Origin of the sequence: Maribacter sp. 4G9 (assembly GCF_002742265.1) — a bacterium.
Classification (GTDB): Bacteria; Bacteroidota; Bacteroidia; order Flavobacteriales; family Flavobacteriaceae; genus Maribacter.
Genome location: NZ_MDGL01000144.1, coordinates 1 through 57,671 on the forward strand (window position 1 = coordinate 1; position 57,671 = coordinate 57,671).

A 57,671-nucleotide genomic window follows, 5' to 3' on the forward strand; every position below is an offset into this window, starting at 1 on the left:
CCGCGTTTTTGGAGTGCCTTCAAAAAACCGTTGAGCTCGTCACCGGTCTTGAACTGTTTAAAAAAATTGTCGTCGAATAATTCCTCGTTCTTCATAATGGTGTGAAAATTTAAAGTTAAAAAAATAGCGGGGGCATGCCCCCGCTATTTTTTTATTTACACACTTTATGAGATAGTCCCTTTTTGGTTGCCGTTTTTCTTTTATTATAAATGTCTTTTGCATCATCCAGATTGGCCTTTTTCAATTCAGGAAAAACAAAATCGGTAGCGTGTTTTTTATCATCTCTGTAGAAATCTAAAATACTTAGAACCTTATCTGGAATTTTTAAGGACAGTAGTTTTGAGTTTTTATTCATTCTATAATGAAGCCTATTGTCGTATATGTCTGACCACTTTGTCCAGAGCACATCTGTAACCCGCATTCCTGCAAAATAGAAACTAAAAAGCCAAACATTCCTTGTATGGATTTCATTGGGGGTTAGATTATCTAAATCTTCAATAGCTCTTATCTCGATTATATTCAACCCTATTTTTGTAGTCTCTGGAAACTTGATTTTAATTTTGTCACCACCAAAAGGATACAATTCCCTACTAACTATTTTTAACTTTATAGCTCTGTTGAATAATAAGCGGATTAGGACAAGTATATTCATTATTGAAGTCTCAGCTAGGTTGTGCTTAACCTTGAGGTATATCATCAATTTTTTAAGAAATCGTTCATCAATTTCTTGAAATGAAAGCTGTTTAGATTTGTGAAATTTTACAATGTAACTAATCAATGCGCTGTCCGTAGATAGACGGTTTAACTTTTCTGCAACTTCCAGTTCGTCCAGATGTTCTTGTGCCAGTTCAAAGAAAGTTGAGGAATTCCCTGAGGCATAAATTTCTTTTTTAATCTGGTTTGCTGAAGCATCTTTATATTCGGACTGTAAATCAATAAGGGCCTTATTGGCATCGGAAAGTTGTTGTGATAATAACTTGTTTAGGCTATCGGCATTTGGATTTGATTTTTTTACTCGAAGATTTTTTTCGTCCCATTCCTCAATATCAATATAATGACCTACATATTGATAGGTGGAACGACGGTTTTTTGTAATTCGAATAGCCAACGGATATTGCCCCTTGGTGTTCGGTTTTTTACGAAGAACTATTTTTGCATTTGATGACATAATTGACCTGTTTTGAGTACGAAAGTCAAATCAGGTACAACATAGGTACAACATTGTGTTTTTTGCTCAATTTTTGTTGTACACTTTCTATAAAGATACGTCTTTATTAGAACTTTTGGGTACAACATAGGTACAACAAATGCTGAAATCAACTGATATTAAATGACTTTAAAGAAAATGAAAAAACGATTAACTCATTGAAAATGAGTGTTTTTGCACTTCTTTGGTGCAATATACGCTAGAATTAGGATCTAGTGCCGCAAGGTGTGAGAGTTCGAGTCTCTCCGCCTGTACTGATAAAAGCTTCTTGGAAACAAGGGGCTTTTTTATTGTACATTCTTTAATGAAGTCAGAAATAGAGGAGAGACGAGAAGTTCATGCTGAGCGAAGTTGACTTCCTCCCAAATCATGGTATGAATTGAAATTGGTAGCAATCGAAACCATAATAACAGCACTATCCGCATTTTTAACTTCAACGGAAGAATTGGTTTGAGTGGCTGTTCCGTTGCTAGTTTTTATTTTGGCCAGTGCATTGAATTCCACTTTACCTTCTACACCTTCATGGTCGCTTGTTTTGCCCCAAAGTGAAAGTGGGTCGTTACCCTGAGGCTCAATTTTTGGCTCCAGATGTGGCGAAGTGAAGTTTGCTTTAAATGAAACTTTACCCGGTTCATCGGCCGAAATTTTTATGACCAAAACACGGTCGGCCAAAGAAACAAAGGCTTCTCGGGTAAAGGTAACTCCATTTAATTGGTAGGTGGTTTTGCTAATGACCTTGCTGATATCCAATTCCCGATAATAAAAGTTGTATGTGTTGTGGTTTGGGAAGGATAGCTCCAGATTGCCCACGGGTTGGAACATTTGTCCATGTGATTTCTTGGTAATGATTTTCTCATTGGCCAGTTGTTCGGCGGCCTTATATTCACCCTTAAAAATCAACTCACGCACTTCGGGCAAAGCTTCTAATGCATCCGGATTATCGTTTCGGTTAGGGCTGCCACTCCAAACTGTATGCTCATTCAATTGAAAAATATCTTTATCTACGTTCCCATAGACCATGGCTCCTATACGTCCGTTTCCTATTGGTAAGGCATTTTCCCAAACCTCTCCTGATGGCTCGTCATACCATAATTTTAAATCGTTGGTATGCTGTGCGAAAAATAAAAGTGGGGCTAGGAGAATGGCCGTACATATTACTTTTTTTAGGGTTCCCATCTAACTTATAAAATGAACATTTAAATTTAAGTGTTCAATATACACATAAAGCCGATTTAAATTTTATTCTTAAAAAGTATTTTTTGAATAATTATGAAGGAATCTAAAAAAAACCAATAAATTGTTAGAATAACTTCCGTTATTTTGAGACTTATAACATTTGTGAACAGAATTATTAATTTTCTTGGTCCAAGATAAGTGACAAACCACGATGAAATATATCATTTGCCAGGAACCTGGCCATTTTGAATTGAAGGAAAAAGAGCGACCGGTTAGAAGAATCGGGGAGGTACTTGTCAAAATACATCGTGTAGGTATTTGTGGAACGGATTTGCATGCCTACGGTGGAAATCAAGCTTTTTTCAAATACCCACGAATACTGGGTCATGAACTCGCCGCGGAGATATTGGAAATTGCCCAAGATGAAGATGATTTCAGAATTGGCGATCATGTAATCGTCATGCCTTATGTAAGTTGTGGTACCTGTGTGGCCTGCAGAAATGGAAAAACAAATTGCTGCACCCAAATCAATGTTTTGGGCGTACATGTGGATGGAGGGATGCAAGAAATTTTAAGCCTGCCTAAAAATCTGCTCATTCCCGCTAATAATCTTTCCCTCGAGGAAATGGCCATTATAGAGCCTTTGGCAATTGGGGCTCATGCTCTAAGAAGGGCAGCTATTCATAAAGGTGAAACAATCGTTGTAATTGGTTGTGGACCCATTGGTAATGGCCTCATGAAGTTGGCCCAAATTAAGGGCGCCAAGGTTATCGCCTTGGATATGAATATAGATAGATTGAATTACGCTGCCAATCAAATAGGGGTGCCCCATGTATTGGACGTAAGGGAAAACCCCATTGAAAAGATAGCTGAAATTACCAATGGTGACTTGGCTACCGCTGTATTTGACGCTACCGGCAACAAACATGCTTTGGAAACAGGAGTTTCTTATATGTCGCACGGTGGTAGATTTGTTTTGGTAGGCCTATCCAAAGGAGAGCTTACCTATCTACACCCCCAGATACATGTAAAGGAAACAACCTTGATGTGCAGTAGAAACGCTACTTTGGAAGACTTTCAATTCGTAATTGATCATATCAAGGAATTTCCAACGGATTCGTTTATCACGCATAAGGTTCATCTTTCTGAAATGATTGAACAGTTCGACTCTTGGTTATTGCCAGAAACAAATGTGGTCAAGGCCATGGTTACTTTCGATTGGAAATGAAAAGTTCGTTTTTATGATTATTGACTCACATCAGCATTTCTGGATTTTTGAAAAGGAAAAACATGCCTGGATCGATGATGGAATGTTAGATATCCGAAGAGATTTTTTGCCATCGGATTTAAAACCGATATATGACGAACATAAGGTGGTAGGTTGCATTGCCGTTCAGGCGGACCAATCCTTAGAGGAAAACGATTTTCTTTTGAAACAGGCCGAAGCTTACAATTTTATAAAGGGTATCATTGGTTGGATTGATTTACGAAAACAAGATCTTTCTAGCGTCTTGGACCATTTTGGCCAATTTCCCATAATTAAGGGCTACAGGCACGTTGTTCAAGCCGAGACGGACCCACTTTTCTTGCTTCGAGAGAATTTCCTAAATGGTATTGGAGTATTGCAAAAGAGAGGCTTAATCTATGAGATTCTTGTTTTTCCCCACCAACTTCCCATGGTTTTGGAGTTTGTGAGGCTCTTCCCTAATATTACTTTTGTATTGGACCATATGGCAAAACCCTACATTAAGGACGGTTATTTGACATCTTGGGCAATGATGATGAGGGAACTTGGTAAAATTGAAAACGTACATTGCAAAATTTCCGGTGTTATAACCGAAGCGGATTACCACACGTGGGAAATGCAGCAAATATTGCCCTATCTAGAGGTAGTTTTAGAGGCTTTTGGGACAAAGCGAATCATGTATGGTTCTGATTGGCCCGTATGCCTGGTAGCCGGAAATTACGGCGAGGTTTTGACCCTGGCCCAGCGCTTTGCGGATCAGTTGTCACAAGAGGAACAAATGGATTTTTTCTATTATAATGCCCAGAGAATCTATAATCTAAAAAAATGAAATGGAGCTAAAACTTGAAAACAAGGTGGTGGTGGTTACCGGCTCCGCCGGAATCAAAGGTAGTATAGGTCATGCCATTGTCTTTGCATTGGCAAAGGAAGGTGCAATTCCTGTGCTTATAGATAGGAACCGCAGGGGATTTGATTATGAAAAGAAGTTGCTGGAAATGGGATTGGATGCTGCGTTTCTTCAAACGGACGTGACAGAGGTTGACCAGATAGAAAGTGCGATTCGAAAGATTTCGGAAAAGTACGGTCAAATTGATGCCGTTATTAATAATGTGGGGGTTAATGATGGTGCCTCACTGGACAGCTCCATGGACGATTTTGTCGCTTCCTTAAAACTCAACCTAATCAGTTACTTTGCCACCGTTAAATTCGCATTGCCCCATTTAAAGAAAAGTAAGGGCACTATATTGAATATTGGCTCCAAGGTTGCGCTTACGGGGCAAGGCGGAACATCTGGCTATGCAGCGGCTAAAGGCGGTGTTTTGGGACTTACTAGGGAATGGGCAGTGGACTTAATCGACTATGGAATACGTTCCAATGCCCTAATTATATCCGAAAGCTATACGCCAGCCTATGAAACTTGGATAAATACCTTTGAGCATGGAAACCAAAAATTGGAAGAAATAAAAAACAGGATTCCATTGGAGTCCAGAATGACATTACCAGCGGAAATAGCGGATACGGTACTTTTTTTAATTTCCGAAAGATCCTCCCATACCACGGGGCAATTTGTTTTCGTGGATGGAGGTTATGTACACTTGGACAGGGCACTATTGTCCAAAAAATAAACCACCAACCTCAAGAATTATGAACCAAAAGAATTCGACTCCATTAGTTAAGAAAACCGTTGTAATCCCCTTTATGCTCATTACATCGCTTTTTGCGCTGTGGGGTTTTGCCAATGATATCACCAACCCTATGGTTTCCGCCTTTAAAAAGGTATTGGAACTGGACAACTTTCAGGCCTCGCTCGTTCAATTGGCATTTTACGGGGGATATTTTACCATGGCGTTGCCCGCTGCCATTTTTGTGAACCGTTATTCCTATAAGAAAGGAATTTTGTTAGGTCTTGCCCTTTATGCTGTGGGAGCCCTTCTTTTCTATCCCGCTGCGGCTTACGAAGAGTTTGGTTATTTTTTGGCGGCCCTGTATATATTGACCTTCGGACTGGCCTTTTTGGAAACTACGGCCAATCCCTATATTCTATCCATGGGCTCAGAGGAAACGGCTACCAGACGCTTGAATTTGGCGCAGGCATTTAATCCAATCGGGGCATTGCTGGGTCTTTTGGTAGCGCAAAAATTCATTTTGGCTTCCCTACAGTCCGATGACCTTTTGCCAAATGGGAATCCTGTCTATGGAACGTTAACGGGGTCGGCAAAGGAATTGGTAAAGACATCGGACCTGGCCGTGATTCGTAATCCATATGTAATTCTGGGCTTGGTGGTCATCGCTTTTTTTGTGGTCATCGCACTTATTAAAATGCCTCGCAACGAAAGACAGGAAGGCAAAGTGGTCGTTTCGGAATCCATAAAAAGACTTTTTAAATCCAAAAAATTCGTGGGCGGGGTAGTGGCACAAGCGTTTTATGTAGGGGCCCAAATTATGTGTTGGACCTATCTTTATCAATATGCGGAATCTTTTGGTATAGACAATGAAAGGGCCGTTAATTATGGGATAGCGGCCTTGGTGATATTTTTAACGGGCAGATGGGTAGGAACAGCGCTGCTACGGGTAATAAATTCCGGAAAGTTGCTTTTTATGTTCGCCCTGGGAGCATCCATTTGTACATTGATTGCCATTTTCATTCCGGGAACGGTAGGCTTGATTGCCCTTGTTGCCATCTCATTTTTTATGTCGATCATGTTTCCAACAATTTATGGCATTGCGCTGGAAGGGCAGGGGGACGATTCCAAATTTGGAGCGGCCTTTTTGGTCATGGCCATTGTTGGTGGTGCATTGATGCCTACCTTACAAGGTTTGATATTGGATTTGGGTGGTGCGGGTTACACGGATATATTGATTTTGGGAGTGCCAGAAGTCAATTTTTCCTTTGTTCTGCCACTTTTGTGTTTTGTGATTGTTGCCTTCTATGGTCGAAGTGTATACACAAACGAGAATCTTACACCCTGAATTCTATGAAGCGGTTTTGTTTTGCATGCGATCTAAAAAACGATTTGGAACTTATTGAATCGTATAAGAACTATCATAAAAAGGAAAACACCTGGCCAGAAATTACCAAGAGCATCAAAGATGCCGGTGTTTTGGATATGGAAATATATTTAGTGGGGAATAGGTTGTTCTTGGTTATGGAAGTAGATGAGACCTTTTCTTTTGACCGTAAAAAACGAATGGATGCCGAAAACCCCAAAGTACAAGATTGGGAACAACTCATGTGGAAATTTCAACAGGCGCTTCCCAATACTCCAAGTGGTGAAAAATGGACACCTACAGAACTCATTTTTAAATTGGGTTGACACCTGTTTAAATGTGTTTCGTAAATAACCGATTTGTTTATGACGCCAGCTAATACTATACCGTAATGACTAGATGTCAAAAAGGACAATAACAGTGATTCAAAAGCCTACCTTTAAAGGTAGGCTTTCACATTTTTAAATGAGAAAAAAGATATTTAGTCCTTTGAAATTATCAATCTTCCTTCTTTGAATTCTCCCATTTTTCTACCATAGGCTTCAAAATATCATCTTCAACACCGTATACTTTACCCTCTTTTGCGAGTGGCATAAATTCGTCAATGTATTGTTGGCTAATCGCTTCAGAATCCCCGTATTGCCCGCGGAGCTCCTCCAGTTTTTGGTGCAGCTCCTTTTGGATGTCTTGATAGGCGGGGTCATCGTAATAGTTGTGCTGTTCCAAAGGGTCTTTATTTCGGTCTATCAATTCCCAATAATCCAGGTCAAAGTAGTAATGGATTAATTTATAATCTTTGGTAATGGCTGCATAATGCCTATTGACATTATGCTCGGAAGGATGTTCGTAATAGTGATAGTAAACGGCATCCCTGTTCCAATTTTCCATGTCGCCCGTTAGGACCGGAACAAGACTTTTACCTTGCATGTCATCTGGTTGAGGAGCTTCGGCAACATCAAGAAAGGTTTGGGCAAAATCCAGATTTTGGACAAGTTCATCGGATACGCTTCCCGATTTTACACGATTTGGCCAAGAAACCAAAAGCGGCGTTTTAAGACTTTCGTCATAGACGAATCTTTTGTCGAACCAACCATGTTCCCCAAGGTAAAAACCTTGGTCCGAAGTATACACAATAATCGTGTTGTCCATCATGTTATTGGCTTCTAAATAATCCAAAACCCGACCTACATTTTCGTCTACGGACTTGATGGTCCCCAAATAGTCCTGCATATATCTTTGATAGCGCCATTTGGCAATATCTTTTTCCGTCATGTTTGGATATTGTTCAATGAAATCTTCCGCAACTTTTTTATAGTATGTATCAAAATGTGCTTTTTGGGTTGAGTCCAGTCTTCCAACCGTCATTTCGTATCTGCGCTTGTCAAAACCTATTTGTTCTTCCAACCCTAATTGATCCATAACCTCAGGATAGAGCTTGCTGTCCGCTGCCCAACCCATGTCGCCGTCAATTTTCATTTCTGCCACCTTAGCCGCGAGCATTCCTTTATGGTCATCGAACAAGGTTTTAGGTTCTGGAAAAGTTTTATTCGTGTATTCCTCCATATGTCTTTCCGCCATCAACCAGGAACGGTGTGGGGCTTTATGCAGGTACATGAGCATAAAGGGTGCATCCTTTTTACGTTCGTTTTCCAGCCATTCTAGCGTCATGTCGGTAACAATATCCGTTACATACCCTTTCACTTGAATTTCCCCTTCATTTTTTGTGATAAAATCTGGATTGTAATAGGAACCCTGGCCCGGTAATATTTTAAATTGGTCAAAGCCTTTCGGGTTATTTCCAAAATGTAACTTACCAAACATGGCGGTTTGGTAGCCCGCCTTTTGTAATAGTTGTGGAAAAGTGACGTTGGTGGTATCGAAAGGGGAGACATTGTCAATCTTGCCATTTATGTGGGAGTGCTTTCCGGTAAGAATGGTAGCCCTAGATGGTGCACAAATAGAATTGGTGACACTGGCATTGGTAAATAACATGCCCATTTTGGCAATCCTATCAATGTTGGGTGTCTCGATCAAGCTATTGTCATAGGCGGAAATAGCTTGATAGGCATGGTCGTCCGACATGATAAACACAATATTAGGCCGCTCCGCTTTCTCTTCACATTCAGGTTTTGTTTCAGAATTACATCCAAGTAAGCAAATCGAAGAAAGTAAAAGGCTCGCAAACCTTATAAAAAATCTTTTAAGGAGTTTATATTGGTTGGGTTTAAAATTCATATCAAATAGTATATATTAAAGCCCTTTAAGTTACTGCATTTTCGAATTAATTATTTTAGTCTAAAAAATAGATTTTTCTTCATCTTCTTGGGCGTTTTTTTGCTAATAAAAAAAGAAGAACCTCTATAAGCCGTATTTTCATTTGATTGATTATCAAATATCATCTTGAAATCTGCGTTATTCCAGTACTATTAAATTAGAATCAAAGACTTTACAGTAATACAATTTGTTTATTTTGTATTTTTGAAGGGCAATGAAGGACATCTTCCAATAAATAGTATCTATTACCATGGCACTTTTAGTGCTGTTTACCACGACATCGTTCTCGGTAGACATGCATTATTGTGGAGACCATCTTATAGATTTTAGCCTTTCTGGAGACGTGGAACGTTGTATGATGCAACCACAGATTTCCCATGAAACGTCTAGTTGTCCTATGATGGAAATGAAAATGGATTGCTGTTCCGATGTGGAACTTGCTGTTACGGGTCATGACGACTTACAAATTTCCTTCTATCAATTGTCTTTTGATAAACAGTTGTTTATTACCTCCTTCGTATATACTTATTCCTGTTTATTTGAAAACAGGCATCAAGAAAAAGTACATTTTAAGGATTATTCCCCTCCTCCCTTGATCAGGGATGTCCAGGTTCTAGACCAGACCTTCCTAATTTGATTTTTAGGCATTTAATTTTTCCCTGTTAACTAATGGTTTCCAGGCATGTTTTGTTATAAACTATTTCAAGACTTGAAAATGTTTAACTGTCTAATTATCAAAGTATATGCTGAATAAAGGCATAAAATACCTTATAGAAAACAAACTGATTGCGGTTCTCATGCTCCTCCTATTTGTAGGATGGGGTATAGTAAACGCCCCGTTCAATTGGAATATTGGAATTTTACCAACCGATCCGGTTGCAGTTGATGCTATTCCGGATATTGGTGAAAATCAACAGATTGTTTTTACGAAATGGGAAGGTCGCTCTCCACAGGATATAGAGGATCAGATTACCTACCCTTTAACGAGTTCCTTGTTGGGTATTCCCGGAGTTAGAACTGTTCGCAGCTCTTCCATGTTTGGGTTTTCCAGTATCTATATCATTTTTGAGGAAGAGGTAGAGTTCTATTGGTCCCGCAGTAGAATTCTGGAAAAGCTCAATTCGCTGCCAAATGGATTGTTGCCGGAAGGGGTAACCCCTACATTAGGTCCGGATGCTACCGGATTGGGACAGATATTCTGGTATACCTTGGAAGGTAGGGACGAAGAAGGCAATGTCACCGGCGGATGGGATTTACAGGAACTACGAAGCATACAGGATTACTATGTAAAATATGGATTGTCGGCTGCTGGTGGGGTTTCAGAAGTGGCTTCCATTGGTGGGTATGTTCAGGAATATCAAGTGGATGTTGACCCGGAATTGATGCGACAGTATGGTATTGGACTTACAGATGTTGTGAAGGCCGTAAAGCAGAGCAATCAAGATTTAGGAGCCCAAACTTTGGAAATGAACCAGGTCGAATATCTAATTCGGGGACTGGGATATATAAAATCCCTAGCGGATATTGAAAATGCGGTAGTTGCATCTGAAGACTTTACATCCATTCGTATCAAGGATATTGCCAAGGTACATTTAGGACCCGCAAGCCGACGGGGCATATTGGACAAGGAGGGAGCAGAGGTCGTTGGCGGTGTTGTTGTAGCCAGATATGGTGCCAATCCTTTGGAAGTCATTACAAACGTGAAGGACAAGATTATGGAATTGAGTGGCGGACTGCCGTCTAAAGTTTTAGCTGACGGACGTACCTCGCAATTGACCATTGTGCCTTTCTATGACCGTACGGAACTGATTCAGGAAACCTTGGGTACTTTAAACGAAGCCCTGACCTTGGAGGTGCTCATTACCATTTTGGTAATCATCGTTATGGTTTTTAACCTAAGGGCATCGCTACTTATATCCGCACTGTTGCCCGTGGCCATTCTTATGGTTTTTATCACCATGAAATTATTTCACGTGGATGCCAATATCGTAGCCTTGTCCGGTATCGCCATTGCCATAGGGACCATGGTCGATGTTGGAGTCATATTGGCAGAAAATATGATACGGCATTTGGAGGATGAAAAGCTAAGAATTCGGGAAGATGGGAGTCACCTCACAACGAATGAAATCGTCTATAATGCGACTTCAGAAGTTTCGGGAGCTATCCTTACAGCGGTGTTGACGACCATTATAAGTTTTATCCCTGTTTTTACCATGATAGGTGCGGAAGGTAAATTGTTTCGACCCTTGGCCTTTACCAAAACCATGGCTTTGTCCGCCTCTCTGCTAATCGCCTTGTTTTTGATTCCTCCCTTTGCCGCATTCCTTTTTAAAAAATCTAAAAGACAATTGCCATTACGCAAAGTTTGGGACTATGCTCTTATAGTTTCTGGGGTTTTGGCCATCATTTTTGGTTTTTGGTTGGGTTTGGCCTTGGTCGCCTTCGGCTTCTTAGGATTGTGGTTTGGTTTTAAGGCTTTAGAGAATTTTAGGTTTGCCATAAATCAATATCAGGTATCGGTTTCTAAAAAATTAGCAAACATTGGCATTTCCGTTTTGGTTATTGTTATTCTCCTTGCGGAATATTGGAGGCCTTTGGGCTTTGATCGGGGATTGGTCATAAATTTCATTTTTGTTGCGATTATCTGCTTCGGTCTATTGGGAATTTTCTCTTTATTCAAAACATACTATTCCAAAATCTTAAAGTGGGGCTTGAAAATAAAGGACTTTTTATAATGATACCTTCCACGGTATTGGTCTTGGGAATATAGATCATGAGAAATACGGGCAAGGAATTTATGCCATCGCTTAACGAAGGTACATTCCTATTGATGCCTACTTCCCTACCGCACGCAGGTGTAGCCGAGAACAAACGTGTTTTGCAACAGTTGGATATGGCCGTGGCCAATATCCCCGAGGTGGAGACCGTGGTAGGAAAAGCAGGTAGAACCGAATCGGCTTTGGATCCCGCGCCACTCTCCATGTACGAAAACGTCATTCAATACAAGTCGGAGTTTATGCGAAATACCGAGGGTAAAAGGCAAAGGTATAAAGTAAACATGGACGGACTTTTCGTTTTGAAAAATGGAAAGCTTCATATTAACCCGAACAATCCTATCGACAATAACGGCATGTATGATGCTGACCAACTGGCTGAAACGGTATCCAGGGAGGATTTGATTGAAGCTAGCAATGGGGATTATTTTAGAAACTGGAGACCGGAAATTAATACTCCGGACGATATATGGAATACAATTGTCTCCGCAACTAGATTGCCCGGTGTAACCTCGGCACCTAAACTTCAGCCCATAGAAACTAGGTTGGTCATGCTACAGACCGGCATGCGTGCACCCATGGGTATTAAGGTCAAAGGACAGGATTTGCAACAAATTGAAAGTTTTGGTCTGCAGTTGGAAGATATCCTTAAGGAGGCCGAAGGGGTGAAGGAACAAGCGGTATTCGCGGACCGAATCATTGGTAAGCCCTATTTGCTTATCAATATTAAAAGGGAACAATTGGCACGCTATGGTATTTCAATAATGGATGTTCAGAATATCCTGGAAGTCGCAGTTGGCGGGATGCCCTTGACACAAACGGTAGAGGGTAGAGAAAGATATGCAGTTAGGGTCAGGTATCCTCGAGAGCTTAGGGATAATCCGACCGACCTAAAAAATATTTATGTTCCCGTAGAAAATGGAAGTCCGGTACCCCTTGGTGAATTGGTGGACATTCGATATGAAAAAGGACCTCAGGTCATTAAAAGTGAAGATACTTTTTTGGTAGGTTATGTACTGTTCGATAAGCTGGACGGGTTTGCTGAAGTGGATGTCGTTGAAAATGCCCAGGCTTTAATACAGGAAAAAATAGATAATGGAGAACTAACAGTGCCTAACGGTATAAGCTATAGGTTTACGGGTACTTACGAAAACCAATTAAGGGCGGAAAAGACCTTGTCCTTTGTAGTTCCCTTGGCCTTGTTGGTTATATTTCTAATACTGTACTTTCAATTTAGGTCGGTCACCACATCTTTAATGGTGTATACCGGTATTGTCGTAGCTTTTGCCGGTGGATTTATCATGATTTGGCTTTACGGACAGGATTGGTTCTTGAATTTTAGCCTGTTTGGTGAAAACCTTCGGGATTTATTTAATATGAAGACCATCAATTTGAGCGTTGCCGTTTGGGTCGGTTTCATTGCCCTATTCGGAATTGCCACGGATGATGGGGTGGTAATGGCTACCTACTTGACTCAGACTTTTGATAGGGAAAATCCCGGCAATGTAAAGGAGATTCGCTCGGCAGCTTTGGAGGCGGCCAACAAACGAATCAGACCTTGTTTAATGACCACGGTCACCACTATTTTGGCTTTGTTGCCCGTCATGACCTCTACTGGCAAGGGAAGCGATATTATGATTCCCATGGCTATACCCATTTTTGGGGGAATGGTAATAGATATAACCTCCTATTTTCTGGTACCTGTCCTATTTGCATGGAGAGCGGAGATTAAGTTGAAAGCGAAAAGCTTAAAGTGAAAAGTGAAAAGTGAAAATATGATAATTATACAATTATTGATACAGTATGGGTAAGAGTATACTAAGGGATAAAAGCTATGGGTTTGCGATTTTAATCGTTCGTTTGTACCAATATCTCCAATACGAAAAAAAGGAATATAGTTTGGGTAAACAACTGCTCAGAAGTGGTACCGCTATAGGAGCCCTCATTAGGGAGGCAGAATTCGCGCAAAGCAGGAAAGATTTTATAAATAAAATGAGTATCGCGCTTAAAGAAGCCAATGAAACTCTTTATTGGCTGGATTTGTTAAAAGATACTGATTATATAGACAAGAAAATATTTGATGAGTATTCTAAAACAAACAAGGAATTGGTTGCAATGTTGGTAAGTACAATTAAAACTTCTAAAGGAAATTGACATGAGACTATCAAATACCATAAGAGTTGTAATTGCATTTCACTTTTCACTTTTCGTTTTTAACTATTTAGGTGCGCAAAGTCTGGAATCCTATTTGGAAGAGGCAGAAGCGAATAATCCAGAAATACAGGCTTACGAGCTACAATATAACATTTCCAAGGAAAAGGTGGGGGAAGCTAGGAGCTTGCCCAACACATCTATTAGCGCCGGTTATTTCGTAAGTGAGCCGGAAACCCGTACCGGGGCACAGCGTACCCGTCTTTCCGTGGCGCAGATGTTGCCTTGGTTTGGAACGATTACGGCTAGGGAAAGCTATGCAAACTCCCTTGCAGAAGCGGATTATTTGGATTTGGCCATAGTTAAAAGAAAGTTGGCATTATCGGTAGCTCAATCCTATTATGAACTCTATGTTTTAAATGCGAAACAAACAGTTTTGAAAGAAAACATGCAATTGTTGGACACTTATGAACAATTGGCCTTGACATCCGTTGAGGTAGGGAGGGCTTCGGCCGTAGATGTGCTGCGTTTGCAAATTCGCCAGAATGAATTACAGCAACAAATTGAGGTTTTGGAGCAAAAGGCCTTGGCGGAAAGGGCTAACTTCAATGGACTAAGAAACCAGGAACAAAGTCTATCGGTATATGTAGTATCGCAACTCGATATACCCTTGGAAGACGCTATGTATGAGAGTCAAAACTTGGAATTGAATCCTGAACTTTTGCGGTACGACAGATTGTATGAGTCGGTCACACAATCGGAACTATTAAATCAGAAACAAAGTGCCCCGAGTTTTGGGGTTGGCGTGGATTATGTCGCCGTTTCCGAAAGGCCAAACATGGATTTCAGCGACAATGGAAAGGATATTGTCATGCCAATGGTTTCCCTGTCCATTCCATTGTTCAATACATCCTTTAAATCGGTATCCAAACAAAATGAACTTCGCCAAAAAGAACTTCAATCTCAAAAACAGCAACGGTTAAACGTGTTGGAAACTACTTTGGCAAAGGCTATTTCCCAAAGAAATCAAGCAAGGATTGCATACAATACCTCGAGTAAGAACTTGGAACAGGCAAAGGACGCAGAGGAAATACTTACGAAAAATTACGAAACAGGAACCATTGATTTTAATGATGTGCTGGATATTCAGGAATTACAGCTCAAGTTTCAGGTAAATCAATTGGAAGCTATAAAATCGTATTACGAACAAAGTGTAATAATTAACTATTTAATTCAATAACAACAACTATGAAAAAAGTAACAATTGCCCTAATGACAATGATTTTAATGTTATCACTTGCCTGCAAGGAAGAAAAGAAAGTTGCTGAACCTTCAAATCAAGAACCCGCTATAGAAAAACAATCAAAGGATATGGCAGCGGCATCTTTCGATGATGAAAGTACCTATGCATTATTTAAAGAGTATCAAAAATTGAGGGTAGCTTTGGTAGAAACTGCTCCGGATAAGGCCAAAGTGGCCGCTGAAGAAATGAAAGCAGCTGTAGGTGAGAGTTTTACTGAAATAAGCACTTTGGCGGATGAAATTTCCAAAGCAGGAGATGTTGAAAAACAACGTGAACAATTTTCCCAGCTTACGGAAAAGGTAGAGCCTATTTTTAAAGGTTCCATTGAAGGCGGCGAAATCTATAAGCAATTTTGTCCTATGGCCTTTGAAGGCAAGGGAGGATATTGGATTTCAGATGCATCGGAAATAAGAAACCCATATTATGGGGATAAGATGCTTACCTGTGGAAAGGTGACCGAAACCATACAGTAACGAAATATTATGAGCAACTTTTTTAAACAGTGGGGTGAAGCGGCTTATACGACTACCGGATTTTTCTGGATGGCACTTTGGGCTTTCATTTTGGGTTATGTCATAAGTAGTATGATACAGATTTTCGTAACCGAAAAGCGTATGCAGAAAACCATGGGGAAAGATGAGTCCAATAGTGTGCTGTTGGGTACATTCTTTGGCTTTATTAGTAGTTCCTGTAGTTTCGCGGCTTTGGCAAGTGCAAAATCACTATTTAAAAAAGGAGCAAGTTTTGTGTCCTCAATTGCTTTTTTATTAGCTTCTACAAACTTGGTCATTGAACTAGGAATTATCATTTCCATTTTCTTGGGATGGCAGTTTGTGGTTGGTGAATATATTGGAGGGTTATTATTGATAGGTATTTGCTGGATTCTTATTAGGATAATCAACCCTAAAAAACTTATCGATGCCGCACGTAAAAATCTGGAGAGTAAGGATGATGGCGGTTCATTGGACGATTCAAAGGATTGGAAAAAACAGATTAGAAAGGAAGATAGTTGGGCGAGGGTCGGTAAAAAATATAAAATGGAATGGCAGATGGTCTGGAAAGATGTTACAGTCGGTTTTACCATAGCTGGCATTGTGGCCGCATTTGTTCCCGATGCTTTTTTTCAAACCTTGTTCATTAAAAGTGGACAAGGCAGTACCGATTTCTCATTTTTTGAAATTTTGGAACATATAATTGTGGGACCGGTCGCGGCATTTCTAACGTTTATCGGTTCTATGGGAAATATACCATTGGCTGCCTTACTTTTTGGAAAGGGGGTTAGTTTTGCCGGGGTAATGGCCTTTATTTTCAGTGACTTGGTAGTCTTTCCCGTACTTCGAATAAATGCAAAGTATTACGGTTGGAAAATGTCCTTTTTCATCCTTTTTTTACTGTTTACGGCATTGATAGGTGCTTCGTTGGCACTGCATTACAGTTTTGACTTTTTGAATGTTTTACCGGACCCTTCCCAGGTTAAGATTCAGGATAGTGCTTATTTTAAGATGGACTACACATTCTTTTTGAACAGTATTTTCCTTACTGTTTCAGGGTACTTAATTTATTTGGGATTTTTCAAGAAAAAAGACGTGGAGCATTCCATGAGCGAAATGGCCCCTAAAAGTAAAAATTTGGAATTTGTTTTGAAATATGCGGCTTATGTCTGCTATGTATGGTTAATAGGAGGACTTATGGTTAAATTTTTTGCAACATGAATATGAAGCACAGGTATAAAATAACGGGAATGAGTTGCAATGGCTGCAAAAACCATGTAGAAAAGACACTATCCTATGTTGAGGGTGTGACCAATGTATCCGTTGATTTGGAGAATGGTGAGGCAACCATTGATATGGAATCCCATATCCCCATTGACCAGTTTATGGAAGCCCTTGTAAAGGACGGGGGGGGCTATCAAATTCACGAGTTTGGTGAGAATCCTATGCCATCCAAAAAGCAGAAACCAAATGAAAAAGGTACGGGAACTTTTTATTGTCCCATGCATTGTGAAGGAAATAAAACGTATGATAAACCTGGCGATTGCCCGGTATGTGGCATGGACTTAGTAGAAGAACAACGTACCGCTTCCCAAAATGGAGAATGGACTTGTCCTATGCATCCAGATGTAATCGAGGATGCACCGGGCTCATGTCCTATTTGTGGAATGGATTTAGTGCCCAAAGAACCTGACCTTTCTGCTGAGGAGAATAACTATAAAAAGTTGCTAAAGAAATTTTGGTTGGCTTTAGGATTCACATTGCCCATTTTCCTGATCGCCATGAGCGATATGATACCTGGTAAGCCCTTATATGGTATCATGGAGCAAAAATGGTGGAACTGGGTTCAGCTGGCCCTTTCCATACCCGTCGTATTTTATGCAACTTGGATGTTTTTTCAACGTGCCTATCGCAGTATTAAGACTTGGAACCTTAATATGTTCACATTGATAGGCATCGGTGCCGGGGTAGCCTGGCTCTTCAGTGTGTTTGGATTATTGTTTCCTGACTTTTTCCCGGCTCAGTTTAAAACGGAATCAGGTGCCGTACATGTATATTTTGAATCGGCCACGGTTATATTGAGCCTCGTGCTCATGGGTCAGGTTCTGGAAGCTCGTGCCCATAGCAAAACAAATTCGGCAGTGAAGGAGCTTTTAAAACTGGCGCCGAACAAAGCAATAAAGATTGTGGATGGTAAGGAAATACAGGTAGCCATCGACCAGATTGAAATCAATGATATCCTAAAGGTAAAACCCGGAGAGAAGATTCCGGTTGATGGTAGGATAATCGAAGGAGAAACGTCGGTGGACGAAGCTATGATAACAGGGGAGCCACTTCCCGTTCAAAAATCGTTAAACGATAAAGTTAGCAGTGGTACCATAAACGGTAACCAATCTTTTTTAATGAAGGCGGACAAAGTGGGTTCCGATACCTTACTCTCGCAAATTATTAACATGGTAAATGAGGCCAGTCGAAGCCGGGCACCCATCCAAAATTTAGCGGATAGGATTTCGAGTTACTTTGTTCCCATAGTTATAATTGTTTCAATAATCACTTTTATCGTATGGGTCCTTTGGGGTCCAGAACCTGCCTATGTATATGCATTGGTCAATGCCATTGCAGTTTTGATTATTGCTTGTCCATGCGCTCTTGGGTTGGCTACTCCTATGTCGGTAATGGTAGGCGTAGGGAAGGGGGCACAGCATGGTGTGCTTGTAAGAAATGCCGAAGCCCTTGAAAAAATGAACAAGGTCAATGTACTTATAGTGGATAAAACGGGAACGATAACGGAAGGGAAGCCAACGGTAGAGATGGTTGGGACATTTAGTAATGACCTTGATGATTATGAAGTGCTGGGATATATTGCCGCCTTAAATAGTTCCAGTGAACATCCTTTGGCGGAGGCTACTATAAAGTATGCTAAGGAAAAAAATGTGGAAATTGGAAAGATAGAGAACTTTAATGCGGTAACCGGAAAGGGTGTGGAAGGTTCCTTGATAGGTAAAAAATTGAGTTTGGGAAATGCCAAAATGATGGAACATGCAAAAGCCGAACTGAAAGCAAATATGATGGAAAAGGCTGAAAAACACCAGATTCAGGGAAAAACTGTATCCTTTTTGTCTGTAAACCTGAAGGTAGTAGGTTTTATAGTGATTGGTGATAAAATCAAGGAAACTAGCGCAAAGGCAATACAGAAACTTCAGAAAAAGGGGATTGAGGTAGTCATGTTGACAGGAGATAACCGTAATACGGCAAAGGCGGTTGCCGCAAAGTTAAATTTGGGGGATTTTAAAGCAGGCATGTTGCCAGAGGATAAACTAAATGAGGTTGCTAAACTTCAAAAGGAAGGAAAGGTAGTGGCCATGGCCGGTGATGGAATAAACGATGCGCCCGCACTGGCCAAAAGCGATGTGGGCATTGCGATGGGAACAGGTACGGATGTAGCTATTGAAAGTGCTATGATAACGTTGGTAAAGGGGGATTTAAACGGTATTATAAAAGCCCACAAACTTAGTAATAGTGTGATGAGAAATATAAAGGAAAATCTCTTCTTTGCTTTGATATATAATACAGTTGGCATACCAGTGGCGGCAGGGGTGCTTTATGCCATTTTTTGAATATTATTGTCTCCAATGATTGCCGCTTTGGCTATGAGTTTCAGTTCGGTATCCGTGATAGGGAATGCCTTAAGGTTGAGAAGTAAAAAATTGGATTAACATATGGTAAAAAGAAAAACCGCCATCAAAATTAGAAAGGCCCACAGGTATTTGGGTATTTTTTTGGGTATACAGTTTCTCCTATGGACTATTAGCGGACTTTATTTTAGTTGGACCGATATTGAAGAAATCCATGGGGACCATTTTCGAATTCAATCCAAAAATGAAGCATCTTTTACGGATTTAATAGGTCTTTCTGATATTGAACCAGAAAAACCAATATCCTCCGTAGCACTCAGGGACATTGGTGGAGAACCTTACTATTGGATAAACAATAAGCAGTTGTATAATGCCAGAACAGGTGATTTGAAACCGCAAATTACCGAGGAGGAAGCGTTGAAAATTGCAGCGGTAAATATGCGTCCTGATTTAAAAGTATCGGGAGTCTCTAGGTTAACAAAAGTTGGGAACCATAGTGAATACAGAGGTAAGCCTTTGCCCGCCTATGCAATTTCATATGACAATGCGGAAAATATAATAGCTTATGTGTCGGTCAAAGATGGAGCTTTTCAGACGTTACGACATAGGGATTGGCGCTGGTTCGATTTTCTTTGGATGACCCATACCATGGACTATCAAGGACGGGATGATTTTAATACTACGGTATTAAGGGCCTTTTCCTTGTTAGGTTTCTTAACGGTTCTTAGCGGGTTTTTGCTCTGGTTTACCAGTTCTCCCACAATTAGAAAAAGTTTAAAAAAATTATTTTGATACAAATCAAATTTAATGGTCATGAATAGAAAAGCAATTTATATAGTGTTGTCAGGTATAGCAGGTCTATTTTTGGGTTGGTTGATTTTTGGAAAACCCAATGACAGAGCTAATAGTAGTGTTGAAGTGCATGAGCATAAAATCGAAGACCAACAAGTGTGGACTTGCTCCATGCATCCACAGATAATGCAACCGGAACCCGGTGATTGCCCCATTTGTGGAATGGAGTTGATTCCGGCGAATATGGATGAAGAAGGTCTGGCCATGAACGAAATTAAAATGACCAAAAACGCCATGGCGTTGGCCAATATTGGCACTACTGTAATTGGTGAGGGTAAAGAAGACGGTTCAATGACGGATATTTCCTTATCTGGACGTATAAGGGTCAATGAAGAGGAAGAGTTGGTACAGGCTAGTTATTTTGATGGTCGTTTGGAGCGCTTGAATGTATCTTACGAAGGTCAAGACGTAAAACGGGGACAGCTCTTGGCAACTATTTACGCGCCAGACTTGGTTGCTGCGCAGCAAGAGTTACTAAGTTCATTGTCGCTTAAGGAATCCCAACCAGCTTTGTACAAGGCGGTCAGAAACAAATTGAAGCTTTGGAAACTTACCGAAGACCAAATCAATACCATCGAGAAAACAGGGGAGGTTAAGGAATACTTCCCTATATACGCAAATGTTTCTGGAACTGTTTCAAAAAAAATGTTTTCTGAGGGGGATTATGTAAAACAAGGTGAGCCGCTCTTAAAATTGATGAATCTTAATTCCGTTTGGGTTGAGTTTGATGTTTATGAAAATCAAATTTCCTCATTGGAAAAAGGTGACAAAATAACATTAACAACAACTGCGTATCCAAATAAGTCGTTTAAGGCTACAATTACTTTTATCGATCCCATTTTAAATGAAAGTACCCGTACCGTGGGGTACGAGCTACTTTAAATAATAGCGAAGGTATTTTTAAACCGGGAATGTTCGTTAAAGGAAGCATACAAAGTTCAAAAGGAACGGGAGGTGATGTTTCTGAATCACTTATGGTTCCTGCTACGGCAGTAATGTGGACCGGTGAACGTTCTGTTGTTTATTTAAAAGTGAATGGGGATACTCCTATTTTTAGGATAAGGGAAGTTGAGTTGGGAAATAGGAACGGGGATATGTTTGTGGTGAATTCAGGTCTTCAAAAAGGGTATGAGGTGGTCACTAATGGAACTTTTTCTGTGGATGCGGCAGCACAGCTACAAGGTAAAAAATCCATGATGAATCAAAAACAAGAAAAGGAAAATAGATTCGGTGAAAGTGAAAATATGAAAATGGTATTTCCAGATTCTTTTAAAAAGGAATTTAAATCTGTCTTACCATCCTACTTCAGTATTAAAAATGCCCTAGTGCTTGGAAGTGCAAACCAAGTGTCTGAATATGCTAAAAACTTATCGGAAAGCCTTGTTTCTATAAATGAAGCCGACCTCAATGACATGGGGAAATTACATTTTTCAAGAATTGAGGAATTATTAGGCAAAGTAGCGAGTAGTCAAGATTTGAAATATCAAAGGGGGTATTTTTATTGAACTAAATGAGAATATGGTTCCTATAATGATGAATATAGGTAAAATGGATGACCCGGTCTATATTCAAAAATGCCCAATGGCAAATAACAATAAAGGGGCATTTTGGCTAAGTATGGAAAAGGAAATTAAAAATCCATATTACGGAGACCAGATGCTGACCTGTGGGAGTATTATTGATTCAATTCAGTAGTAACTATTTTTTTTTTGAATATTTAAAGCTTCGATGATATCGCTATTTAAAAGGCTATTTAATCGTATTTTCAGCTTTTAATAACTTACCTATATAACTCCAAATTCTTCATGAGATTATGACCGTTTTATGAACTTAGTATTTTTCTTTTTAACAAGCAGAGAAAGAAACTTAACAGGATGAGTTCAGTTTGACTTGTATTTCTGGGTTTTATTTTCTGTAGTATTTTGCGAATATTAATTAAATATTCACTAATTTTTGAGAAATATTTAATACAACATGGTGTATTATGAACACTTAATAAAATCGAATTTCTCAATTATTATATGGGCCTTGAAAGCCAAAAAATCTAAAAATTCATGAATTTGATAGTTCTTTTGGTAATTAATATATTTGGATTTAAATCCCTTAAGGTAATTTTAAGAAAATTTTAAACTTATACATTTTGTTTGGAGATGGCTAACTCGCTCCACACCTTTATTTAATTAATTCATTTTAACTAACAACAATCAATATTAACTTAAACCAAATTTTTTATGAAGAGCAAATTCTTAAAGGGTTTTTTTCTAGTCGGGGCATTGTTATGTTTCGGATTGGCAAATGCCCAAACAGTGACCGGTACAGTTTCTGATCAAACGGGACCTTTGCCTGGTGCCAGTGTTCTAATTAAGGGCACCACTAGTGGTACCCAGACGGATTTTGACGGTAATTACACGTTGGATAATGTAGACGACAACGCTACCTTGGTGTTTAGCTACATTGGATATAAAACTATTGAGGTTCCTGTTAATGGACAGTCATCCGTTAATGTGACTCTGGAGGAGGACGCCAGTAAATTGGACGAGGTCGTTGTAACGGGTTATGGATCTCAAGCTAAAAAGGACTTGACAGGTTCCGTATCCGTAGTAGATACGGAAGAGCTTTTGGCTGTTCCGGCCACCACTTTTGCCCAGCAATTGCAGGGTAGGGCAGCTGGTGTCAGCATTATAAACGATGCCCGTCCAGGTGGTGAGGCCACGGTTCGTATTCGTGGATTTGGTACGGTTGGGAACAATGCGCCTCTTTACATTATTGATGGTGTTCCTACTCAAGCGCAGTCCAATTTGAACCCTAACGACATAGAGTCCCTTCAAATTCTTAAGGATGCCTCTGCTTCTTCCATTTATGGTTCAAGAGCTGCAAATGGTGTTATCATCATTACAACTAAAAAGGGCAAATTAGGAAAGCCTACCATTTCATATAATTCCTTCTATGGTATTGGTTCGCCAGAAAAGGATCCAGAAACCCTAAATGCTAGGGAGTTGGGAGAGTATCTCTATTTAGCCGACCTTTATGCTGGAAAAACACCAGGTCACGGACAATATACTTTTGGTCCAAATGGTGAAGTTACAATCCCTGATTTTGTATTTCCTAGTGGTGCCAATGAGGGAGATCCCGGTACGGATCCAAGTTTATACGCTTTGGAGGAAGGCAACATTTATGCCATTACTCGTTCTGCGGATACCAATTGGTGGGATGCCGTTACGCGTTCTGCGCCTATTCAACAGCATAATATATCTGCTTCCGGCGCAACCGAAAATGCGAGATATGCCTTTACTTTAGGATACTTTGAGCAAGACTATTTGGTGAAATTTGCGAGCTATAATAGGGTGTCGCTAAGGGCCAATACTGAGTTTAAGGCTTTAGATGGTAAATTGACTATTGGGGAGAACTTTACGACTTCATTTGATAACCAAAAGGGTAACTTTCAAAATGATCAAGAGCAGAATGCGGTTTCTGCGGCTTACAAACATCATCCATTGCTACCCATCTATGATATTGCAGGCAACTTTGCCGGTAGTAGGGGCGCTAACTTAGGTAACAACTTTAACCCTTATGCGGTTCTTGCAAGGGATCAAGACGATAGGACCTATAGGTTACGTCTTTTAGGTAACGTTTTCGCAAATTATGATATTACACCAAATTTAAGCATTCGTACCAGTTTTGGTGCCGATGTTAGGGCCCAGCGTAATAGGGATTTGGGTAGGCCACAGCCTGAGTACGTAGAGGGTAACTTTATCAATAGTTCTACCGCTAGGGAGGAATATGAGTATCAGTGGACGTGGACCAATAGTTTGGAATATACCAAAACATTCAATGAGGTACATAATTTCAAAGCCTTCGTAGGTGTTGAGAGTATTCAACAATTTGAAGAGAGATTTGGTGCCTCAAGACAGCGTTTTGCCTTTGAAACTACCAATATTCTAAGCTACTTGGATTTAGGTAATGCAACAACTGCTACCAACTATGGTTTTGTTGAACAGGATTATTCGCTTTGGTCCCAGTTTGGTCGAATAGACTATGACTATAATGGCAAATATTTGGCACAGGTAACTTTAAGGAATGACTCCTCATCTAGGTTTCAATCAGCCTCCAGAAGCGCTGTATTTCCCGCATTCAGTTTAGGATGGAGGGTTTCTGATGAAAGCTTCATGGAAAACGTGGATTGGATCGATGATCTTAAGTTAAGATATGGTTGGGGGCAAACGGGTAACCAACAGATTGGTGATTATAATGCCTTCACTACCTTTCAATCCAATATAGTCACAGGTGGATACCCAATTGATGGTAACCCTTCCTCGCCTGCCATAGGTTTTGCTCCACAGGCTTTTGGTAACCCCAATGCAAAGTGGGAAACGACCACTACAAATAACGTGGGAATCGATTTGAATATGTTACAAAATAGATTGACTTTCTCTCTTGATGCATATACTAGGGTTACAACGGACATGTTGTTTCAAATTCCTCCAACCTATACAGCTGGACAGGCTGACGCCCCTCGTTTTAACGTAGGTGGTATTACCAACAAAGGGGTGGAATTTAATTTAGGATTTAGTGATAATAAAGGAGACTTTGGATATAGTGTCAATACTAATTTTACACGCTATACTAATAATGTGGACAAATTGGATGATAACCCATCTACACGATTCTTGGGTGGATCTAGAAGGGTGCCTTCATTGACAGTAACGCAGGCAGGTTCTCCTCTTTCCTCTTTCTTTGGCTTTCAAACCGTTGGTATCTTTCAATCACAAGCTGAGGCTGATGCTTGGCCAGAATATGGGTCATATAATGCTCCTGGTAAGTTGAAGGTGGCTGATATTAATGGAGATGGGGTTATCAACGATGACGATAGAACGGTTATTGGAAATCCACATCCAGATTTTGTATATGGTATCAATATAGATCTTACCTATAAAAATCTAGCCTTGAACATCTTTGGAAACGGTTCACAGGGTAATGATATTTATAATTATGTGAGATATTTCGCAGATTTCAATACCTTCCAGGGGAATAGGAGCACAAGGGCGTTATACGATGCCTGGCAGCCAACTAATCCACAGGCGGATCCTAGTACTTGGGTAGCGGCAAATCCAGGTGCTACAGTACCAATAATGGACGCCAACGATCAAGTAAGTAGCAGGCCTTCGTCATATTTCGTTGAGGATGGAAGCTATTTTAGAATTAAGAACGTCCAGTTGAGTTATAATTTTAACGAAAATATATTGGATGCTATTCCAGGAATATCCAGGGCTTCAGTCTATATTCAAGGTCAAAACTTGGCTACTTGGACAAAATATTCTGGTCTAAATCCTGAAATTCAAACACCGAACAGTATAGATATTGGTTATGATGGAGGGTTCATGCCTGTTGCAAGAACTTTTCTTTTAGGACTTAATGTAACTTTAAATTAAAAAAATTATGTTAGATACAAGTATTATGAAAAAGGGAAATTTTATACTCGGGGCCTTACTCGCCATCTTGATGTTGGTGACTGGCTGTAGTGACGATTTTTTAAATAGGGAACCGGAGGGCCGTTTTAGTGAGGGCGATGTAGCCACCGCAGACGGGGTAGAAGGTCTTCTAATTGCGGCGTATACCATGGTGCCCGGCGGGGGGCTTACCGGCCAAACGTGGTACAACGACATCCATAATTGGGTATTTAATATCGCTTCTGATGATGCTCTTAAAGGAACTGATGCTGGTGATCAACCAGAACAGTCTTTTATAGAAGCGTATGATTTCCAGGCTTTTAATGTGCATATTCGTGACAAATGGAGAGGATTGTACAAAGGTGTTGCCGCAGCGAACAATGTAATAAATACCTTAGCCCTTGTTGAGGATGGAATTTCGGATGCTAGAAGGGAGCAAATCATAGCGGAAGCTCGATTTTTAAGAGGACTGTTTCATTTCGAGGCAAGAAAAATGTGGCGTATGCCGGTCTACATTAGTGATGAAAACTTTGTCCTAAATGATTTGGAAAGTACTAAAATTCCTAATGATAGGGAGATATGGCCATTTATAGAGGCTGATTTTGAAGCTGCTGCATCCGTTCTGCCAGAGACACAAGGTGAAGTGGGTAGACCAACCAGTTGGGCAGCCAAAGCATTTTTAGGTAAGGCTAAAATTTATCAGGGTTTTGATCAAAGCGGCAACGCAAATACTGCTAAAATGGGTGAAGCTAAGGCCGTATTCGATGATATCATCAACAACGGTCCTTTCGAATTGATGGATAAATTTCAAGATAACTTTTTAGTGGCAACCCGTAATAACGCGGAATCTATTTTTGAAGTTCAATATGCAATTAGTAGTGCTACCGGTGATGCCGCTAATAGGGGTATTGGACTTGCCCACCCATACACGGACCCATGGGGTTGCTGTGGTTTTTATCAAGCTTCACAAAACTTGGTCAACGCTTATCAGACTGAAAATGGTTTGCCCTTATTGGATACTTTTGATGTTACCGATGTTTCTGCTGATACGAACGCAGACGGATCTTCTGTAGTTACTACAACTTTAGACCCAAGATTGGATCATACCGTAGGTAGGCCTGGTATTCTATACAAGGGATTCAAAATTTACCAAACCGACTTCGTAAGGGATTTGTCTTATGCAGGCCCATTTTTCTCAATGAAGCACGTTGCTGAGCCGGAAGCATTTGGACAAGGCGGTTGGGGTAACCTATCTGCAAATAATTACCGAATTATGAGACTAGGTATGATTTACCTGTGGCTTGCTGAGGCAGAAGTGGAATTGGGTAATTTGGAAAGAGCTAGGGAATTGGTAAATGAAATAAGGAGTAGGGCTGCAAATCCCGATGGATTTGTTCCAAATGCAATTCAAGGTGCAGAGAGAAATGATTTTAGTATTGAAGAAGGAGTACCTGCCGCTAATTATGATATTGCTACCTATGATACTCCTTGGACTGACCAAGCATTGGCAAGGAAAGCTGTACGTTTTGAATCACGTTTAGAATTCGCGTTAGAAGGACATAGGTTTTTTGACCTTCAACGATGGGGCGTATCAGCTCAGGTATTGAATGCATATATAGCCAGTGAGTCTCAACATAGGTCTTATCTTCAAGGTCTTTCCTTTACAGCAGGTAAGCATGAGTACTTCCCAATACCATTGGAAGCCATTGACCGTTCTGCTTTGGATGGACAACCAACGTTGACCCAAGATCCAGCGTATTAAGCAAATGTATATAAGTAAGTAGTTTATTAAATCAATAGTAAAGGCTCGAAGAAATTATTCTTCGAGCCTTTTTTCTTGTCTTGGCTTACTAAAATTATATAAGTAGTTTGATATAATGGCTCCCAAATAAGTCCTTTTTAATTGTTTTTGCTTACTGATTGGTTTAATCTAAATCAAATTTATTTATTACGCTTGAAATCAATTCAAAGCAACAAGTTCTTAAAAATTTATGTAATACCTCTTACCTGAATTATTATTTGGGAGTTATGGTCATTAAGTTGATTGTGAATTAATTATCTATTTGTCAGTATAAGAAAATTTCTCTATTATTTTATTGGTACTCTTACTTTGTAAAATTCATGAATTTTACCAAATCAATCACGATTTATAACATAAGTGACTGATATTTAGTGTAAATTGTTACTGTAGTAACGGCTACAAAATTGTTAGAGTTAGTTTATTTAATTTCAAAAAAAAGGTAGTAAAGGTTCATCTTACTACCTTTTTCTATTTTTATAAATAATGTTCTATGATGCTTCTTCATTTAATTGCTTAATAAAATAGGATGGTAGGATTCCCTGTCTTTTCTTGAAGGCTGCGTTGAAGGTATTTAGATTGTTATATCCTATGGATGAGGCTATATAACTTAGTTTTCTTTTCCTAAATTCTTCATCCTGGACCAATCTTGCCAATAAGTAATTTATTCTAAGCTCGTTTATATAATTATTAAAATTGGAGCCTTTTTCAATATTTATAACTTGTGATAGATATTTGGGATTGGTTTTAAGTTTTTCTGATAACTGATGTAGGTTACAACTGGAATCAATAAAGAAGAGTTCCTCTTCCAATTTTTTTAACCTTTTTAATATTATATCCTTTACATTATCGTCTAAAGTATTATTTATTTTGTCTTCAGTTTTGACATTTAAGGGTCTAATGGGAATATTTTTGTTTTCTGCTTTTAATTGTGTCTCAAGATTTTCAATGGTCCTCCTATAAATAACCTTGTTTTTTTCCTTAAATTTCACATAAGCGACTGCTATAAATAAGCCAATGACAAGAATTGAGACCAAAACAGTTATTATAGACATTAGTTTCGCTCTTTGAGATATATTCTCTAACTCCAATGCTTGCTGTTTTAATCCGGCCTCTTTTATCTTTCTTCGGGCCTCTAGGATAACTATGCGTTGCTCTTTCTCATTGTTGAACAGTGAGTCTTTAATAGCGTCGTACATGGTCCTGTTTTCACTGACTTTATCCGGCCTACCTACTTTGTCATAAAGATCCATTAGAATTAGACTGTTGGATTTTATTACGTCAAAAGCGTTGATATTTTCGGCAGCATCTATACTTTTTTCATAGGTTAAAATAGCGTTTAAGGTATCTCTGGTCTTTAGATAAAGTTCGGCTTGAATTAAAAGAGCCCTTGGTAGCCGAAACCAATAGTTGTTGGCCATTATCATGCTTATTGATTGGTCCAAATAGTTTTTGGAACGTTCGAACTCGCCATTGGAAAGATAGATGTCTGCCATGTTCATATACACAACGCTTTGTATATAACTACCAGGGGAGTATAGTTCTTTTTCCAATTTTAAGTAGAAATCGTATGCTCTTAAGGCGGCTTCTTTGTCTCCCAGTTTTGCGGACATCCTTGCTATTTCATCCACTTTTTGAAAAATATAGTGGTTGTCCTTTTGTTTAATAATGAAATCCAAACCCTTTAGACAATGCTCCAGGGCTTTTTGATAATTTTCCAGTCGAAGGTAATAATGGGATAAAGCGGCGTGTGCCTTTGATAATATGAATTCATTATTGGTGTTTTCTGCAATGTCCAAAAGTTTGAGACCTGTTTCCAGTGCTTTGTCATATTCCCCCTTTTCCGTGTATATATCGGATTTTATGGTTTCAAATTCCGCGTAGGTTTCTGGGTATTGCTTGTAATTTATTGCCTTTTCCAGACCCTTAATGACTTCCATAGAACGATTGAAATCACCTTGGATGAACATGAGATAGGCCAAATTATATTTGGCCCTGTAGACACCATTTTGATAATCGAGATCCTCAGATATGGCCAATGCTTCTTTATTGTAGTTTTTGGCTATGTCAATATTTCTATATTTATATAGATGACATAATTGAAGTAGGATATCTGCTTTTTCTCTGCCAAAAGCGTTATCCTTCATAGAGGTCAATTTATTGATTTCATCATATTTGTTTTGATTTTTAGTTTCTGAAACCAATTTTTCAATTCGAGTAAAGTATCCGGCAATACTGTCTTTTTTTTGTTTTTGGGAAAAAGCAAATGCGTGAATCGCAATAAAAACAATAACAAATATTTTGGAGTTTTTTTTCAAACCGTCATTATCAACCTTAGGGGTAAACTAAATTATAAAATAAACTTGTCAATAGCTATGTATGTAAAGGCATTTAATATTCTTATTTGTAACTGTTACCACAACTTACTTATAATCAGAATATTGGTTTTGGTTTAGGCTATAGAGTATTGGGATAGTTCAAGTGGGGTTTAATGGGAAGCCAAAAAAAAACCCTCCAAATTGGAGGGTTTTTTACAAATCGTAGATTTTAATCTATAATTGGAAATTTAGAAGGTTTAAATTAAGCCAAACAAGGCCAATAAGGATCCTACGGCAACTACTGCCAAAAAGGCGTTCATTGCGATAATCAGAACTGACAAGTACGCGTCAACCCCGGTTTTAAATGATAAATGGTTCATAACATTACCTACTTTAAAGTTATTTATTATAAAGTACGTGAAATCTACCTTTTAATTGTAGCCGTTGTTGTGTAGGGGGGCTTTAGCGTGGTATACGGGCCTAATTTTGTAGTCCGTTAATTTTGGTTTGTTACTTTATATCGATAAAAGTGAACTATTGGTCGATTTTTTTAAACCAAAAAAAAGGATGTGCACCCTTAGTCACACATCCTAAATCTATTCTATCTGTTTATACTAATCGATAATACCTAACCAATCCAAAATCAATGCAATGGGGATTGCGACCAATATACCAATTAGGCAAGCAATCATAAGTTTTAAAAATCCATTGAGGAGTTTCACTCCAAAAGAAAGTTCCTGTTCCATAATCCTAATAGTGTTGTTTACTCGATAATAGGGATTGATATACACCAACCCTTGGTAGCAGTAAAAATTAAAGTTTATTTTCAATTCCTCCAGTTCTAGCTCAGGGGAAGTTTACTACAATATACCGATTTTGAGATAAAGATTCTGAAAAACAAGTGGTTAATTCGACCAAGAGAGAAAAATCCTCTGTTAAAAACTGAAATTTTACGTGCAGCGAACTTCAGTTTATTTCCTTTACTGTAAAAGCTGCCAATGCTATTCCGGGCTTTAAAGTGTCCAAAGCTTTGTTTCCCTTGGGCCTATTTTGTTTTTTAAGGGGACGTGTCAATGAGTCGGAATTTATTTTGATGGAGTCCATTTTCTTTTGGGTTTCTTCATTTTTGTTTTCCCTGGTATTTACAAATGAATCCCAACAAGAAGAAAGGGTAATGGCAAGTAGTAAGGAATAGATGATTTTTGGGTTTTTCATCTTTTTCAGGCATTGATTACTTTAATAATGTACGTATCCCTGCCATGATTTGGACGCTTGCCCCTTTGTTATTTAAGATATATTGTGAATTGATTTCTCCGATGCTCTTTCGTTCTTGGGGGTCCTTAAATAATCTATTGATACCACTATTAAACCCCTCTTTATCTTGTATTGGAAGTATACCTCCCAATTGGACCAGTTGTTCTGCTTCAAGAAAACCTTGATATTTTGGACCTATTACAACGGGAATTCCAAAAACAGCAGGTTCCAGGGTATTATGAAGGCCTGTGGCAAATCCGCCACCCACATACGCTATGGAGGCATAACTGTATATTTTGGTCAATAGCCCAATAGTGTCAACGATGAGCACCTGAATATCATTTTCAAGTACCGGTGAAATTTTAGAATATAGAACGGTCTTTTTCTCAATGGACTGGCAAAGACTTTGAATATGGCTGTCCTTTATAATATGGGGGGCAATGATGAACTTTTGGTCATTGGGTGCGTGATTAATATAGTTTGTGAGTATCCGCTCGTCCTCTGGCCAGGTGCTTCCCGCTACAAGGCACTTCTTCCCTTCGCAAAAAGAGCTGATTGCGTCTAGGGTGTTGTCTCTTTTTAGAATTTCCGCAACTCTATCAAGACGTGTATCCCCAGCGATACTTACCTTTTTTATTCCAATTTTGTGAAGTAGTTCCTTGGATGGTTTATCCTGGACGTATAGGTAAGAGAAGCTGCGGAGAGCTTTTCTCATAAAACCTCCATAATTTTTAAAATAGATTTTTTTGGAACTGAACCTAGCTGAAATCAGGATCGTAGGGATGGCCCTTTTATGCAATTCAAAAAGATAGTTAGGCCAAATCTCGTATTTGATAAAAATTGCCATATCGGGTCTAACGGCATCCAAAAAGGAGTTTACTTTCCCCGGAATGTCAAAAGGCAAGTATGTGATGATATCGGCAGGCGAGGAATTCTTTTTAACCTCATATCCGGAAGGTGAAAAAAAGGTCAGCAAGACTTTACGGTTGGGGTACTCTAATTTCAATTGCTCCAAAATGGGCAATCCTTGTTCATATTCTCCCAAGGATGCGGCGTGAATCCAGATAACACGATCGCTTTTGGAAATATCATTTCTTATGGTTTCAAGGACCATATTTCGTCCTTTGACAAATTTTGAAATCTTGGGGTTGGCAAACCCTAGTATTTTTAGGATTTGCCAGGTTATAGAAACAACAAAGGAATAGATGTAGCGCAAATTGATTTGTTTGCGACTAAATTACGGTTCTTTCAAGAAAATCATTATGGGACGTTTCGTATTTTTGCGCTACTTCATCTAATACCGTAAAATGAAAAAAATACAGATGGTTGACCTGGGCGGTCAGTATCAGGAAATAAAGGAACAAGTCAATGCCTCAATTTTCCAAATATTGGAATCCACCTCTTTTATAAATGGGCCTGAAGTACATGCCTTTCAAAAGGAGTTGGAGTCATATCTTGGCGTAAAACATGTAATCCCATGTGCGAATGGTACCGATGCTTTGCAAATTGCTATGATGGGGCTTGGTTTGAAACCAGGGGATGAAGTCATCACCGCCGACTTTACATTCGCGGCCACAGTGGAGGTGATAGCCTTATTGCAACTTACGCCCGTATTGGTTGACGTTGATAAGGATACCTTTAATATTGATATTGATGCCGTTGAGAAGGCAATTACCCCAAAAACAAAAGCTATTGTCCCTGTTCATCTTTTTGGCCAATGTGCCAATATGGATGCTATTATGGCTTTGGCCAATAAGCATAATCTGTATGTAATTGAAGACAATGCCCAGGCTATTGGAGCAAAATATTTGTCGGCAAACGGAACAAAGAAAATGGCGGGTACCATAGGGCATGTGGGAGCCACTTCCTTTTTTCCATCAAAAAATCTGGGCTGCTACGGGGACGGAGGTGCCATTTTTACCAATGATGACGATTTGGCCCATACCCTTAGGGGCATTGTAAACCATGGGATGTACGAAAGATACCACCACGACGTAATCGGTGTAAATTCCAGGTTGGATTCCATTCAGGCGGCAGTTTTAAGGGCAAAACTCCCAAAATTGAACGGATATTGTGATGCCCGCAGGGCGGCGGCCAAGAAATACAATGCGGCCTTAAAAAATCAGAAAGACATTATACTCCCAAAAACGGTCAATTCTTGTGAGGGTATTTGTGATACCTGTGATTGTCATGTATTCCATCAGTACACTTTACGAATTACCAGTGGTAAGCGGGATGGTCTGGTCAGGTTTTTGGCGGAAAACATTATTCCATGCGGAATCTATTACCCCATTCCGTTACACCGACAAAAAGCCTATTTGGATGAACGATATAAGGAAGCGGATTTTAAGGTGACAAACCAATTGGTGGAAGAAGTTATTTCCCTGCCGATGCATACTGAACTTGACGATGAACAAATCGCCTTTATTACTGATAAGGTCATCGAGTTTATGAATTCTTAAGCTCAATAAGTAATAGTTTTAAAGCTTGACAAAATAATCGAAATGAAAATATTAGTAACTGGCGGACTCGGTTTTATAGGTTCCCATACGGTAGTAGAGCTTCAAGACAAAGGATTTGAGGTTATAATCATAGACGATTGTTCCAATGCCGATGAAAAGGTACTTGATGGTATAGAAAAAATAACCGGAATAAAACCAATTTTTGAAAAGTTGGATTTAAAGGACAGGTACAAGGTTGAAGACTTTTTTCAAAGAAATCAGGATATAGAAGGTGTGATACACTTTGCGGCTTCCAAGGCCGTAGGGGAAAGCGTGGAGAAGCCTTTGCTGTATTATGAAAATAATATTGGCACCCTTGTGTATATCTTGAAAGAGCTCAGTAAAAAGAACAAGGCCAGTTTTATTTTTAGTTCTTCATGTACTGTGTATGGCCAAGCTGATAAAATGCCCATTTCCGAAAATGCTCCGGTAAAGGAGGCAGAATCCCCCTATGGAAATACGAAACAAATGGGTGAGGAGATCATAAGGGATACCTGCAAGGTTACACCTACTTTAAACGCTATAGCACTTCGCTATTTCAACCCCATGGGAGCGCATCCCAGTGTACAGATCGGGGAATTGCCCATTGGGGTGCCACAAAATTTGGTCCCTTTTATAACCCAAACCGGCATAGGCCTTAGAAAGGAACTTTCCGTATTTGGGGATGATTATCCCACGGAGGACGGCACCTGTATTCGAGATTATATATATGTGGTGGATTTGGCAAAGGCCCATGTGGTTGCCTTGGAACGCTTATTGGCTTCCAAGAACATTGAAAATTATGAGGTTTTTAATGTGGGTACTGGGAAAGGAAGTTCCGTTCTAGAGGTCATCGGCAGTTTTGAAAGGGTTTCTGGCAAAAAATTGAACTATAAAATCGTTGGTCGTAGGCCTGGCGATATTACTACGGCCTATGCGGACACGACAAAGGCCAATACCATCCTAGGCTGGAAATCACAATATTCCTTGGATGAGGCCATGAAATCCGCCTGGGATTGGGAACAAAAAATCAGAAAATGATTTCATAGGATATGAATGTGAATAAGGGGAAATATGGCTATATTTCCCCTTATTTAATTTAGAATCTCTTCCGTATGAAAAACCTGCCATTCATTTTACTTTTTTTGGGCACTGCATTTTTAAGCGCCCAGGACACCTATCTCCAATGTGGAAATATATTGGATGTTGCATCTGGCAAGCTGCTTGAAGAAAGGACTATTGTTGTTTCCGACGGATTGATAAAAAGCATCCGAAATGGCTTTGTTTCAGGCACCAATGCCGATAAGGTAGTGGATTTAAAATCAAAGACCGTCCTACCCGGATTTATCGATATGCACGTTCATATTGAAAGTGAATCAAGTCCATCCAGATATTTGGAGCGATTTACCAAAAATGAAGCGGACGTAGCCTTTCAATCTACGATTTACGCTAAGAAAACCTTGATGGCCGGATTTACCACCGTACGTGATTTGGGAGGTTCGGGCGTGAACATTGTCCTCAGAAATGCAGTCAATAAAGGTACCATTATAGGGCCAAGAATATTTACCGCAGGTAAAGCGATTGCAACTACAGGGGGCCATGCGGATCCCACCAACGGAACCAGGGATGACCTCATGGGGGACCCGGGACCCAAGGAGGGAGTTGTAAACTCGCCGGAAGACGGCAGAAAGGCGGTTCGCCAACGCTACAAAAACGGAGCTGACGTTATCAAGATTACCGCCACGGGAGGTGTACTAAGTGTGGCAAAAAATGGACAAAATCCACAATTTACCATAGAGGAAATAAAGGCGATTACGGATACGGCCAAAGACTATGGAATGTTGACCGCCGCCCACGCACATGGTGATGAGGGGATGCAGCGGGCCATAAAAGGGGGAATTAAGACCATTGAGCACGGAACGTTGATGTCCGAAGAAACCATGGACCTTATGATTCAATATAATGCCTATTTGGTTCCCACGATTTCTGCAGGTCAGGAAGCGGCACGCTTGGCTAAAATACCGGGCTATTTTCCCCCTGTAGTCGCCAAGAAGGCGTTGGAGATTGGGCCCTATTCAGAGAAAACCTTTGCCAAGGCCTATAAAAAAGGGGTTCCCATTGCCTTTGGAACGGATTCAGGGGTTTCGCCCCATGGGGAAAATGGTAAGGAATTTGGGTATATGCACCGAGCAGGGATGCCTATACTTGAAACGTTGCAATCGGCAACCATCACCAATGCCAATCTTTTGGGGATGGATAATTTGGGGCAGATAAAGGAAGGTTTTATAGCGGATATTGTGGCCGTAGATGAAAATCCATTGCAACATGTGGACACATTGGAAGAAGTTACTTTCGTGATGAAGGAAGGGGTTGTCTATAAGCAGTAACTCCAAGATTTAAATCCTTATATGGAGTACCAAGTTCAGAATAGCAGGCAGTTATTGGAATTATCCGGAAATCAAGAATTGTATGACCGTTTGGTGTTGCAACTGGAAAAGGATTTTGCCTTGGCCAATAATCCCTTGAATATAACTAGTGATATCAAAAGTGATGAACTGATCAAGGTTCTTGTCGAGAAAATCTATTTCTTGATGATGGAACGGTTTTCTGAATATCTAAACGTTCTTTATATCATAGATATTCCGGAAAGGGAATTTCAACATATAGAGGTTACCGATGCGGTTGAGGTTTCGGGGCAAATGGCGTTTCTGATCCTAAAGCGGGAATTTCAAAAAGTTTGGCTCAAAAACAAGTATAAATAATTAGGTTTTTTGGCTCGTTGCGATTCAAAAAATTAAACCTTTATATAAATGCCCTTCTTGTCCATAAAATAACCTACCAACCAGCAAGTCAACATAACCCAAAGGGCGAACAATAAGGATCCCGTGTAGTCTCCTGCAATAGCAATGAAAATAGTATCCGCTATCCAATTGTATGCACTTGTTCCTTTCATTTTGATTTCAAACAGGCTGATAACGAAGATTTCGGACAAGAGGTAAATAAAAAGCGTATTTCTTCCAAAAACCTCAAAGAAGTAGGTCCTTTTAAAGGTCTTGGTCATATCTAACAAGTAGACCAAAATAGCAATTACGAAGAGGTCGATTCCGCATGTTAAAAGTACAAAGGAACTGGTCCATAATTTTTTATTAATGGGTAAAATTAGGTCCCAAGCCAATCCTGCAAGCACCAAAACGCAACCTGCCATTAGAAGTTTAGCCACTGTTTCATAGTTCTGTCCATTTTTTTGAATGAATTTACCTGTAAGGTAGCCTGCGATGACATTCACGATGGAAGGCAGTGTGCTTAATAACCCCTCAGGATCAAAAGCTACTCCTCCATTGCCATGGTACATATGGTCGGCACCAATTAAAAATATATCCAGCTTTAAAACGGCATTACCTAGTAACGTAAGGTCACCAAAAGCCAATAATAGGATATGATAACCAATCAGGGCACATGCGCTAAATATAATTACCGTGCGTGTTTTGAAATAATAGAGCAAAATGGAAGCAAAAAGATAGCATAGGGCAATACGCTGGAGAACCCCAAATATTCGGGTTTCGGCAATTGGTTTTAGCGTTCCGTTTTCAAAAAATGGGAACCAATACATTAAGAATCCCAAGAGAAAGATAATGCTGAATCGCTTCAATACTTTTTTGAAAAAGGCGGCATCTCCCTAGGTCTCGTATTTTTTCATACTAAAGCTCATGGCATTGCCAACCACAAACAAAAAGGTTGGAAAAACAAGATCCGTTAGCGTGAAACCGTGCCACTCCGCATGCTTTAAAGGGGCGAAACTAGTATCTCCATTTCCGGGGGAATTTACGATGATCATTAAAGCCACATCCAGTCCCCTAAAAACATCAAGGGAGAGGTATCTGTTTTTCAATTTGTTCATATTGGTTGGTTTGGTTATTGGTTTCTGAGTCGAAGGTATAGTTTAAAAATACACCCGTACAAATGGCATCAAGGCATTTCCATAAATACTTTTTCTGTCATTGTACAGTAAATCATATCGTAAGCCAAATGTGACATTATACGTGCTATAACCCACGCCTAAAAATAGGGCCGGAAGCCAATAATTGTCCTCTATCCTAGTTGGAAAGGCTTCCAAAGATCTGTTAATCCTAAGTTGCTCAAATTCTGCTGAAAGTTGTATTTCGGGGATTGGGTTGTAAAGAGATAAAATACTTCCTCCATAGGCCAAAAGTTTTTCATCGTTGAATTTGGCATAATTGAAATTTAGGCTGGCCCCTGCAGAAAATTCATTGGTAAGGGGATAAATGGCACTAGGGGAAACATTGATGTTGAATCCACCGTTAAAAAATCCCATTCCAAGGCTACCTCCATAGCGTACCCTTTCAAAAAATCCGGAATTATTGGTATAGGATTGGGCGAAGACCAAACTTGTCAAAAGCAAGAGATAACAGGTTAAAATGTATTTTTTATCCATCCTTTTTTAAAATTTGTTTTAAACATTATTTTTTTTCAATATTACCATGCAACATTCCGTTAGATATAGTAAATGTTGTATTTTTGTACAAATTTCTTCTAAAGATACAGAAAGTAATTCATGGATAAATATTCCTTTTTGAATGCTGTTCATACCTCTTTTTTTTCCGAGTTATATGACAAGTATTTAATCAATCCGGATAGCATTGAGCCAAGTTGGCGCGCCTTTTTTCAAGGTTTCGATTTTGGTATGGAGAGTTCGTTGGACGAATTGGATATCCACCCGGAAAACAGAAGTACCGTTACCATCAACGGCAACCAAGTTGAAATGCCGGAATCCTTACAAAAGGAGTTTCAGGTGATTAGGTTGATAGATGGCTACAGGAGTAGGGGGCATTTGTTTACAAAAACAAATCCCGTTAGGGAAAGAAGGCGATACGAGCCTACACTGGACATAGAAAATTTTGGTCTTACAGAGGCAGATTTGGATACGGTCTTTAACGCGGGGGACATCATTGGGATAGGACCAAGTACCTTGAGGGAAATCATCGCCCACTTGACTAGTATCTATTGTGATTCCATCGGTGTGGAATATATGTATATCAGAAAACCGGAAAGAATCAAATGGATACAGAATTGGATCAATGTCAATGACAATCACCCCAAATTTAGTCCGGAAAGGAAAAAGCATATATTGAAGAAGTTGAATCAGGCGGTTTCCTTTGAAGGCTTTTTGCATACCAAATATGTTGGCCAAAAACGATTTTCACTAGAAGGTAACGAATCCTTGATTCCTGCCTTGGATGTCATCGTAGAAAGAGCGGCCGAATTGGGTGTAAAGCAGTTCGTCATGGGAATGGCCCATAGGGGCCGGTTGAACGTGCTGACCAATATTTTCGGGAAATCCGCCAAGGACATTTTCAGTGAGTTCGACGGGAAGGATTATGAACAGGAGATTTTTGATGGTGATGTAAAATATCATTTGGGATGGACCTCGGACCGAATGTCCGATAATGGGAATAAGATTCGAATGAACATTGCGCCCAATCCATCACATTTGGAAACGGTGGGTGCCGTCGTTGAAGGTATAACCAGGGCAAAGCAAGATGCCCATTATCCAGAGGATTTTTCAAAAGTACTTCCCATTGTGGTACATGGGGATGCGGCCATTGCTGGCCAAGGCATTGTATATGAAGTTGTACAAATGGCCAATTTGGATGGTTATAAGACTGGGGGCACAATTCATATAGTGGTAAATAACCAAATAGGGTTTACCACGAATTATTTGGATGCCAGAAGTTCCACGTATTGCACGGATGTTGGTAAAGTGACCTTGAGTCCGGTATTGCATGTAAATGCTGATGATGCGGAAGCTGTTGTCCATGCGGCATTGTTCGCTTTGGAATATAGGATGCAATTTGAACAGGACGTGTTTATAGATCTTTTGGGATACAGGAAATACGGGCACAACGAGGGTGATGAGCCCAGGTTTACACAGCCAAAACTATACAAGGCCATAGCCAAACATATGAATCCGCGCGACATATATGCGGAGCGTTTGATCAAGGAAGGCGTAATCAATGAAGATTATGTGGCCCAATTGGAAAAACAGTACAAGGATTCCCTTGAAATTAAATTGGAGGATTCCAGAAAAGAGGATAAAACCATTATTACGCCATTTATGGCCGATGAATGGAAAGGCTTTGAGAATGTGCGGGAATGGGAGATGATGGACCTTGTAGATACTACCTTTGACAAGGAAAAACTAACGGAGATTGCCAAAGTAATTACGGAGCTACCAAAAGGGAAAAAGTTTTTACGCAAAGTGGAGAAGTTGGTGAAAGACCGACATAAAATGTACTTTGAGGAGGATTCCTTGGACTGGGCCATGGGCGAATTGTTGGCCTATGGAACATTGTTACAGGAAGGTTTTGGCGTACGTATGTCCGGACAGGATGTGGAACGAGGAACCTTTTCCCACAGACACGCGGTTATGAAGGTTGAGGAAAGCGAAGAGGAAGTACTGTTGCTCAACAATATATCCAAAGAGCAGGGAAGGTTTCAAATATATAATTCCCTATTGTCAGAATATGGTGTAGTCGGTTTTGATTACGGGTATGCCATGGCAAGTCCTAATACCTTGACCATTTGGGAAGCCCAATTTGGCGATTTCAGCAATGGCGCCCAAATTATGATCGATCAATATATCTCTGCAGCAGAGGATAAATGGAAGCTACAGAATGGTCTGGTAATGTTGTTGCCTCACGGATATGAAGGCCAAGGTGCGGAACACTCTTCCGCAAGGATGGAAAGATATCTTCAGCTATGTGCCAGGGATAACATGTATATTGCCGATGTGACAACACCGGCCCAGATGTTCCATATTTTAAGGAGGCAGATGAAAGCCAATTTTAGAAAACCGCTTATTATCTTTACCCCAAAGAGTTTGTTGAGACATCCAAAGGCGGTTTCTACTGTGGAGGAGTTGGCAAACGGTAGTTTCAAGGAAGTAATAGACGATGATTCTGCTGATGTTAAAAAGGTCAAAAGCTTAGTTTTCTGTACCGGTAAGTTTTACTATGACCTACTTGCCGTAAAAGAGGAATTGAATCGGGATGATGTCGCACTCGTTCGTTTGGAGCAGTTATTTCCATTACCTGATAAGCAAATGAAGGAAATCATTGCCAAGTATAAAAATGCGGATGATATTGTTTGGGCCCAGGAAGAACCAAGGAACATGGGCGCATGGAGCCATTTAATGATGCATTTTAGCGATGTGAACAAGTTTAGGATGGCCTCTAGAAGGTTTTACGCAGCTCCAGCCGCGGGAAGTGCAGTACGGTCCAAAGCAAGGCATCAGCAAGTAATCGATTATGTCTTTGACAAGACGAAGGATAATATGTCCAAACCAAAATAATTAAGATTTAAGAATAGCTAATTATAGAAAGAATGATTTTAGAAATGAAAGTTCCCTCACCGGGGGAGTCCATAACTGAAGTTGAGATAGCCGAGTGGCTGGTCGAAGATGGGGATTATGTTGAGAAGGACCAGGCCATTGCGGAAGTCGATTCAGATAAGGCAACGTTGGAGTTGCCCGCAGAGGCAAGCGGAACCATTACCTTAAAGGCAGAGGTAGGTGATGCCGTTGCCGTGGGGGCGGTGGTTTGTCTCATAGATACCGGGGCTGATAAGCCAGATGGCGCCAGTAAGGCGGCAAGCTCAGCAACAGGTGGAGACGAAGGTTCCTCGAGTAATGCCGAAAAGGATTTGGATAAGCAACAAGCTTCCAAGGAGAAAAAAAAGGAAAGTGAAAAGGCTCCCCAACCTCCTCAGGCAAAGGAAACTTATGCATCTGGTGTGGCTTCGCCAGCAGCTAAGAAAATACTCAATGAAAAGGGTATTGATGCATCAAGTGTTTCCGGTACGGGTCGTGATGGTAGGATTACAAAGTCAGATGCTATGGATGCCAAACCTTCCATGGGCTCTCCCGTTACAGGGGGTAGTCGAGGGGAATCACGATCAAAACTGTCCATGTTAAGGAGAAAGGTGGCGGAGCGATTGGTATCCGTAAAAAATGAAACGGCCATGTTGACCACTTTTAACGAGGTGGATATGTCAGCAATATTCGAGTTGCGTGATAAATATAAGGATGCCTTTAAGGATAGGCACGGTGTTGGTCTTGGCTTTATGTCATTTTTTACCAAGGCCGTTGTAAGGGCATTGGAAATGTATCCTGCCGTAAACTCCATGATTGATGAAAAGGAAATGGTTTCCTTTGATTTCTGCGATATTAGTATTGCGGTATCAGGACCAAAAGGGTTGATGGTTCCCGTTATTAGAAATGCGGAAAATCTTTCTTTTAGGGGTATAGAGGCCGAAGTGAAAAGATTGGCCTTACGGGCAAGGGAAGGTGAAATAACGGTAGATGAGATGACCGGAGGTACCTTTACCATCACAAATGGTGGTGTTTTTGGGTCTATGTTGTCCACACCCATTATAAATCCCCCACAAAGTGCCATTTTGGGAATGCATAATATCGTGGAGCGTCCTATAGCTAGGGATGGTGCCATTGCCATTGCGCCAATTATGTATGTGGCTTTATCTTACGATCACCGGATCATAGATGGTAAGGAATCCGTAGGATTTTTGGTAGCTGTTAAAGAGGCCTTGGAGAGTCCCGAGGAGTTGTTGATGGACAATGATGTGAAGAAAGCATTGGAAATGTAAACCCCCAAACTCAATAAAGAAAAGCACCGATACATCGGTGCTTTTTTTGTTTTAATCATTTTTTGATTTTGAGAAACAACAATTTCTTTTTGTAATCGATAATCGCTTTTGACTTATTAAGTACATCGGCACCAATAATCCCATCTACCGGTTCCGCCTTATGGGTTATAAGTGCCGTGTTTACATGAACAAGGTCGAACAACACGATTTTCAACTTTTTATGGTGCCATTTACCAATTTCTATGCTGTTTTTTTTGGAGGTGAGGGTCTCCATATCGGTTGCCCCTGCACCGGCCGCCTTTATCTTGGATTCCTTTGATTTTAGATTGAAATAATCGATTTTGTCAAAGCCAATACATGTATTGGAGGCACCCGTGTCCAGAATGAATCTTCCGGCCATGCCGTTGATCTTCGCTGTAAACTCCAAGTGATTTGTTTTGGTCAGGGTCAAGGGAATGCTAACGTACCCTTTTTTCTTTAAATACTTTTTAAGAAAGCTCATTGGGTTTTAGTTTGTTTCCTGGGTTGGGATGATTGCATATATATAGCTCAAAAAGTCAAAGATAAGCCTATTTTTGTGCTATGAATATAACAGATACCCATACACATTTATATAGTGAGGCGTTTGATGAAGATAGGGATCGCATGATTCAAACGGCCATGGATCAGGGAGTCACCAGGTTTTTTGTTCCGGCCATTGACTCCTCGTATACGGATAGGATGGTGCAATTAGAGGAAAAGTATCCTGAAAATATTTTTCTGATGGCCGGCTTGCATCCCACGCATGTAAAGGAAAATTTTGAGGCGGAACTTGAACATGTGGAACGGATTCTAAAAGAACATCGGTATTATGCCATAGGTGAGATTGGAATTGATTTGTATTGGGACAAAAGTTTTTTAAAGGAGCAACAGAAAGCCTTTAGCAAACAGATAAACTTGGCAAAAGAGCATCGGTTGCCGATCGTTATTCATTGCAGGGATGCATTCGATGCCGTTTTTGAAGTGTTGGAACAAGAAAAAGATGAGGATTTAAAAGGCATTTTTCACTGTTTTACAGGTAATTTGGAACAGGCGCACAGGGCATTGTCATATAATATGAAACTGGGTATTGGAGGGGTGGTAACATTTAAGAATGGAAAGATAGATTTATTTTTAAGTCAAATTGACCTCAAGCACATCGTATTGGAAACGGATGCTCCCTACCTTGCACCCGTACCGTATCGTGGAAAGCGCAATGAAAGTGCCTATGTGATGAATGTCCTCAAAAAGGTTGCCGAATTATATGCTCTGGATGAACGGGAAGTTGCGAGGGTGACTACGGCAAATTCTAAGGAAGTATTCGGGATATAATTAAATAAAAAAGGGTTTGGACAAGAAAAGAATTTTATTGATATATACGGGCGGGACCATAGGTATGGTAAAGGATTACACTACCGGGGCCTTAAAATCTTTTGATTTTAAAAAGCTTTTAAAGCATGTGCCGGAATTGAATCAATTGGACTGTTACATCGACACCATTTCTTTTGAAAATCCGTTGGACTCTTCCAATATGAATCCAAAAGAGTGGGTGAGGATGGCCACTTTGATCGAGGAGCACTATATACAATATGATGGTTTTGTAGTTCTGCACGGCAGCGATACCATGAGTTATACGGCATCGGCCTTAAGTTTTTTATTGGAAAATCTGGATAAGCCGGTTATCCTTACCGGTTCTCAATTGCCAATAGGCGATCTACGCACCGATGCCAAGGAGAATTTGATTACCTCAGTACAGATTGCTGCCCTGCAAAAAAATGGCACATCGGTTATAAAGGAAGTAGGATTGTATTTTGAGTATAAACTCTACAGGGGAAACCGGACCACAAAAATAAACGCTGAAAACTTTAGGGCCTTTACATCCTTAAATTATCCCCACTTGGCAGAATCTGGAGTGCATTTGAATGTTTTTTTTGAATATCTACTGCCGCTTAAAAGGAATAAAAAATTGATCGTCCATAAAAAAATGGATGAGAATGTGGCTTTGGTCAAATTATTTCCGGGAATGAACAAGAGAGTTTTTGAAAATGTCTTGAAAACTGACGGATTGAAAGCGCTCATTTTGGAAACCTACGGTTCTGGAAATGGACCAACGGCCAATTGGTTTTTAACTTCCTTAAAAAAATCCATTGAAAATGGATTGCATGTAATCAACGTTACCCAGTGCTCCGGTGGCAGTGTCCTTATGGGTAAGTACGAGACCAGTTCTGCGTTAATGGACATGCAAGTGATTAATGGTAAGGATATTACCACGGAAGCCGCAATTTCAAAGGCTATGTATATGATGGGGAGTGACGTTTCCAACAAACACTTTAAGACGGTTTTTGAGACTTCGCTACGCGGAGAAATGCGCTAAAATTAACGGGTAATATTTCCTTGTCTAATATTTTTTTTGTTATTTGCCCCACCTTAAAAAAGGCTAAATTTAGAGAGGTGGCCGAGTGGTCGAAGGCGCACGCCTGGAAAGTGTGTATACACCAAAAGTGTATCGAGGGTTCGAATCCCTTCCTCTCTGCTAGTAAGTTTTACTTTTTTTATATTGAATTTTTTTTATCTTTAACCCTATTAACTAACTAATTTAAGTTTGAAAAAATGAAAAAATTATTTCCAAGCCTAGCTGTTGCTGGGGCGTTTGTAGCAGGTACAAATATGGTAAGTGCAAAAGTGGCGGCGGTAGCTTTGCTAGTTCAAGATGCAGCTCCTGAAGCGGATAGAGGATTTACCCAAGTTTTGAAAGAGCAGTTCATCCAAGGGGGTGCTGGTTTCATGGGAATTGTACTTTTGTGTTTGATTCTTGGTTTGGCCGTAGCAATTGAAAGAATTATTTATTTGAATATGGCAAGTACCAATACTGCCAAATTGAAGCAACAAGTAGAGGATGCTTTGGCTTCTGGAGGAGTTGAGGCTGCTAAAGAGGTTTGTAGAAACACAAAAGGTCCTGTTGCTTCTATTTATTACCAAGGTTTGGATAGGGCCGGAGAAAGCGTTGAGTCCGCTGAAAAGGCTGTTGTTGCATACGGTGGAGTACAGATGGGTCAATTGGAGAAAAACGTTTCTTGGTTGTCCCTGTTTATCGCCATTGCTCCGATGCTTGGTTTCATGGGTACGGTAATCGGTATGATTCAGGCCTTCCAAAAAATCGCTGCTGTAGGTAACTTGAGTGCCTCCCTTATTGCTGGTGATATCCAGGTGGCGTTATTGACTACGGTATTCGGTCTTATTACGGCTATCATACTTCAAATCTTTTACAACTACATCATTGCAAAAATTGACAGTATTGTAAATGATATGGAGGATTCCTCGATCACATTGATCGATATGTTGGTAGACCACAAAAAATAAGTTCCACTTTTTAAATACCCTAGAATATTATGCAAAAAATAGTAAAAATAGCATTGATTGTCATAGGCTTGCTAAGCGCGGTGCTTTGGTACATGTTGCCAAGTAGCGATATGCCGGCAGCCGAGGCAGCTCAAAGCGGTGCGATGAACGGAATGTTCATTATCACATACATTCTATTGGGAATTGCTGTGGTGACCGCATTATTGTTCACATTAAAGAATTTGTTTTCTAACCCCCAAGGTCTTAAGAAGACCCTTTTTGTAGTTGTTGGTTTGGCAATAGTTGTAGGTATCTCCTATGTGCTTTCCAGTGGTACGGATGTCGCCCCGGAGTATATGGCTATGTCCAGTGAGTCAACAGTAAAGAAGATAGGTATGGGATTGAACGTATTTTTCATTTTGACGGTTGTTGCCGTTGTTTTGATGGTTCTTCCTGGGGTAAAGAAACTGTTCGGTAAATAAAAAAATTATTATGGCTAGAAGAGCAGGAGCACCAGAAGTTAATGCAGGTTCCATGGCGGACATAGCGTTTCTACTGCTCATCTTTTTCTTGGTAACGACTACCATAGAAACGGATGCAGGTTTGGACCGTATGTTGCCTCCAATTGAACCGCCAGATCAAGATGTTGTAATTAAACAAAAGAATATCTTTCAAGTCAATATCAACAAAAATGGTCAATTATTGGCAGACGATGAGTTGATAGAGATAGCAGATTTAAGGGAGAAGGCAATGGCGTTCCTTGATAATGGAGGTGCGCCTCAAGGAAGTCCGGATTATTGTAGCTACTGTAAAGGTACTAGGGATGCCTCTTCATCGGATAGTCCTGCTAAGGCAATTATCTCCTTAAAGAACGATAGAGAGACAAAGTACTCTACATACATTACGGTTCAAAATGAATTGGTTGGAGCGTACAATGACTTAAGGGATAGGGAAGCCCAAAGACTTTACGGTCAAAAGTTTGTGGATATGGAGGCAGAATACCTTAATCCAGAGACCTCGGATGAAGTTAAGGATGAATTAAAGGAAAAGGTTCAGAGGATTCAGGAACTATTTCCACAGAAATTGTCCGAGGCTGAAACTTCAACAAATTAATAAAGAAGAAAAAACTAAAACACTATGTCTAAATTTGCAAAGAAAAAGGATGGAGAAGTGCCGGCGGTATCAACTGCATCGCTTCCTGACATTGTATTCATGCTTTTGTTCTTCTTTATGACGGTTACCGTGATGAAGGATAGTTCCCTTAAAGTTGAAAACGTATTGCCCAATGCCAATGAAGTAAAGAAATTGGAAAAAAAGGACAGGGTAATATACATCTATGTTGGAAAGCCAACAAGGGAATACGAAAAAGTGTACGGAACAGAGCCTCAAATACAATTAAATGATAAGTTTGCCAAGCCAAGTGAAGTTGGAGACTATATCTTGATGGAAAGGGCCAAAAAGCCACAGGAATTGCAGAACGTATTGACAACTTCCTTAAAAGTTGATAAAAATGCCAATATGGGTCTCATTTCCGATATTAAGCAAGAGTTGCGAAAGGTAAATGCATTAAAGGTAAATTATACTACCTATGAAGGGGACGCTTTCAGAAACCTTCAATAAATTAAAATTTTTCAAACTTATTTAAGACGCTTCAAATTATTTTGAAGCGTTTTTTATTTGCTTAATTTAGCCTTATGAGGCTATTTTTATTTTCACTTTCATTTTTGTGTTTTCTTGCTTGTTTTTCTCAGGAAAATAGCTCTAAGGAAGATTCAAGGTATCAACGTTATTTTGAAGATCAATTCTACTTGGGAATAACCTATAACTTTGTTAGAAATAAACCCGTTGACTTTAAGCAAAGAAACTTATCGTATGGATTGATGGGAGGCATAATAAAGGATGTTCCATTAAACAATAGCGGTACGAAAGCATTGGGTGTAGGTTTGGGTTTGGCTTTGAATACCTATTATTCAAATTTAACCGTTACGGAAGTTCCTAATGGGTTTTCCTACGATATTGGTGGGTTTATACCCGGTTTTAAAAGAAGTAAGGTAGAAACTCATTTAATTGAACTTCCGTTGGAATTTCGATGGCGAAATTCTACTCCTACCGATTACAAATTTTGGAGGATCTATGCGGGAATGAAGTTTGGATATGTGATAGGTGCCAGATCTAAACTGGTGACATCCGATTTTAGGGACGGGTTTTTCAATACCAATATAAATAGGTTACAATATGGGCCTACTTTTAATATCGGCTATAATACCTTTAACGTTCACATTTACTACGCCTTAACCCAATTGTTTAATGATGAGGCCATATTGAATAATGAAATTATTGGAATTAAACCCTTGAGGGTGGGTTTGGTTTTCTATATTCTATAGCCAAAACTTCACTGTAAGAAGTTGGGACAATAGCCCGATCAAAAGGCCAACAAAAATTTCAAGTTTTGAATGAGCCTTGAGGTATAGTCTTGCTGATACCACAATACCTGTAAAAAGGGTCATAAGCCCTATGGCTATAATAATATTTATCTCAAAATGGATGCTCAGATTTATGAGATACATTAATATTCCAGAAATACCCACGGCATGCAGACTTGTTTTAAAATTGAAAAACAACAAGAATAAGCAGGAAAACGCCGCACCTATAAGTCCCACAAAGTAAAAATAAAGTTCTGCCACATAATTATTGGGGATAACTTTGATAAGTATTAGTCCCAGTAAGATAATATGTATTAGCAAAGGGTATTTTCTTTCTGATACAGAATTTAAAAATATAGAATTTGCAACGCCCAGGTTTTTTAAAATTAAAAAGGCGATTATGGGAATAATTACGGTAAGTATAAAAATGGGAAGAATGTTTCCGCTCTGTAGTTCCAGCGGACTGTACTTTGGCGTAGTCAGGAAATAGGCTACCGTGCCGGCTATGGGAACAAAGATTGGATGGAAAATATAGGAAATGGTCTGAAAGAATAACTTCATCAAATCTCCTTTCTCAATCGCGCGACTGGAATATCCAATTGTTCGCGATATTTAGCTACCGTCCTACGGGCTATAGGATATCCTTTTTCCTTTAAAATGGCAGCAAGTTTGTCATCTGTTAACGGTTTTCTTTTTTCTTCATTTTTTATAACCGTTTCTAAAATCTTTTTGATTTCCTTGGTCGATACATCTTCCCCTTGATCATTTTTCATGGATTCCGAAAAGTATTCCTTAATCAATTTTGTACCATAGGGAGTATCTACATACTTGCTATTGGCTACCCTGGAAACGGTACTTACGTCCATGTCTATTTCATCTGCAATATCCTTTAGGATCATGGGCCGTAAATTTCGTTCGTCACCAGTTAAAAAATATTCTTTTTGATAGTGCATTATGGCGTTCATGGTGATAAACAATGTTTGTTGGCGCTGTCTTATGGCATCGATAAACCACTTTGCGGCATCCAGCTTCTGTTTAATGAAGAGAACCGTATCTTTTTGTGATTTGGTTTTTTCCTTGGATTCTTTATAACCTTTGAGCATATTGCTATACTCTTTGGATACGTGCAGCTCCGGTGCATTGCGACCGTTGAGGCTAAGTTCCAACTCACCTTCTACGATCCTTATTGAAAAATCCGGCACCACATGTTCTATGATTCTATTGTTGCCCGAGTAGGAACCACCCGGTTTTGGGTTCAATCTTTCAATTTCAGATATTGCGTTTTTTAACTCCTCCTCGGTAACGTTATGTTTTTGGATGAGTTTTTTATAATGTTTTTTTGTGAATTGATTGAACGACTTTTTCAAGATGGAAATAGCCAGTTCGATACTAGGGGTAAGTTCTTTTCGTTCCAATTGAATGATTAGGCACTCTTCCAAAGACCTTGCGGCTACCCCTGGTGGATCCAATTCCTGAACTATGGACAAAACCTTTTGAATAGTTTTCTCATCCGTGTAAACATTCTGCGTGAAGGCCAAATCATCCAATATATCGGAAATAGGTCTTCTTATGTACCCGCTTTCATCCACGCTCCCGACTAGAAACTCGGCAATGGCCCATTCCTCGTCGTTTAGGTATACCGTGTTTAGTTGATTGATTAAGTATTGATTGAACGTGGTTCCCGAGGCATACGGCACACTCTTTTCCTCGTCGTCCGAGCTATAGTTGTTCGATTGTGTTCTATAATCGGGGATTTCATCATCACTTAAATAGTCATCAATGTTGATATCATCCGCAGCAATGGTCTCGCTATCTGACTCCTGATCATAAATATCGTCAAATTCGTCAGCAGTATTGTCCAAATCTTCCTTACCACTTTCCAGGGCAGGATTCTCCTCCAACTCCTGTTTCAAGCGTTGTTCAAACGCTTGTGTAGGAAGCTGAATCAACTTCATCAACTGAATCTGTTGAGGAGACAACTTCTGGGAAAGCTTAAATTGTAAGTGCTGTTTTAACATCTATTTATTTCGCTACGTATAAAAATAACCAAATACCCTTAAAATTCGGCATTTTGTGGCGTTCTCGGGAAAGGTATGACATCCCTAATATTCCCCATGCCCGTGGCAAAAAGGACGAGACGTTCAAACCCTAACCCAAAACCGCTATGAACAGCCGTACCGAATTTTCGCAAATCCAGATACCACCATAACTCTTCCTCCGGTATATCCAATGCGGCCATTTTCTCTTTTAGTACCTCTAATCGTTCTTCCCGTTGCGAACCACCAACGATTTCACCAATGCCCGGAAATAGGATGTCCATGGCCCTAACGGTCTTCCCGTCCTCGTTCAAACGCATATAAAAGGCCTTTATTTTCGCGGGATAATCAAAAAGAATTACGGGACATTTAAAATGTTGTTCTACCAGATAGCGTTCGTGCTCACTTTGAAGGTCCGCACCCCATTCATCTATAGGATATTGGAACTTCTTCTTTTTGTTGGGCTTGCTATTTCTTAAGATTTCGATGGCTTCCGTGTAGGTAACGCGTTTAAAGTTATTGTCCATAATGAACTTCAGCTTTTCAATTAGGGCCATTTCACTTCTATCCGCCTGAGGTTTTGTCTTCTCCTCATCCAAGAGGCGATTTTCTAAGAATCGTAGGTCTTCTTCACAATGATCAAGTACATAGCTAAGTACATATTTTATAAATTCTTCGGCCAAATCCATATTGGCATCGAGATCATAGAAGGCCATTTCAGGCTCTATCATCCAAAACTCGGCCAAATGCCTTGACGTATTTGAATTTTCCGCCCTAAACGTAGGGCCAAAGGTATAGACCTTTCCAAGGGCCATGGCATAGGCTTCGGCTTCCAATTGTCCGGAAACGGTCAAGTTGGTTTCCTTTCCGAAGAAATCCTCCTTAAAATTCACAGTTCCGTCCTCCTTTAATGGGGGATTCTTTTCATCCAAAGTGGTGACACGGAACATTTCACCAGCACCTTCCGCATCAGACCCCGTTATAATCGGTGCATGGAAATAATAGAAACCATTATCCCTGAAATATTGATGAATGGCAAAGGCCAGTGCAGACCTTACTCGCATTACTGCGGAAAAGGTATTGGTACGTACCCTTAGGTGCGCCTTTTCCCTTAAAAATTCCAAGGAGTGCTTTTTTGGCTGTATGGGATATACCTCAGGATCTGCGCCCCCATGAACGAAGATATCCTTAACCTGTATCTCAACGTTTTGTCCTTTTCCTTGGCTTTCCACCAAGGTTCCGGTTATTCTCAAGGCAGCTCCAGTGTTTATTTGCCTTAAAACGGCATCATCCAACTTTTCAAAATCCACCACACATTGAATATTATTGAGCGTGGAACCATCATTTAGGGCGATAAACCTATTACTTCTAAAAGTTCGTACCCATCCGTTTACGGTAATTTCCTGTAATAATTGCTTTCCTGTTAAGAGTTCCTTGATGCTTACTGAGCGCATTTTAAATCGATTGAAAATTAAAAGCCAAAGATAGGTTTTTGGCCCAAAAGAATTAATGAATACAACTTGGTTTTAAACGATGTTTAATCGTTTTCCCCATCCTGAGGCAATATGTCTATTTGTGGTTCCTTTAGCGTTTTCTTATTGGCGATACTTTTTTCTAAGGATAGCAATAAGGAGGGTAATAGAATTAAGTTGGCCAGCATGGCAAATAGCAATGTGGCGGAAACAAGTGCACCTAGGGCCACAGTTCCACCAAAATTGGAAATGATGAATACGGAAAAGCCAAAGAAAAGTACTATGGAGGTGTAAAACATACTTACGCCAGTTTCCCGTAAGGCGGCATACACGGATTTTTTAATTTGCCATTTTTTGGACTCGAGCTCTTGTCTATACTTTGCCAGAAAGTGAATCGTATCGTCCACGGATATGCCAAAGGCAATACTAAATACCAGTATGGTAGATGGCTTAATGGGCACTCCAATGAATCCCATGATACCTGCCGTTATGATCAAAGGAAGCACGTTGGGTATTAAGGAAATCACGATCATTCTAAAGGATCTGAATAAATAGGCCATGAACAGGGCTATAAGGCCAATGGCCAAAGCAAGTGACATTACCAAGTTTTTAACTAGGTACTTGGTTCCTTTTAAAAATAGCAAGGCACTTCCTGTCATGTATACCGAATAACGCTCCTCTGGAAAGATTTTGTGAATGTTTTCCAATAGACGCTCCTCGATTTTTTCCATTCGGCTTGTTTTTACATCTCGCATATAGGTGGTCATTCTTGCAACCTGACCAGTACTATCCACAAAGCTTTTCAGTAAATTGCCTTCGCTGGATGATTTCCGGGCTACATCCATAATAAAGGTGTTCTCTTGGCTTGTGGGCAACTGGTAGTATTTTGGAATACCGTTGTAGAAGGCCTGTTTCGAATATTTTACCAAATTCACTACTGAAAGGGAAGGAGATAGTTCCGGAATTTCAGCCACCACATCTCCCAATTGGTCCATTCTCTTTAAGGTGGCAGGTTTCATTACCCCTTTGGGATTCTTCGTGTCCACCACGATTTCAACGGGCATGATGCCATTGAACTCATTTTCAAAAAATCGGATATCCTGAAAAAATTCGGCCTTCTTTGGCATATCTTCAATGGGGCTTCCAGAGATATCTATTTGGTATATTCCAATAATGCTGACGACCAACAAACAAATTGAAACGATGTAAACCGATATCCTTTTATAACGCACGATATTCTCCATCCAACTTACAAAGGCATCGATCCATTTCTTGTTCAAATGTTTTAGGTGCCTGGTTTTGGGAAGGGAAAGAAAGCTGTAAACTATGGGAATGATCAATAGGGATAGAATGAAAATCCCTATAATGTTTATGGAAGCCACAATACCAAACTCCTTTAGCAATTTACTATCTGTTATGATAAAGGTGGCAAAACCGGATGCCGTTGTAATATTTGTCATCAAGGTGGCATTTCCAATTTTTGAAATTACCCGTTGGAGGGATAAAGCCTGATTGCCGTGTTTTTTTACTTCTTGCTGATATTTATTGATGAGAAAAATACAGTTTGGTATGCCAATAACGATGATCAATGGCGGAATTAGTGCGGTTAGCACCGTTATTTCATATTGTAAAAGGCCAAGGACCCCAAAGGCCCACATAACTCCTATGATTACTACGCACATGGAAATAAACGTTGCCCTGAAGCTTCTAAAGAAAAAGAAAAAAATAAGGGAGGTAACCCCCAATGCCGCAAGAATGAATTTTCCAATTTCGTCGATAATATTTTGGGAATTCATGGTTCGTACGTAGGGCATACCGGAAATATGGACCTCCAAATTGGTTTCTTTCTCAAACCGGGCAATTAAATGGCTAAGGTCCTTTAGGATGAAATCCTTTCGTACGCTAGTATTTACGATATCCTTATCCAAATACATTACCGTTCTTATTGTGCCGGATTCTTTGTTGTAAATAAGATTGTCATAAAAAGGAAGTTCATTGAAGAGATGTTGTGTAATGCTATCCACTTCCGCTTTCGATTTAGGGCTCGATTTTATAAGAGGGCGCATTACAAATTTCTGTTCCACCGTATCCTTTACAAGTTCTTGTAGGTTGTCAGTAGAAAGAACAAATTCTACCTCGGGAAAGGCACCAAGTTGTTTGCTAAGTTTGTTCCAACGATTAAAATTTTCCGGAGTGAACAAAGCGGAGTCCTTTATGGCAAATACTACGGTATTACCTTCTTCGCCAAATTGGTTTAAAAATTTTTGATACTCCAAATTAACGGGGTGATCATCAGGTAATAGATTGGCTTGTGAATTGGAAAAACGCATGTTGTCCCATTGCATGGCCAAAAAGACCGTGATTCCAGCCACCACACATAAAATAAGAATTCTGTTCCTTAGTATTATTCTGGCCGTTTTTGACCAAAACCCTTTGGTAAGTTTAGCAACCATACTTGTTTATAGGAGATTGCAAAGGTAACCAATGTCACCAATTGAACCTAAAAAGTAGTTGAAGAATATGTTGGGTAAAGAAAGAGCAGTCCGAAGGGACTGCTCTTTGAATTTAAACGCTGAATAAACCCTTAAACCTTCATGATTTCCGCTTCCTTAACACTAAGGAAATCGTCAATTTTTTTTACATATTTGTCTGTAAGCTGCTGTATATCTGCGGTAGCGTTGCTCTCTAGATCTTCGGACACATCCAAATCCTTTATTTCCTTATTGGCGTCCTGTCTGGCACTTCGTACACCTACCTTGGCATGTTCCGCTTCGGCCTTGGCCTGTTTGGTCAATTGCACCCTGCGTTCCTCCGTTAGGGGCGGGACATTGATAATGATCAAGTCACCATTGTTCATAGGGTTGAAACCTAGATTGGCGTTCATGATAGCCTTTTCAATTTCTTGAAGCATTCCTTTTTCCCAAGGTTGTACGGAAATGGTCCTACCATCTGGGGTATTGATATTGGCAACCTGGGATAAGGGTGTTTGAGATCCATAATACTCGACCAACACGGATGATAGCATTGCGGGGCTGGCCTTGCCTGCCCTAATTTTAACGAACGCCCTTTCCAAATGGGCCAATGCGGCATCCATACTTTCTTTAGCCGAGTCTAAGACAAATTGTATTTCTTCGTTCATATCAAAATTTTGTATTCAAGAACATAAATTATACCAAAATCACATGTTTACGGTAGTTCCAACAGCTTCACCATCCACAATTTTCAAAAGATTTCCCTTTTTGTTCATGTCAAAGACAACTATGGGAAGTTCGTTCTCTTGGCTCAAGGTAAAAGCTGTAGTGTCCATGACTTTAAGACCTTTCTGGAGTACATCCTGAAAAGAAATGGTGTCAAATTTGGTGGCATTTTTATCCTTTTCAGGGTCTGATGTGTAAATTCCGTCGACCCTGGTTCCTTTTAGGATAACATCGGCCTCAATCTCAATGGCTCGTAAAACCGCTGCTGAGTCGGTCGTAAAGTAAGGGTTGCCTGTTCCTCCCCCAAAAATTACTACACGGCCTTTTTCCAAATGCCGCATGGCCCTCCTTCTTATAAATGGTTCCGCCACTTCATTGATCTTTATTGCCGATTGTAAACGGGTCTGCACATTCTTCATTTCCAAGGCACTTTGTAGAGCCAAACCGTTAATGACCGTTGCCAACATTCCCATATGATCTCCTTGGACCCTGTCCATTCCAGTGGCCGCACCGGCCAAACCCCTAAAGATGTTGCCCCCGCCAATAACGATGGCTACTTCGATACCTTTATCCACGACCTTTTTTATCTCCTCGGCATATTCGTCCAATCTTTTAGGGTCAATTCCATACTGTTTTTCGCCCATTAAGGCCTCACCGCTAAGTTTTAAAAGTATCCTTTTGTATTGCATCTTTTGATTTATTTCAAGGCAAAAATAATGAAAAAAATCTATGCTGGACATGGTGATATCCTTGACCATAAAACATAATTATTTACTAATTGCTAAGGCTATCGTTCGTATTTTTAATATTCTTGCAGGATGTATGTTTTTTTAGCAATATTTTTTTTGAAAAGATGAATAACATGAAAAGAGTTCTTTTGTATGTACTAGCCATTGCCTTTTTGTATGGTTGTGGTGCAGGTAAAAACTTAATTTCCATCGATAAGGCTCCGGTTCAAGTCTTTATGGATTTGGTGAATGTCACTAACGATCAGGTGAAAGTAATCGTAAATCCAGGTGCCTTCACTGTAGATCAGATATCTTTTAGAATACCCAAGACGGTTCCAGGTACATATAGCAGCGATGATTATGGTCAATATATTGAAGGATTCGTAGCTTATGATTACGCTGGGGACCCTATGGAGGTTTCCAAATTGGATGTAAATACCTGGAGCGTTTCCAATGCTACAAAGTTGGATAAGGTATCCTACTTGGTAAATGATACCTTTGATACTGAAAATGAAGTGGAGGATGCCGTATTTTCCCCTGCGGGCACCAATATAGCTCAGGATTCCAACTTTATGTTGAATCTACATGGTTTTGTGGGGTATTTTGAAGGTTATAAGGAGATACCTTATCGTTTGATAATCGAAAAACCCGATGGGTTGGAAGCGGCCACTTCCCTAAACCAAATTGTCTTGGGTACTAATATTGAGGGTGGAGATGTTTTTATGGCCAATAGGTATTTTGAAATTATAGACAACCCAATTTTTTATACCAAGCCCGATAAGGAGACTTTTAAAGTGGGCGGAATTGAGGTTACCTTAAGTGTGTTCTCGCCAAATGGGGCGTATCGCGCAAGCGATTTAAGGGAACGCATGGAGCGCATGATGAGTGCCCAAAAGGCATTTTTAGGAGATATAGATGCTACGGAGAAGTACAATATTTTATTGTATCTATCCACTATGGAAGATACGGATGCTATGGGATTTGGGGCCCTGGAACACCACACGTCCACGGTAGTCATTTTGCCGGAGGCAATGCCAAAGGACAGATTGGAACAGGCAATGGTAGATGTGGTTTCGCATGAATTCTTTCACATTGTAACTCCCCTTTCCGTACATTCCAGTGAGATTCATTATTTCGATTACAATGACCCTAAAATGTCCCAACATTTATGGATGTACGAGGGTACAACTGAGTATTTTGCCAATTTGTTTCAAGTGCATGAAGGGTTGATAGATGAAGCAGAGTTTTACGAACGTATGCGAAATAAAATGTCCAATGCCAAAGGGTATGACGATTCCATGTCCTTTACCACAATGAGTAAAAATGTTTTGGAAGCTCCATATGAAAGCAATTATGCCAATGTATATGAAAAGGGAGCCCTGATAAATATGGTTTTGGACATTATAATACGGGAAAAAAGTAATGGCGAGAAGGGAGTGCTTTGGTTGATGAAGGAACTTTCCAGTAAATATGGTGTTGATGCTCCTTTTCAGGACGACCAGCTCATTGACGAAATTGTCGCTCTTACTTATCCGGAAGTAGGTGATTTTTTTAATGAACATGTCATTGGCAATACCCCAATAGATTATAACATTTATCTAGAAAAAATGGGTCTGGCCATTAATAAGGTAGAGGAGCAATCCGGATATTTTTTGCAAGGAGAAATACCTTATATCGATGTTGACCAATCCAATAATGATGCTATTTTCGTTAGAAAGGGAATCGACCTTAATTCTTTTTTCACAAGCTTAGGCGTACAAGGAGGGGATATAATAAAAAATATCAACGGGACTGCCATTACTTTGGAAACTATTAGGCCCATAATAGGACAGAGTTTTGGATGGAGTCCAGATACCACCATAACCATGGAGTTGGAAAGGGAAGGGGAAGTCATTACCGTTGAAGGGCCCGTTGGAACACCTACCATAGTGGTAAATAAAATTACACCTATGGAAAACGTTTCCTATCAGGTTAAGGAGCTCAGAAACGCTTGGTTAAAGGGGTAAAGTGGAATTGCTAAAATAAAAAATGCCCGGCATTTGCCCGGCATTTTTTTATGTTTACATCTTGAATGGTGCTTATCCTAGGGCAACTCTTTTAAATCCGGTCACTTTTAGATTTGGATCAACAGATTTAACATACTGGGCAACACTTTGCTTGCTATCCTTGATAAAATCTTGGTTGACCAATGTATTGTCCTTAAAGAATCTGTTCAATTTTCCTTTGGCAATATTATCCAACATAGCCTCTGGTTTACCTTCTTGACGAAGTTGATCTTTGGCAATTTCGATTTCCTTGTCTATAATGGATTGGTCAACACCTTCCTCGTTCAATGCGACAGGGTTCATGGCAGCAGCCTGCATGGCGACATCCTTGGCAACAACG

The 57,671-nt window shown here is 39.9% G+C and carries 47 protein-coding genes, 1 tRNA gene and 2 pseudogenes (1 of these 50 running past the window's edge); 33 read left to right on the top strand and 17 right to left on the bottom strand.

Going from position 1 to position 57,671, the window contains the following annotated elements; translation table 11 throughout:
* Positions 1–151 precede the first annotated feature (151 nt).
* Together BFP75_RS13665 and BFP75_RS13670 are read right to left on the bottom strand one after the other, a co-directional pair.
* The gene (locus BFP75_RS13665; protein ID WP_240531789.1) at positions 152–1,168 is read right to left on the bottom strand and encodes a site-specific integrase; all 1,017 of its coding nucleotides are present in this window, start codon (positions 1,166–1,168) and stop codon (positions 152–154) included.
* Between the two features lie 375 nt (positions 1,169–1,543).
* The gene (locus tag BFP75_RS13670) at positions 1,544–2,383 is read right to left on the bottom strand and encodes a glycoside hydrolase N-terminal domain-containing protein (RefSeq protein WP_099545936.1); all 840 of its coding nucleotides are present in this window, start codon (positions 2,381–2,383) and stop codon (positions 1,544–1,546) included.
* A 211-nt stretch (positions 2,384–2,594) separates the two neighbouring features.
* Here BFP75_RS13670 and BFP75_RS13675 point away from each other — a divergent pair, with 211 nt between their 5' ends.
* The 5 genes from BFP75_RS13675 to BFP75_RS13695 are packed head-to-tail and all read left to right on the top strand — an operon-like array spanning position 2,595 to position 6,943.
* Positions 2,595–3,611: a zinc-binding alcohol dehydrogenase family protein gene (locus BFP75_RS13675; protein ID WP_099545937.1), complete on the top strand. Its 1,017-nt coding sequence runs from the start codon at positions 2,595–2,597 to the stop codon at positions 3,609–3,611.
* Between the two features lie 13 nt (positions 3,612–3,624).
* Positions 3,625–4,458, top strand: coding sequence for an amidohydrolase family protein (locus BFP75_RS13680; RefSeq protein WP_099545938.1), 834 nt, complete (start codon positions 3,625–3,627; stop codon positions 4,456–4,458).
* A 1-nt stretch (position 4,459) separates the two neighbouring features.
* On the top strand, positions 4,460–5,254 hold the full coding sequence (locus BFP75_RS13685) for an SDR family oxidoreductase (protein WP_099545939.1): 795 nt from the start codon (positions 4,460–4,462) through the stop codon (positions 5,252–5,254).
* A 19-nt stretch (positions 5,255–5,273) separates the two neighbouring features.
* On the top strand, positions 5,274–6,599 hold the full coding sequence (gene fucP / locus BFP75_RS13690) for an L-fucose:H+ symporter permease (RefSeq protein WP_099545940.1): 1,326 nt from the start codon (positions 5,274–5,276) through the stop codon (positions 6,597–6,599).
* Between the two features lie 5 nt (positions 6,600–6,604).
* Positions 6,605–6,943 (top strand): L-rhamnose mutarotase, encoded by a 339-nt coding sequence (locus tag BFP75_RS13695; RefSeq protein WP_099545941.1) that lies wholly within the window; start codon positions 6,605–6,607, stop codon positions 6,941–6,943.
* A 172-nt stretch (positions 6,944–7,115) separates the two neighbouring features.
* On the opposite strand, the gene BFP75_RS13700 is transcribed toward BFP75_RS13695, so the two are convergent.
* Entirely contained in the window at positions 7,116–8,852 is a 1,737-nt protein-coding gene (locus BFP75_RS13700) for a sulfatase (protein WP_099545942.1), read from the bottom strand.
* 274 nt (positions 8,853–9,126) lie between these two features.
* On the opposite strand from BFP75_RS13700, the gene BFP75_RS13705 reads away from it, so the two are divergent.
* From BFP75_RS13705 to BFP75_RS13755, 13 genes and pseudogenes are all read left to right on the top strand, one after another.
* Positions 9,127–9,528, top strand: a complete 402-nt coding sequence (locus BFP75_RS13705; protein WP_410504088.1) for an HYC_CC_PP family protein — start codon at positions 9,127–9,129, stop codon at positions 9,526–9,528.
* 106 nt (positions 9,529–9,634) lie between these two features.
* Positions 9,635–13,422: pseudogene (locus tag BFP75_RS13710) on the top strand (efflux RND transporter permease subunit).
* A 46-nt stretch (positions 13,423–13,468) separates the two neighbouring features.
* Entirely contained in the window at positions 13,469–13,819 is a 351-nt protein-coding gene (locus tag BFP75_RS13715; protein ID WP_099545943.1) for a four helix bundle protein, read from the top strand.
* Between the two features lies 1 nt (position 13,820).
* Complete coding sequence (locus tag BFP75_RS13720) at positions 13,821–15,056, top strand: TolC family protein (RefSeq protein ID WP_099545944.1); 1,236 nt, start codon at positions 13,821–13,823, stop codon at positions 15,054–15,056.
* Between the two features lie 8 nt (positions 15,057–15,064).
* Positions 15,065–15,592, top strand: coding sequence for a DUF3347 domain-containing protein (locus BFP75_RS13725; protein ID WP_099545945.1), 528 nt, complete (start codon positions 15,065–15,067; stop codon positions 15,590–15,592).
* 9 nt (positions 15,593–15,601) lie between these two features.
* Positions 15,602–16,831 carry a permease gene (locus BFP75_RS13730; protein WP_099545946.1) on the top strand — a complete coding sequence of 410 codons (1,230 nt, stop codon included), beginning with the start codon at positions 15,602–15,604 and terminating at the stop codon, positions 16,829–16,831.
* Between the two features lie 2 nt (positions 16,832–16,833).
* Positions 16,834–19,326: pseudogene (locus BFP75_RS13735) on the top strand (heavy metal translocating P-type ATPase).
* A gap of 3 nt (positions 19,327–19,329) precedes the next feature.
* Positions 19,330–20,037: a PepSY domain-containing protein gene (locus tag BFP75_RS13740; protein ID WP_099545947.1), complete on the top strand. Its 708-nt coding sequence runs from the start codon at positions 19,330–19,332 to the stop codon at positions 20,035–20,037.
* 21 nt (positions 20,038–20,058) lie between these two features.
* On the top strand, positions 20,059–20,979 hold the full coding sequence (locus BFP75_RS22640) for an efflux RND transporter periplasmic adaptor subunit (protein WP_317044537.1): 921 nt from the start codon (positions 20,059–20,061) through the stop codon (positions 20,977–20,979).
* 29 nt (positions 20,980–21,008) lie between these two features.
* Positions 21,009–21,602 carry a DUF3347 domain-containing protein gene (locus BFP75_RS22645; RefSeq protein ID WP_317044538.1) on the top strand — a complete coding sequence of 198 codons (594 nt, stop codon included), beginning with the start codon at positions 21,009–21,011 and terminating at the stop codon, positions 21,600–21,602.
* A 13-nt stretch (positions 21,603–21,615) separates the two neighbouring features.
* Positions 21,616–21,792: a hypothetical protein gene (locus BFP75_RS22650; RefSeq protein WP_317044539.1), complete on the top strand. Its 177-nt coding sequence runs from the start codon at positions 21,616–21,618 to the stop codon at positions 21,790–21,792.
* Between the two features lie 536 nt (positions 21,793–22,328).
* On the top strand, positions 22,329–25,526 hold the full coding sequence (locus BFP75_RS13750; protein ID WP_099545948.1) for a SusC/RagA family TonB-linked outer membrane protein: 3,198 nt from the start codon (positions 22,329–22,331) through the stop codon (positions 25,524–25,526).
* A gap of 25 nt (positions 25,527–25,551) precedes the next feature.
* On the top strand, positions 25,552–27,306 hold the full coding sequence (locus BFP75_RS13755) for a RagB/SusD family nutrient uptake outer membrane protein (protein ID WP_099545978.1): 1,755 nt from the start codon (positions 25,552–25,554) through the stop codon (positions 27,304–27,306).
* 527 nt (positions 27,307–27,833) lie between these two features.
* Here BFP75_RS13755 and BFP75_RS13760 read toward each other — a convergent pair.
* The 3 genes from BFP75_RS13760 to BFP75_RS13775 all read right to left on the bottom strand — a co-directional run bounded on the left by BFP75_RS13760 (position 27,834) and on the right by BFP75_RS13775 (position 32,130).
* On the bottom strand, positions 27,834–29,660 hold the full coding sequence (locus tag BFP75_RS13760; protein ID WP_099545949.1) for a helix-turn-helix domain-containing protein: 1,827 nt from the start codon (positions 29,658–29,660) through the stop codon (positions 27,834–27,836).
* A 966-nt stretch (positions 29,661–30,626) separates the two neighbouring features.
* Positions 30,627–30,875 (bottom strand): hypothetical protein, encoded by a 249-nt coding sequence (locus BFP75_RS13770; protein ID WP_099545951.1) that lies wholly within the window; start codon positions 30,873–30,875, stop codon positions 30,627–30,629.
* 16 nt (positions 30,876–30,891) lie between these two features.
* On the bottom strand, positions 30,892–32,130 hold the full coding sequence (locus BFP75_RS13775) for a 3-deoxy-D-manno-octulosonic acid transferase (protein WP_099545952.1): 1,239 nt from the start codon (positions 32,128–32,130) through the stop codon (positions 30,892–30,894).
* 91 nt (positions 32,131–32,221) lie between these two features.
* Here BFP75_RS13775 and BFP75_RS13780 point away from each other — a divergent pair, with 91 nt between their 5' ends.
* The 4 genes from BFP75_RS13780 to BFP75_RS13795 all read left to right on the top strand — a co-directional run bounded on the left by BFP75_RS13780 (position 32,222) and on the right by BFP75_RS13795 (position 36,156).
* On the top strand, positions 32,222–33,376 hold the full coding sequence (locus BFP75_RS13780; protein ID WP_099545953.1) for a DegT/DnrJ/EryC1/StrS family aminotransferase: 1,155 nt from the start codon (positions 32,222–32,224) through the stop codon (positions 33,374–33,376).
* Positions 33,377–33,418: 42 nt separating this feature from the next.
* Entirely contained in the window at positions 33,419–34,435 is a 1,017-nt protein-coding gene (gene galE, locus BFP75_RS13785) for a UDP-glucose 4-epimerase GalE (protein WP_099545954.1), read from the top strand.
* A gap of 74 nt (positions 34,436–34,509) precedes the next feature.
* The gene (locus BFP75_RS13790) at positions 34,510–35,781 is read left to right on the top strand and encodes a metal-dependent hydrolase family protein (protein WP_099545955.1); all 1,272 of its coding nucleotides are present in this window, start codon (positions 34,510–34,512) and stop codon (positions 35,779–35,781) included.
* A gap of 21 nt (positions 35,782–35,802) precedes the next feature.
* Positions 35,803–36,156: a hypothetical protein gene (locus BFP75_RS13795; protein ID WP_099545956.1), complete on the top strand. Its 354-nt coding sequence runs from the start codon at positions 35,803–35,805 to the stop codon at positions 36,154–36,156.
* A gap of 32 nt (positions 36,157–36,188) precedes the next feature.
* Here BFP75_RS13795 and BFP75_RS13800 read toward each other — a convergent pair whose 3' ends face one another.
* Genes BFP75_RS13800 through BFP75_RS13805 form a run of 3 tightly spaced genes read right to left on the bottom strand, consistent with a single transcriptional unit; the run spans position 36,189 to position 37,847 of the window.
* Complete coding sequence (locus tag BFP75_RS13800; protein ID WP_240531791.1) at positions 36,189–37,043, bottom strand: acyltransferase family protein; 855 nt, start codon at positions 37,041–37,043, stop codon at positions 36,189–36,191.
* 27 nt (positions 37,044–37,070) lie between these two features.
* The gene (locus BFP75_RS22415) at positions 37,071–37,292 is read right to left on the bottom strand and encodes a hypothetical protein (protein ID WP_240531792.1); all 222 of its coding nucleotides are present in this window, start codon (positions 37,290–37,292) and stop codon (positions 37,071–37,073) included.
* Between the two features lie 42 nt (positions 37,293–37,334).
* Positions 37,335–37,847 carry an alpha-ketoglutarate decarboxylase gene (locus BFP75_RS13805; RefSeq protein ID WP_240531793.1) on the bottom strand — a complete coding sequence of 171 codons (513 nt, stop codon included), beginning with the start codon at positions 37,845–37,847 and terminating at the stop codon, positions 37,335–37,337.
* 120 nt (positions 37,848–37,967) lie between these two features.
* Between BFP75_RS13805 and BFP75_RS13810 the strand changes: the two genes are divergently transcribed.
* On the top strand, positions 37,968–40,763 hold the full coding sequence (locus BFP75_RS13810) for a 2-oxoglutarate dehydrogenase E1 component (RefSeq protein ID WP_099545957.1): 2,796 nt from the start codon (positions 37,968–37,970) through the stop codon (positions 40,761–40,763).
* A 32-nt stretch (positions 40,764–40,795) separates the two neighbouring features.
* The gene (odhB, locus tag BFP75_RS13815) at positions 40,796–42,073 is read left to right on the top strand and encodes a 2-oxoglutarate dehydrogenase complex dihydrolipoyllysine-residue succinyltransferase (protein ID WP_099545958.1); all 1,278 of its coding nucleotides are present in this window, start codon (positions 40,796–40,798) and stop codon (positions 42,071–42,073) included.
* A gap of 55 nt (positions 42,074–42,128) precedes the next feature.
* Here odhB and BFP75_RS13820 read toward each other — a convergent pair whose 3' ends face one another.
* Complete coding sequence (locus BFP75_RS13820; protein ID WP_099545959.1) at positions 42,129–42,575, bottom strand: retropepsin-like aspartic protease; 447 nt, start codon at positions 42,573–42,575, stop codon at positions 42,129–42,131.
* An 80-nt stretch (positions 42,576–42,655) separates the two neighbouring features.
* On the opposite strand from BFP75_RS13820, the gene BFP75_RS13825 reads away from it, so the two are divergent.
* The 8 genes from BFP75_RS13825 to BFP75_RS13860 all read left to right on the top strand — a co-directional run bounded on the left by BFP75_RS13825 (position 42,656) and on the right by BFP75_RS13860 (position 47,814).
* Entirely contained in the window at positions 42,656–43,423 is a 768-nt protein-coding gene (locus BFP75_RS13825) for a TatD family hydrolase (RefSeq protein ID WP_099545960.1), read from the top strand.
* Positions 43,424–43,439: 16 nt separating this feature from the next.
* On the top strand, positions 43,440–44,465 hold the full coding sequence (locus tag BFP75_RS13830) for an asparaginase (RefSeq protein ID WP_099545961.1): 1,026 nt from the start codon (positions 43,440–43,442) through the stop codon (positions 44,463–44,465).
* A gap of 71 nt (positions 44,466–44,536) precedes the next feature.
* Positions 44,537–44,624 (top strand) — tRNA-Ser (locus BFP75_RS13835).
* A gap of 77 nt (positions 44,625–44,701) precedes the next feature.
* Positions 44,702–45,451, top strand: a complete 750-nt coding sequence (locus BFP75_RS13840) for a MotA/TolQ/ExbB proton channel family protein (protein WP_099545962.1) — start codon at positions 44,702–44,704, stop codon at positions 45,449–45,451.
* Positions 45,452–45,480: 29 nt separating this feature from the next.
* On the top strand, positions 45,481–45,912 hold the full coding sequence (locus BFP75_RS13845; protein WP_099545963.1) for a hypothetical protein: 432 nt from the start codon (positions 45,481–45,483) through the stop codon (positions 45,910–45,912).
* A 10-nt stretch (positions 45,913–45,922) separates the two neighbouring features.
* Complete coding sequence (locus BFP75_RS13850) at positions 45,923–46,543, top strand: ExbD/TolR family protein (protein ID WP_099545964.1); 621 nt, start codon at positions 45,923–45,925, stop codon at positions 46,541–46,543.
* Between the two features lie 24 nt (positions 46,544–46,567).
* Positions 46,568–47,050: an ExbD/TolR family protein gene (locus tag BFP75_RS13855; protein ID WP_099545965.1), complete on the top strand. Its 483-nt coding sequence runs from the start codon at positions 46,568–46,570 to the stop codon at positions 47,048–47,050.
* Positions 47,051–47,124: 74 nt separating this feature from the next.
* Positions 47,125–47,814: a porin family protein gene (locus tag BFP75_RS13860; RefSeq protein ID WP_099545966.1), complete on the top strand. Its 690-nt coding sequence runs from the start codon at positions 47,125–47,127 to the stop codon at positions 47,812–47,814.
* On the opposite strand, the gene BFP75_RS13865 is transcribed toward BFP75_RS13860, so the two are convergent.
* From BFP75_RS13865 to pyrH, 6 genes are all read right to left on the bottom strand, one after another.
* Positions 47,809–48,414, bottom strand: coding sequence for a hypothetical protein (locus BFP75_RS13865; protein WP_099545967.1), 606 nt, complete (start codon positions 48,412–48,414; stop codon positions 47,809–47,811). The genes BFP75_RS13860 and BFP75_RS13865 overlap by 6 nt on opposite strands.
* Complete coding sequence (gene rpoN / locus BFP75_RS13870; RefSeq protein WP_099545968.1) at positions 48,414–49,871, bottom strand: RNA polymerase factor sigma-54; 1,458 nt, start codon at positions 49,869–49,871, stop codon at positions 48,414–48,416. The genes BFP75_RS13865 and rpoN overlap by 1 nt, the downstream gene beginning before the upstream one ends.
* A gap of 38 nt (positions 49,872–49,909) precedes the next feature.
* Complete coding sequence (gene asnS, locus BFP75_RS13875) at positions 49,910–51,343, bottom strand: asparagine--tRNA ligase (protein WP_099545969.1); 1,434 nt, start codon at positions 51,341–51,343, stop codon at positions 49,910–49,912.
* Positions 51,344–51,426: 83 nt separating this feature from the next.
* Positions 51,427–53,814, bottom strand: a complete 2,388-nt coding sequence (locus BFP75_RS13880) for an efflux RND transporter permease subunit (RefSeq protein WP_099545970.1) — start codon at positions 53,812–53,814, stop codon at positions 51,427–51,429.
* Between the two features lie 131 nt (positions 53,815–53,945).
* Complete coding sequence (gene frr, locus BFP75_RS13885) at positions 53,946–54,500, bottom strand: ribosome recycling factor (RefSeq protein WP_099545971.1); 555 nt, start codon at positions 54,498–54,500, stop codon at positions 53,946–53,948.
* 39 nt (positions 54,501–54,539) lie between these two features.
* The gene (pyrH, locus tag BFP75_RS13890) at positions 54,540–55,247 is read right to left on the bottom strand and encodes a UMP kinase (RefSeq protein ID WP_099545980.1); all 708 of its coding nucleotides are present in this window, start codon (positions 55,245–55,247) and stop codon (positions 54,540–54,542) included.
* 173 nt (positions 55,248–55,420) lie between these two features.
* On the opposite strand from pyrH, the gene BFP75_RS13895 reads away from it, so the two are divergent.
* On the top strand, positions 55,421–57,292 hold the full coding sequence (locus BFP75_RS13895) for a peptidase M61 (protein WP_165776603.1): 1,872 nt from the start codon (positions 55,421–55,423) through the stop codon (positions 57,290–57,292).
* Between the two features lie 72 nt (positions 57,293–57,364).
* Here BFP75_RS13895 and tsf read toward each other — a convergent pair whose 3' ends face one another.
* Positions 57,365–57,671, bottom strand: the 3' end of a protein-coding gene (gene tsf, locus BFP75_RS13900; RefSeq protein WP_099545972.1) for a translation elongation factor Ts. The gene runs 518 nt beyond the window's last position; only the last 307 of its 825 coding nucleotides appear in the window; its start codon lies off the right edge, out of view; it ends in the stop codon at positions 57,365–57,367.

Excerpts from the sequence above, each read along its gene's own strand:
- BFP75_RS13730 (WP_099545946.1), top strand. The coding sequence starts at position 15,602 with ATGAGCAACTTTTTTAAACAGTGGGGTGAAGCGGCTTATACGACTACC.
- fucP (WP_099545940.1), top strand. The coding sequence starts at position 5,274 with ATGAACCAAAAGAATTCGACTCCATTAGTTAAGAAAACCGTTGTAATC.
- BFP75_RS13840 (WP_099545962.1), top strand. The coding sequence starts at position 44,702 with ATGAAAAAATTATTTCCAAGCCTAGCTGTTGCTGGGGCGTTTGTAGCA.
- BFP75_RS13770 (WP_099545951.1), bottom strand. The coding sequence starts at position 30,875 with ATGAAAAACCCAAAAATCATCTATTCCTTACTACTTGCCATTACCCTT.
- BFP75_RS13805 (WP_240531793.1), bottom strand. The coding sequence starts at position 37,847 with ATGGATAAAAAATACATTTTAACCTGTTATCTCTTGCTTTTGACAAGT.
- BFP75_RS22650 (WP_317044539.1), top strand. The coding sequence starts at position 21,616 with ATGGTTCCTATAATGATGAATATAGGTAAAATGGATGACCCGGTCTAT.
- frr (WP_099545971.1), bottom strand. The coding sequence starts at position 54,500 with ATGAACGAAGAAATACAATTTGTCTTAGACTCGGCTAAAGAAAGTATG.
- pyrH (WP_099545980.1), bottom strand. The coding sequence starts at position 55,247 with ATGCAATACAAAAGGATACTTTTAAAACTTAGCGGTGAGGCCTTAATG.
- BFP75_RS13795 (WP_099545956.1), top strand. The coding sequence starts at position 35,803 with ATGGAGTACCAAGTTCAGAATAGCAGGCAGTTATTGGAATTATCCGGA.
- BFP75_RS13855 (WP_099545965.1), top strand. The coding sequence starts at position 46,568 with ATGTCTAAATTTGCAAAGAAAAAGGATGGAGAAGTGCCGGCGGTATCA.
- BFP75_RS13825 (WP_099545960.1), top strand. The coding sequence starts at position 42,656 with ATGAATATAACAGATACCCATACACATTTATATAGTGAGGCGTTTGAT.
- BFP75_RS13685 (WP_099545939.1), top strand. The coding sequence starts at position 4,460 with ATGGAGCTAAAACTTGAAAACAAGGTGGTGGTGGTTACCGGCTCCGCC.
- BFP75_RS13820 (WP_099545959.1), bottom strand. The coding sequence starts at position 42,575 with ATGAGCTTTCTTAAAAAGTATTTAAAGAAAAAAGGGTACGTTAGCATT.
- BFP75_RS22415 (WP_240531792.1), bottom strand. The coding sequence starts at position 37,292 with ATGAACAAATTGAAAAACAGATACCTCTCCCTTGATGTTTTTAGGGGA.
- BFP75_RS22645 (WP_317044538.1), top strand. The coding sequence starts at position 21,009 with ATGTTCGTTAAAGGAAGCATACAAAGTTCAAAAGGAACGGGAGGTGAT.
- BFP75_RS13880 (WP_099545970.1), bottom strand. The coding sequence starts at position 53,814 with ATGGTTGCTAAACTTACCAAAGGGTTTTGGTCAAAAACGGCCAGAATA.
- galE (WP_099545954.1), top strand. The coding sequence starts at position 33,419 with ATGAAAATATTAGTAACTGGCGGACTCGGTTTTATAGGTTCCCATACG.
- BFP75_RS13715 (WP_099545943.1), top strand. The coding sequence starts at position 13,469 with ATGGGTAAGAGTATACTAAGGGATAAAAGCTATGGGTTTGCGATTTTA.
- BFP75_RS13695 (WP_099545941.1), top strand. The coding sequence starts at position 6,605 with ATGAAGCGGTTTTGTTTTGCATGCGATCTAAAAAACGATTTGGAACTT.
- BFP75_RS13780 (WP_099545953.1), top strand. The coding sequence starts at position 32,222 with ATGAAAAAAATACAGATGGTTGACCTGGGCGGTCAGTATCAGGAAATA.
- BFP75_RS13700 (WP_099545942.1), bottom strand. The coding sequence starts at position 8,852 with ATGAATTTTAAACCCAACCAATATAAACTCCTTAAAAGATTTTTTATA.
- BFP75_RS13845 (WP_099545963.1), top strand. The coding sequence starts at position 45,481 with ATGCAAAAAATAGTAAAAATAGCATTGATTGTCATAGGCTTGCTAAGC.
- BFP75_RS13850 (WP_099545964.1), top strand. The coding sequence starts at position 45,923 with ATGGCTAGAAGAGCAGGAGCACCAGAAGTTAATGCAGGTTCCATGGCG.
- BFP75_RS13860 (WP_099545966.1), top strand. The coding sequence starts at position 47,125 with ATGAGGCTATTTTTATTTTCACTTTCATTTTTGTGTTTTCTTGCTTGT.
- BFP75_RS22640 (WP_317044537.1), top strand. The coding sequence starts at position 20,059 with ATGAATAGAAAAGCAATTTATATAGTGTTGTCAGGTATAGCAGGTCTA.
- BFP75_RS13895 (WP_165776603.1), top strand. The coding sequence starts at position 55,421 with ATGAAAAGAGTTCTTTTGTATGTACTAGCCATTGCCTTTTTGTATGGT.
- BFP75_RS13665 (WP_240531789.1), bottom strand. The coding sequence starts at position 1,168 with ATGTCATCAAATGCAAAAATAGTTCTTCGTAAAAAACCGAACACCAAG.
- asnS (WP_099545969.1), bottom strand. The coding sequence starts at position 51,343 with ATGCGCTCAGTAAGCATCAAGGAACTCTTAACAGGAAAGCAATTATTA.
- BFP75_RS13810 (WP_099545957.1), top strand. The coding sequence starts at position 37,968 with ATGGATAAATATTCCTTTTTGAATGCTGTTCATACCTCTTTTTTTTCC.
- BFP75_RS13865 (WP_099545967.1), bottom strand. The coding sequence starts at position 48,414 with ATGAAGTTATTCTTTCAGACCATTTCCTATATTTTCCATCCAATCTTT.
- BFP75_RS13680 (WP_099545938.1), top strand. The coding sequence starts at position 3,625 with ATGATTATTGACTCACATCAGCATTTCTGGATTTTTGAAAAGGAAAAA.
- BFP75_RS13755 (WP_099545978.1), top strand. The coding sequence starts at position 25,552 with ATGAAAAAGGGAAATTTTATACTCGGGGCCTTACTCGCCATCTTGATG.
- BFP75_RS13675 (WP_099545937.1), top strand. The coding sequence starts at position 2,595 with ATGAAATATATCATTTGCCAGGAACCTGGCCATTTTGAATTGAAGGAA.
- BFP75_RS13750 (WP_099545948.1), top strand. The coding sequence starts at position 22,329 with ATGAAGAGCAAATTCTTAAAGGGTTTTTTTCTAGTCGGGGCATTGTTA.
- BFP75_RS13725 (WP_099545945.1), top strand. The coding sequence starts at position 15,065 with ATGAAAAAAGTAACAATTGCCCTAATGACAATGATTTTAATGTTATCA.
- BFP75_RS13740 (WP_099545947.1), top strand. The coding sequence starts at position 19,330 with ATGGTAAAAAGAAAAACCGCCATCAAAATTAGAAAGGCCCACAGGTAT.
- BFP75_RS13670 (WP_099545936.1), bottom strand. The coding sequence starts at position 2,383 with ATGGGAACCCTAAAAAAAGTAATATGTACGGCCATTCTCCTAGCCCCA.
- BFP75_RS13790 (WP_099545955.1), top strand. The coding sequence starts at position 34,510 with ATGAAAAACCTGCCATTCATTTTACTTTTTTTGGGCACTGCATTTTTA.
- odhB (WP_099545958.1), top strand. The coding sequence starts at position 40,796 with ATGATTTTAGAAATGAAAGTTCCCTCACCGGGGGAGTCCATAACTGAA.
- rpoN (WP_099545968.1), bottom strand. The coding sequence starts at position 49,871 with ATGTTAAAACAGCACTTACAATTTAAGCTTTCCCAGAAGTTGTCTCCT.
- BFP75_RS13720 (WP_099545944.1), top strand. The coding sequence starts at position 13,821 with ATGAGACTATCAAATACCATAAGAGTTGTAATTGCATTTCACTTTTCA.